Source organism: uncultured Anaerotruncus sp. (genome assembly GCF_902490045.1).
GTDB lineage: Bacteria > Bacillota > Clostridia > Oscillospirales > Ruminococcaceae > Anaerotruncus.
In genome coordinates this window covers 1-42,087 of record NZ_CABUCJ010000007.1, presented here as the reverse complement: position 1 = coordinate 42,087, position 42,087 = coordinate 1, and the positions used below count along the sequence as shown (strand labels likewise).

Genomic DNA, 42,087 nt, shown 5'->3' with positions numbered 1-42,087 from the left:
GCGTCCTCCGGCTCGCCCTCTTTCTCCTGCCCTACTTCGTCATCGGCGGCGACGTGCTCCTGCGCGCGCTGCGCAACATCGCGCGCGGGCAGGTGTTCGACGAGAATTTCCTGATGGCGGTCGCCACGGTGGGCGCCTTTTTCGTGGGCGAGTACCCCGAAGGGGTCGCCGTCATGCTCTTCTATCAGGTGGGCGAGCTCTTCCAGAGCTACGCGGTCGGGCGCTCGCGCCAGTCGATCTCCGCCCTGATGGACATCCGCCCCGACTATGCCAACGTCCGCCGGGGCGGCGAGCTTGTGCGGGTCGACCCCGAGGAGGTCGCCGTCGGCGACCTGATCGTCGTGAAGCCGGGCGAGCGGGTGCCGCTCGACGGCGTGATCACCGAGGGCAGCTCCACGCTCGACACCGCCGCGCTCACCGGCGAATCCCTCCCCCGCGACGCCGCGCCCGGCGACGCGGTCATCAGCGGGTGCATCAACCTGAGCGGCCTGCTCACCGTCCGCGTCTCCCGCGTCTACGGGGAATCGACCGTCGCCAAAATCCTCGATCTCGTCGAGAACGCGAGCGGCAAAAAGGCGAAGGCGGAAAACTTCATCACCCGCTTCGCCCGCTGGTACACCCCCGCCGTCGTCATCGGCGCGGCCCTGCTCGCGGTCGTCCCGCCGCTCGTCACCGGCGGTTCCTTCTCGATGTGGGTCCACCGCGCGCTCATCTTCCTGGTCATCTCCTGCCCCTGCGCGCTCGTCATCTCGGTGCCGCTGAGCTTTTTCGGCGGCATCGGCGGGGCGTCCAAATGCGGCATCCTCGTCAAGGGCAGCAACTACCTTGAGACGCTCGCCGGGACCGAGACGGTCGTCTTCGACAAGACCGGCACCCTCACCAAGGGATCCTTCCAGGTCACGGCGGTGCATCCCGACGAGATTTCCGAGGACCGGCTGCTCGAGCTGGCGGCCCTCGCCGAGAGCTATTCAAGCCATCCGATCGCCCTTTCCCTGCGGGCGGCCTACGGGAAGGAGCCCGACGAGGCCCGCGTCGCCGGCGTGGAGGAAATTTCCGGCCGGGGCGTGAGGGCCGCGGTCGACGGGCGCAGGGTCTCCGCCGGAAACGGAAAGCTGATGGACGACTCAGGCGCCGTATGGCACGACTGCCACCTGCCCGGCACGATCGTCCACGTCGCCGTGGACGGGGAATACGCGGGGCACATCGTGATCTCCGACGAGGTCAAGGAGGACGCCCGCGAGGCGGTCTCCGCCCTGCGCGGGGCCGGCGTGCACAAAACGGTGATGCTCACCGGGGACGCCGAGCCGGTCGCCGCCCAGGTGGCGAAGGACCTCGGCCTAGACGAATACCACGCGGGTCTGCTCCCCGCCGACAAGGTCGACCGGATGGAGCGCCTGCTCGCGGAAAAATCCCCGCGCGGCGTGCTCGCCTTTGTGGGGGACGGCATCAACGACGCGCCCGTGCTCTCCCGCGCCGACGTCGGCATCGCGATGGGCGGGCTCGGCTCCGACGCGGCCATCGAGGCCGCCGACGTGGTCATCATGGACGACCGCCCCTCCAAGCTCGCGACCGCGATCAAAATCTCCCGCCGGACGCTATCCATCGTGCGGCAGAACATCGTCTTCGCGCTCGCCGTCAAGGCGCTCGTGCTCCTGCTCGGCGCGATGGGCGACGCAAACATGTGGGAGGCCGTCTTCGCCGACGTGGGCGTTTCGGTGATCGCCATCCTCAACGCCACCCGCGCGCTGAACGTCAAAAACCTCTGACGTTTCCTCTCCCGGATTCCCGGGGGCCCTGAACGGTTTTTCAAAAACCGTTCAGGGCCCTTTCGCGCGCCGCGCGGGAATGAACCAAATCCCCCAAAAACGAATACCATGAAGTAATCATCGTTTTAGGAGGATTTTTTATGAATCATACCGCGGAACCCTTACACTTCTTCCTCGGAGCGAACACGCCGCAGGGGTTCGTTTCGCGTTTTGACCAGCTCGCCGACCCTGCGGGCGGGTGGCGTGAATTCGTCATAAAGGGCGGCCCCGGGACGGGAAAATCCACGCTGATGAAGCGCGTCGCCGCCGCCGCCGAGGGCCGCTGTGAACAGGTCGAGCTGATCCACTGCTCCTCCGACGCGGATTCGCTCGACGGGGTCATCCTGCACGACGTGAAGACCTCGATTGCTGATGGCACCTCCCCCCATGCGGGCGTTCCCAATCCAATCAATTTGACATCGGGCCGCGGGCGCGGTAAACTGGCATCAGTACGCCCGACGCCCAAACCATATCGGAGGTGCCCGGATGAAGGATTACCGGCGGCAGTATCCCTCTTTTTCCCTCTGCGGCCTCTTTTGCGGCCTCTGCCCCATCCACCATATGGAGAACGGCTGTCCCGGCTGCGGCGGCGGGGAGGGGCACCAGCCCTGCGCGGTCATCCGGTGCGGCCGGGAGCACGGCGGGGTCGAATTCTGCTGCGACTGTCCCGCCTACCCCTGCGAACGCTATCTCGAGCCTCCTCCCTACGACCTCCTCCTGCCCTCCCGGAATACCCGCCGGGACCTGGACAGGCTGAAGGCGGAGGGCCTGCCCGCCTTCCGGGCGGAGCTCGACGAAAAGGCCGCCATCCTGCGGGAGCTGCTGGCGCGCTTTAACGACGGGCGGCGCAAGACCTTCTTCTGCGTCGCCGTGAACCTCCTCCCGCTTTCCGACGTCCGCCGCGTCATGGAGCGGCTCGCGGCGGAGGAGGCGGCCCCCGGCGGTCCCCAAGACCTGAAGGCCCGGGCCGGGCTGGCCGCGGACCTCTTCCGGCAGGCCGCGTCGGACGGCGGGATCGACCTGAAGCTGCACAGAAAGCCCCGGCAAAAATAGCCCGTAAAACCGCCGCCCCGACGCGAACGCGTCGGGGCGGCGGTTTTTGGAGGTGATGTGCACGATGTGAGCGATGTTTCAACAGAGGGGCTCAGCGTCCGTCATGGCCGGGAGGCGCCGTGTGCCCGCAGTGGCAGCCTGCATGGCTCTTGCAGGCGGAGCACCCGACGCACTCGCCGTTCTTTGCCTTGCGCACCGCGTACCGTACCGCGCAGAAGGCCGCCAGCAGGATCATGCCCAAGATCACCCAGGTAACCATAAGAGTCCTCGCTTTCCGCCGCGTCGGTGGATTCCTCCGCCCTCCCGCGCGGCTGGAGAGGGCGGAGGCGTTTGGTTTTGTCAGGCGCCCGCGCCGACCGCCGCGGGCCTGCGCATCCTCTTATCGGGGTTGTAACTGCGGAAGAGCAGGTAGAGCAGGGCGGCCACGCAGCAGAGCGCGAGCACCTGTCCGGCCCCGAACGGCACACCGTAGAAGAACGCCCCGCCGAGCTGGTTGATGATGAAAGCCATGACGTACGCCATCCCGGTCATGTAACCGATCGCAAACCAGGTCCATTTCGCGCTCATCATCTCCCTGCGGATCGCGCCGATCGCGGCGAAGCAGGGGGCGCAGGTCAGGTTGAAGACCATGAAGGCCAGGGCGCTCGCGCTCGTCGCGAAGAGGGCGGGCAGGGATGCCAGCAGCGCCGGGTCGTCCTCACCGACCTCCCCGAGTCCGAACAGCACGCCGAAGGTGCCGACGACATTCTCCTTCGCCACCAGGCCGGAGACGCTCGCCACGGCCGCCTGCCAGTTGCCGAAGCCCAGCGGGGCGAAGATCGGGGCGAGCAGATTGCCGATCGCCGCGAGCATGCTCGCGTTCTCATCGTCCACCATACCGAAGCCGCCGGCCGTGAAGCCGAAGTTCTGGAGGAACCAGATCACGCCGCACGCCACGAAGATGACGGTGCCGGCCTTGATGATGAACGCCTTGCCGCGCTCCCACATGTGGATCAGCACGCCCTTGGGCGCCGGGAAGTGGTACTGCGGAAGCTCCATGACGAAGGGGGCGGGGTCGCCCGCGAACAGCTTCGTCTTTTTGAGGATGACGCCCGAGATGATGACCATGAAGATGCCGAAAAAGTAGGTTGCCGGGGCCATCCAGGTGATCTCCGTGAAGACCGAGCCGGCGATCAGCGCGATGATCGGCAGCTTCGCGCCGCAGGGGATGAAGGTGGTCGTCATGATCGTCATGCGGCGGTCCTTCTCGTTTTCGATCGTGCGGGTCGCCATGATTCCCGGCACGCCGCAGCCGGAGGAGATCAGCATCGGGATGAACGACTTGCCCGAGAGGCCGAATTTGCGGAAGATTCGGTCCATGATGAAGGCCACGCGCGCCATATAGCCGCAGTCCTCGAGGATGGAGAGGAAGAAGAAGAGGATGAACATCTGCGGGACGAACCCGAGCACCGCGCCCACGCCGCCGATGATGCCGTCCACCACGAGGCCGTTAAGCCATCCGGCGGCGCCGGCCGCTTCGAGCCAGCCGCCGACGAGAGGCTGGATTGTCTCCGCGAAGAGGGTGTCGTTGGTCCAGTCGGTGGCGATGGCGCCCAGCCAGCTGACCGACACATAGTAGACGACGAACATGACCGCCGCGAAGATCGGCAGGGCCAGCCAGCGGTTGGTGACCACCTTGTCGATCCTGTCCGACGTGGTCATGCCGGCGTTCTTTTTATGTACGCAGTCTTTCATCAGCCCGGCGATGTACCGGTAACGCTCATTGGTGATGATGCTCTCGCTGTCGTCGTCGAACTGCTTTTCACAGTCGGAGACGACCGTCTCTAGGTTCACCTTCACGTCCGCAGGGAGCTGGAGCTGCTCAAGCACCTTCGCATCCCGCTCGAACAGCTTGATGCTGTACCACCGGGCGTTCTCCGCCGGGACGAGCTCCCCGGCCAGCTCCCGGATCCGTGCCAGCGCGTCCTCCACGGGCCCCGAGAAGGTGTGCTGCGGCTGGGTTCCGACCCCCGCCTTCGCCATCTGAACCGCGCGGTCGGCCGCCTCTTTCGAGCCGATGCCCCTGACCGCCGAAGTCTCGATCACCTCGCAGCCGAGCTCCTCCGTCAGCTTCCGGGTATCGATCCGGTCGCCGTTCTTTTTGACGATGTCCATCATGTTCAGCGCGATGATCACCGGGATGCCCATCTCGGTCAACTGGGTGGTCAGGTAAAGGTTTCGCTCGATGTTCGAGCCGTCCACGAGGTTGATGATGACGTCGGGGCGCTCGTTCATGATGTAGTCCCGGGTGACGACCTCCTCGAGCGTATAGGGAGAAAGCGAGTAGATGCCGGGAAGGTCGGTGACGATCACGTCCTTATGCCCCCGGAGCTTTCCCTCCTTCTTTTCGACCGTAACGCCCGGCCAGTTTCCCACATACTGGCTCGAACCGGTCAGGTCGTTGAACATCGTCGTCTTGCCGCAGTTCGGATTGCCTGCGAGCGCAAGCTTGATTGCCATTTCCGTTTACCCCCTCTGCGGGTTTCCCCGCTGGCTTGTAAATCTTATGTTAGCAATAACTAACTGTGACGCCAAAAAAAATGCGGCCGCGCCGCCGGTTCCTCCCGCCTATTCGACGAGGATGTTTTCCGCCTCGTTCTTGCGGATGGACAGCTCGTATCCGCGGATGGTGATCTCCACCGGATCGCCCAGCGGCGCCACCTTGCGCACAAAGACGGGGGTCCCCCTGGTGATGCCCATATCCATGATCCGCCGCTTGAGCGCCCCCTCGCCGCCCAGCCTGGCGACGGTCACCGTTTCTCCGCATTTGGCCTCTTTGAGTGTTTTCATACCGGTCCTCCTCAAACCATGATTTTGCTTGCCATCGCCCTGCTCAGGGCAATCCGGGTGTCCTTCACATTGACGATCAGGCTGCCGCCCATCTCCGAAACGATTGTGACGTTTCCGCCTTCCACAAAGCCGAGGCTCTCCAGAAAACGCCGGGTTTCTTCCTTCCCATGGATTTCCCTGACGATCGCCCGTTCGCCTGTCCGTGCCATCGTTAACGGCATCTCCGCTGTTCTCCTTTCTTTTATTTCGCTATGCGGGCGGCCCCGCCCGGCATGCAGTTAGTTTTGTCTAACCTTTTACGGGCTTAGTTTACCATTGCTAACCTATTTTGTCAATCCTTTGACGAAAAAATTTTCCCGCCTTGCACGTAAAAAGGAACTGTGTTAGAATAAGCGCAGACGAAAGGAAATAAATCTGTGGAGTTCCCACAAATTTGTTTCCTCAGGCCAACAACAGCGAGGGAGATTACCATGCGTATTCAAGAGTCCGCGGAAAATTACCTGGAAGCGATCCTGGTCTTAAAAAAGAAGGCGGGCGCGGTCCGTTCGATCGACGTGGCGCGCCACATGAACTTTACCAAGCCGAGCGTGAGCCGGGCCATGAGCCTCTTCCGCGAGAACGGCTATATCACGATGGATAAAGAGGGCTGGATCGAGCTGACCGCCGCGGGCCGTGAAATCGCCGAGCGCATCTACGAGCGCCACAGCTGCCTGACCGACTGGCTGACCGCGCTGGGCGTCTCCCCCGAAACCGCCGCGGCGGACGCCTGCCGGATGGAGCACGGCATCAGCGAGGAGACCTTCGGCAAGCTCCGGGAGCATATCCGGCGGTACACGGAAAAATAGCCCTCCCCTTCTCCTTCGGGGCGGCGAAGCATCGCCTTACATCGTCATCAGGGAAAGCGCCGGCCCTTTTTTCCGTTCGGGGACGGCATAGGGAGCGTTGTCCGCCTCATAGGCTGTGGTGAGGTGAAGCCTATGAAACCCGCCGTTTTCGTCGTCACCGAGACCTTTTGCTCCGCGTCCGGGCAGGCGCGGACGGAAGCCCTCCAGAAAGCGGTCGACCAGTATCTCGCCCGCGCCCTGCGCCGCGGGGAAACGCCCGCGCCGCCCGCCGGGCGGGAGGACGCGGGAGGCACGGAAGCATGACCTGCGCGATCTACTGCCGGCTCAGCCGGGAGGACGCGGAAAAGGTCCAGGAGAGCGAGAGCATCCAGAACCAGAAGGCGATGCTGGCCGCCTACGCCGCAAGCCAGGGCTGGGAGGTCGGCGCGGTCTACTGCGACGAGGACTATTCGGGCGCCGACCGGGACCGCCCCGGCTGGAACGCCATGCTCGCCGCCGCCGAGCGGCGGGAATTCCAGATCGTCCTCTGCAAGACGCAGTCCCGTTTCACGCGCGACATGGAGCTCGTAGAAAAGTACCTTCACGGGCTGTTCCCACTGTGGGGCATCCGGTTCGTGGCGGTGGTGGACCACGTCGACACCGACCTCAAGGGCGGCAAAAAGGCCCGCCAGATCAACGGGCTCATCAACGAGTGGTATCTCGAGGACCTGTCGGAGAACATCCGGGCGGTGTTTGCGCAAAAGCGCGGCGCGGGCAAATATCTCGGCAGCATCCCGGCCTACGGCTACCGAAAGGACCCCGCCGACCACAACCACCTTGTGATAGAACCGGAGGCGGCCGGGGCGGTCCGGACCATCTTCTCCCTCTGTCTGGAGGGATTCGGCAAGCAGAAGATCGCCGCCCTGCTCAACGAGCGGGGAATCCCCAGCCCCGCCGCCTACAGGCGTGCGCGCGGCTGGATCCGCAATGAAACCGGCGGCGGACTTTGGAACCGCACCACGGTGGGACGGATTCTGCGCAGCGAGCTCTATGTCGGCACGATGGTGCAGGGCGTCAAGCACCGGGTGAGCTACAAATCCAAGACGTGCGCCGCGGTCCCGAAGGAGGCATGGTGCCGTGTGGAGGGGACCCACGAGGCGATTGTCGACCGGGCGTCCTTCGACGCGGTTCAGGCGCTGCTCGACCGCCGCACCCGTTCCGGCGGGACGGGCGAGCCCCATCCGCTCGCCGGCATCGCGCGGTGCGCCGGCTGCGGCGGGCCGCTCGTCAAGGTGTCGCAGCTCTACAAGGGGAAGCGGCGCTCCTATCTGCAATGCGGGCTCTACGCCTCCTCGCGGTCATGCCCGCGCTGCACCCGCCATTCGGTCCGCCTCGACGCGCTTACCGGCGTCGTGGAGGAACGCATCCGCATGCTCGTGCGCGCCCGCTACCGGCTTTCCCACCCCGAACGGCTGCTGCCCCCCGGCGAAGCGGAGGGCAGCCTCCGCCGGGAGCGGGCGGAGGCGCAGGACCTGCGAAACCAGATTGCCCGGCGTATGGACGCGCTGCGCGCGCTCTACCTCGACCGGGTGGACGGTCTCATCGGGCGGGAGGAATTTTCCGGGATGAGCGCGCGCTTCCGGGAGGAGCGGCAGGCGCTCGAGGCACGGCTGGACGCGCTGGAAGCCCGGATGCGGGAGGCCCCCCCGGAGCCGCCCGGCCGTCTGGCGGAACGGGCGGAAGCGCTCCTGCGGCTCGAACCCATGCCGCGCGAGCTGATCGCGCTGCTCGTCGACTCCGTCTCGGTCGGCGAGCGACAGCCTGACGGAACCCAGGAAGTCTCAATCCGCTGGCGGCTCTGACGCCCCCGCGCACGCTTTCTACCGGCAAAAACGGTCCCGTGCCCTCAAGGGGCGCGGGACCGTTTTTAGTGTGCCGCTCCGGTGTCAGCGGTTCAGGGCGGAAAGGGCTTTCAAGTCCGGAACGAGATGCTCGTAAGCCGAGCGATAAATTTTGTAGTATCCGTCATAGACCTTTTTTGTCCCGGGATCGGGGTGCACCCGCTCGCCGAGCACCTGCCAGGAGGCCGCGTCCTCATAGGTCAGCACTCCCGCGCCTACGCCGGCGAGGATCACGTCTCCCAAATTTGCCTCCACGTCTCTCTGCGGGGAAGTGACCGTGTGTCCCGTCACATCGGCGAGGATCTTCTTCCAGAGCTTCGATTTGGCCGCGCCGCCCGCGACCAGGATGCTCTCCCCGATTTCCGCCCCCGCGCTCTCCATCGTGTGCCGCAGGGAAAAGGCGACCGCTTCGAGCAGCGCGCGGTACACATGGGCGCGGGTGTGGCTGAGGGAGAGTCCCAGGATGACTCCCCGCGCGTCCGTATCCCAGACGGGGCTGCGCTCTCCCATAAAATAGGGCAGCGCGATCAGCCCCTCGCTCCCGGCGGGCAGCGTTTCCGCCTCCCGGTCGAGTATCCGGTAGGCGTTCTCCCCGCCTTCCGCCTCCACCTGTTTTTCCAGCCGCGCGAAATTGTCGCGGAACCACTTGATCAGCGCGCCCGCCGTCGCAGCGCCGCCAAACGAGTAGGAGAGCGTCTTTGCGTCCTTGACGTAGGGCATCTCAATGAGTCCGCGCCCGTTAAGCGGACGGTCGTGCACCAGCGCCGCGCACATCGACGTGCCGATCGCGGCCGCGTACTGTCCGGGTTCGAGGATTCCGAGTCCCAGCGTGGCGACGACGCAGTCGACGCCGCCCGCGCACACCGGCGTCCCGGGCAGCAGTCCCAGCTCGGCCGCCGCTTCCGCGGTGAGTCCCCCCACCACCTCGCTCGACTCCACAATCCGTTCGGGCATCATCCGCTTGGGGATTCCCATTGCCTCCAGCATCTCATCCGACCATTTCCGCTGCGTCTGGTCGAAAATCCCGCCGATATTGCCCGCGGACGAATAGTCGATTGCGACCTCCCCCGTGAGCTGGTATATCGCGTAGGCGTTCGGAGGCAGGAACAGCCGGATCCGTTCCCAGTTTTCCGGTTCGTTCTGCTTGATCCAGAGGATCTTCGTATACCCGTAGTAGGGATCGGTCCCATTGTGGGTGACCTCATAGACCCGCTCCCGGCCGATCTGCTCCGACACCCAGCGATCCTGCTCTCCGGCACGCCGGTCCATCCAGATGAGGCAGGGGCGCACCGGTTCCATCCGTTCGTCCAGCGGGATCCCGGACCCGCCGTAAAGGCCGCTGACGCAGATGCCCTTTACCGATTCCGCGGGGACCCCGGCCTTCCGCACGGCGCCCCGGATCGTCGCCCTGACCGCGTCGACCCACACCTGCGGCCGCTGCTCCGCCCAGAGGGCCCGCGGGGTCAGCAGGTCGTATTCCATGTAGTCGGAAGCCAGCAGGGCGCCCGACGTATCCATCACGATTGTCTTGGTGCCCGAGGTGCCGATGTCGGTTCCAATCAGACAGTTCATGCCGATTCCTCCTTGCCTTGTTCGCCGGACGGGAGGCGCGGCGCGCCATGCGTCTTCCGAAACGCCTCCAAAGCCATGCCGTCCCGCATTTTCAGAGATATTCTAAGACCGTCTCCAGCGTGGGAACCGCCGACTGTCCGCCCATGCCGCGGCAGGTCAGGCTCGCGAAGACGTTGGAAAACCACAGGCATTTTTGGATATCCCAGCCCTGTCCCCGGGCATAGAGGAACGCGCCGTGGAAGTTGTCGCCCGCCCCGGTCGTGTCGACGATAGGGATATCCAGCGCGCCGGCATGGTAGAGCGTCCGCCCGTCATAGGCGAACGACCCCGCCGCGCCCGCCGTCACGCAGGCGAATGCGGCGCCGTGCTCCACATAGTAGCGGCAGGCGTCCTCCGGGTCGAGCCCGAGGGTCTTCCGCGCAGTCGCCTGGTCGGGGATGAACAGGTCGCAGCAGGGGAGCAGCTCGTCGGTCACCTCCCGGCTCAGGTTGCCCCCGTCCACCGAAACCCCGATGCCCTCCCGCTTGCAGAAGCGCGCGACGTCCAGCATGAAGCCGGGGGCGAGCAGGCCCAGGTGCACCATCCCGGCGCTTTTGAGGACCTCGGGGTCGAGCATCTCAAAGGTGAGCCGCATGATGTTGCCCCCAAAATTGACGATGCTGCGCTTGCCGTCCTCCTCCACGAGGATGACGCTGATGGAGGAGTGCGCCTCCGGGATCGGGATGAGGTTCAGATATTCCATCCCGTGCTTTTGGAAATTCTGCGCAATGAACCTGCCCGTGCCGTCGTCGCCCACCGTCGTGATCACCCCGGCGGTCCCGCCGAGCGTATGGAAGGCGACCGCCGCGTTGCTTGAGACCCCGCCGCAGCAGCGGACAAAATCACCCGCGACAACCCGCTCGTCGCTGTCCGGAAGGCGGCTCACGCGCATCATCACATCTTCGGTGCTGTTGCCGATAAAGAGGCAGTCCAGCTGTTTCATCGTTTCGACCTCCTCAATCCCCCCGCCCCAAAACCGCCCGCAGCGATTCCACGCCGAGGCGCGGGCTGGTGAGAACCGGCTTTTGGATGTGCCCGAGCAGCGGGAGCAGGACGGTCATGCTTCCCTGCGCCAAAACGACCACGTCGTTTTCCCGCGCCGCCGCCTCGACCTCCCCGAGCACCATGGCGTTGTGCTTTTCCACATTTTTATGCTCGATCAGTTCCATCATGGCGCCCTGCACCAGCCGCCGGCTCAGGCGGATTTCCTTTCCCGCCTCCCGCGCCGCGCGTTCGATCAGCCGGCCGCTCGGCCCCACGGTGGACTCCACCGTGGCGACCAGCCCGATTTTTTTACCGAGCCGGACCGCCTCGCGCGCCATCGCCTCGTCAATCCTGACGACGGGGACGTCGACGAAGGGGGCGATCTGGTCCGCGACCTCTCCCACGCTCGAGCACTGGTTGAGGATCGCGTCCACGCCCAAAGACTGCGCGCTCTGATAGTAGGCATACATCCTGCGGCGCACGCCCGGCGTGGGGCCGCAGTTGGCGTTGACCTCCCTGATGAGGCTGTCGTCGATGATCTGGTGGATCCTCACGCCCGGAAGCAGCTCCGCGCAGAGCTGCGCCAGCTCCGCCGAGGAAACCGCGCTCGTCTGGATGATTGCCGCCGACTTTTCCATATCGTCGCCCTCCTTATTTCCTGGAAGCCGCGAAACATGCAGCCCACTCTGTCCCGTGGGCAAAGCGGGCTGCATGTTGTCGGGCTGTTTTTCCGTTTACCCCTTGAGAGCGTTCAGCACTTCCTCGGGGGCGTCCTTCGCATAAATTTCCTTCCACATATCGGCGACGTTGTCCTTGTTGACCTCGACCGGCTCAAGCACGATGTACTTGGGATAGTCATCGGTCACGCAGGCCAGAGCCGCGCTCAGCAGCTCGGCGCGGCCGACCCCGTAGGGCTGCTGCGCGCCCAGGCCCTTGATCATGCCGTCCTCGGCGATGATTCTGGCCACGTTCGTGCCAAGGTCGATGGTGGTGATGACGAAATCGTCATAGCCCATGCTCTTCGCGGAGGACATGACGCCCTCGGCCGGCACATCCCAGACGGCGAACGCGCCATCCAGATCGGGGTGCTTCGCGAAGACCGCGTCCGCCAGCTCGGAGACCTTGTTCGGGTCGGTGAAGCCCTCTTCGGTGACAATTTCAATCTCGGGGAAGTACTTGGTGATGTAGTCGCGGAAGCCGCCGGTGCGGCGGGGGATGGAGGGGCCGGTGGTGATAAAGGTGAAGATCGCTACCTTGCCCTTGCCGCCCAGCTCGCGGGCCATGATCTTGCCGGCCGCCACGCCGTTGCCGTAGGCGTCGGAGGTGGCGGAGCTGGTGTACTCGTCCTCCGCCAGGTCAACCGGGACGGCGTCGTTGAAGGAGGTCTTGATGCCCAGGCGGTTGACCTCTTTCCACATCTCGCCCATGGTGGTCTGGTCGCAGGGGTTGCAGATGATGATGTCGGGGTTGAGCGCCAGGACGTTTTCAAGGTCGACCGCCTGCTGCTCCGCCTTGAACTTCGCGTCGGTCGTGGCCACGATCTCGATGCCCAGCTCGTCGCAGGCGCTCTGCACGCCCGCCAGATGGGCCGCGGTGTAGTCGTCGCCCGAGGTGTGGTAGAGGATCGCGCAGGTCAGATTTTTTGCGCGGATGGCCTCTCTCTGCTCGTCGGTGATGACGATGTCGTTGATCGAGGCGGCCGCCTGGCCCATCTCGCCCAGCAGCTCCTCGGGCGGGGTGGGCATGTCGGGAAGCTCGATCTCCGCGGGCGCGGCGTCTTCAGCCGGCGCCGCGTCCTCAGCCGGCGCGGCAGGCGCGTCCGGCGCGGGCGCTGCCGCGGGCTCTCCCGCGCACCCGAAGAAGCAGGTCATAACCAGTGCCGTTGCCAAGAGTAATCCCAGAATCCGTTTCATATCTTTCCTCCTTATCCATCTTACCGCCTTCTCCCCTGCCGGGGAGAAGGCGGATTTGATTCCTCGTGTTATCCGCGGCTCTTAAAGTAATCGTTGATGTACTCCACCGAACGCTTGATGCCGTAATCCGGGTCGTCGCACGCGCCGTCGGCCGTCTCGATGGTGAAAAAGATATCGGGGTTCTTTTCGAGCAGCAGATCCATGATCTCGCGGATGCGCACCTTGCCCTCGCCCAGCAGGCGGAACTTTCCGTCGCCGTAGTCGCGGATATGGGCGTATTCAATGCGGTCGGCATATTTCTTGACGACTTCGAAGGGATCGCTGCCGCCAGCGGAGATGTGGGCGATGTCGGGGATGAGGTTGATCTTTGAAAGGCTCATCACCTTGTCGATCTGCTCGCCCGTCAGCACGGTCGTGCCCAGATGCGGGTGGTAGCCGGTCTTGATGCCGTGCTTTTTCGCGATGTCGTCCACCTGGTCAAGCGCCTTGGCGAGGTTCACGATGTCCTCCTCGCGCACGCCGCCGTGGCGGATGGCGCCGCCGCCGGTGATCATGAAGGGGATTTTCAGCTCCTCCAGCAGTCCGCAGAGCTCGTCGATCCGGTAGAGCTCCTCCTCCAGAAGGTCGGGGAAGATGAAGTTTCCGCCGGTGTAGACGCCGCAGATTTCCATATCAAAGTCCTTGAGGTCCTTGAGGAACTTCTCCTTGTCCGTGCGGTACCTTCTGGCGTTGCCCTCGAAGATCTCCGCGTAGCGCAGGCCGTTGGCGTGGATCTGCTCGAAGGAGGTGCGGTTGTCTTCAAAAATTTCATAGTAGAGGTCCTTCGCGGAGCAGACGCCGCCGCCGCTTCCGCCGCCGATCCCCCAGCTGTTTGTAGCGTATCCGATTTTCATATCAATTTCCTCCCGTCAGTCCATGAGGAAGACGACTTTTTCCGTCTCGTGGTTGTCAAACATCTTGAACGCCTTCTCCGCCTCTTCCAGCTTGAAGGTGTGGGAGACGAGCTTGGCAAGGGGAACCTTCCGGCTCTCGATCACGTGCAGGATTTCGGGATAGAGGAAGAGCGGGAAATACCAGTTGCCGAACACGTGGAGCTGCTTGCCGATGATGTGCTCGCGCGGGTCGATCGTCGCCTTGTGGTTCTCGCCCATGAAACCCATGCGGCCCATGACGCGGGTGGCCTCCAGCGCGGCGACCTGTCCCTTCTCGGTGCCCGAGAGGTCCATGCAGACGTCGGCGCCCTTGCCGCCGGTCAGCTCGCGGATCTTGGCGACGGCGTCCTCCTTGGTCACGTTGATGCAGACGTCCGCGCCCAGCTCCTTGGCCTTTTCGAGGCGCAGCTCAACCGCATCGCAGGCGATTACGAACGCGCCGCGCGCCTTCGCCGCCAGAACGCCGGCGCCGCCCATCGGGCCGATGCCGAAGATCGCAACGGTGTCGCTGCCGCTGACGCCCATCTTTTTCTGCGCGGCGTAGAGGCCGCCGAACGCGTCGGTCGAGGTTGCGGCCTCCAGGAAGCTCATGCTGTCGGGAATCTTCAGGCAGCACTCCTGCGGGACCACGATATACTCCGCGTCTCCGCCGTCCTGCTGGAAGCCGATGCACTTGAACTCGGGGCACTGCATCACATACCCGGACTGGCAGAACTCGCAGTGGCCGCAGCCCACCGCCAGATAGACCGCGACGCGGTCTCCCGGCGCGACGCTGGAAACGCTGCCGCCCACCGCCTCGACGACGCCCGCCGGCTCGTGGCCGGGGATATAGGGGGATTCCTTCGTGTCGTGGTAGAGATTCATATCGCTGCGGCAGATGCACGAAGCCTTGACCTTGACCAGCACCTCGTTCTCCTTCGGAGCGGGGATATCATATTCCCGGATCTCCAGTTTGCCGTTGCCGAGAAATGCGACGCCTTTCATTTTGCCCATGACAATACCTCCATTTTTATTTTGTTGAATTTAAAGCAGTCCATAGACCACGTTGCGAATCCTCGGGTGGCAGTACCCCTCCCGGTTGCCCGGCAGCAGCTGGTGCATATAGCAGATCGACAGCCGTTCCTCCGGGTCGGCCAGAAGCAGCGTTCCCGCCGCGCCCGCCCAGCTGAACTCCCCGGGCGTGCCCGCGGTGTTCGCCTCCGCCAGGTTCATCAGCGTTTTGACGCCGAGCCCGTAGCCATAGCCGGACATGAACTCCCATCCGTTTTTATGCGTGTCCCGGAAGTCCTTCAGCGCCTCCGGGCAGAGCTGGTTCTGCCGCATCAGGTCGATCGTCTTGCGCCCCAGGATGCGGACGCCCCGGTAGGTTCCGCCCATCGCGAGCATCTCCCCGAATTTTGAAAAGTCGCCCAGCGTGGAGAGGAGCCCCGCGCCGCCGCTTTCCAGCTGATAGGTCGGACGGAATTTAAATTCCTCCTCCCGGTTGGGGACCCTGGCGCCGTTTTCATACCGGTAGAGAACGGCAAGCCGCTCCTCCTGGTCCGGCCGCAGGAAGAAGGAGGTGTCCTTCATCCCCAGGGGGGTAAAGAATTCGTCCGTGAGGTATTCGCTGAATTTCTTGCCCGAGACCACCTCGATGACCGCCGCCAGCACGTCGTGGCTGACGCCGTAGTTCCAGCCGGCGCCCGGCTCGAACCGCAGCGGCACCCTCGAGGCGCGGCGGGCGAACTCCCTCAGGGGCATGCCGTCGCGGTTCACGTCGGTGATTATCGCCTTGACCGCCCGCTGGGTGGTGTTCAGGTCCCCATCGTAGGTGAGCCCCGAGGTCATCGTAACCAAATGCTTGAGACGCATGGGACTCCGCGCCGGGCGCAGACTCTCCATGTTGTTCCCCGTGTAGTGGCACACCAGCGAATCCTTAAACTCCGGAAGGTACTCGGACACCGGGTCGTCCAGCTGCACCAGCCCCCGTTCCAGCAGCAGCATAAACGCGGCGGCCGTCACAACCTTTGTGCAGGAGTAGGTGCGGTAAAGCGTGTCGGGACCGACCGGCCGGCCCGACTCGGCGTCCGCGCAGCCGCAGTAGCCCTCAAAGAGGCTCTCTCCATCCTTTGTCACCGACAGGGCGCACCCCGACGGTCCCGCGTCCATGGAGACAAACTGCTCCAAAAGCTTTTGCAGATTTGAAAAGCGATCCATTGCGCGCTCCTTTCCTCCGAAAACCGTCTCAAACAGCCAGCGTGCGGGTATAGGCCGCGGCAACCTCCCCGACCGCCTGCTCAAGCGGCATGGCGGCCAGGCGCCGCACCGGATCGCCGAGCGGCTCGCAGAGCACCGGCCCGTCGTATCCGTTTTGGGCGAAGAGGCCCACGATCTTTTTCGCGTCGATGACGCCCGTCGTCATCGGCATGGCGCGCACAAAGTCCTGCTGCGCGTCCCGCGCCACCCCGGCGATGCCGTCGTCGAGGTGGATGCAGAGCATCCTGTCGGTGTTCTGCGCCGCGAAGTAGACGTCGTCCCACCGGCCGCTGCCGCAGTACCAGTGATAGACGTCGAAGAGGAAGCCGATCTCCCTGCTGACCGCGCCCGCGATGGCCAGCACGCCCGCGATCGTATGTACGAAAAGATGCTTGTAGCTGTCGCGGATCGGCTTGGGGCCCAAAAACTCCAGGCCGTAGAACATCTCATGATCCTTCAGGACCTGGTGGACCTTCTCCATCCTGCGGACATGCCACTCGAAGTTTTCGTCGAACTCCCGCGTGTCGCTGCCCGACCAAATGTGGTTGTAGGAGCGCGTCAGGCCGATCCTGCCGCAGATGTCGCACCATCTCTTGAGGCGGTCAAGCCCCTTTTCAAACAGCGCGTCGTCCACCTGCTTGGCATAGAAGTCCTCCGCGAACGGCAGCGTTCCCCATTTGAGGCCGTAGTCCTTCATCATTTTGTCCGCTTCAATCGCCCGTCCCCCGTCGTCGAGCATCTCCGGGGAGATCGCCACGCCGCCGATTCCGTGCTTTGCAACCAGCGGAATGATCTCCTCGTAGGGGGTCTTCAGTCCCAGCATGACCGGGTCAAAAATCGTATACATAATCGTCCTCCCGTTTATGGATTTCAGCGTCTCCGTTTGACATTGCCCAGCGCCGTCGCCACGATGATAACCGTGCCGCGCACCATCATCTGCTGGCTGACGCTCATGCCCGCGATGACCAGGCCGTTGTCCACCATGCCCATGAGCAGCGCGCCGAAGAGCGCCCCGACGATGGAGGCCGCGCCTCCGTTCATGTTCGCGCCGCCGAGTACGGCCGCCGCGATGATGTTCATCTCGACGCCTTCGCCGTAGGCGTAATGCGCGGCCTCGAGGCGGCCCGCGTACATCAGGCCCGCAAAGGCGGCCAGCAGGCCGGTCATCAGCATCGCCTGCTTCTTGACCCGGTTCACGTTGATGCCGGAGTACTGGGCGGCCATCTGGTTGCCGCCGACTGCCAGCACCCGTTTGCCGAAGGAGGTTTTATTCAGAAGTATGTACATCACGACCAGGAAGACAAGGCTCCAGATGATGAGCACCGGTATTCCGAACAGCGTGCCGTTTCCAAAGACCCGGTTGAAGGATTTGCTGATGACCGGGACCGCGCTGTTATCGGCAATCCACATGGCCGTGCCCTTGATGATAATCTGCATGCCGATCGTGATCAGGAAGGCCGGCAGGCCGGTATAGACCAGCAGGTTTCCGTTGATCGTACCGATCACGAAGCCGACCGCCAAAGCTCCGATGACGCCCAGCACCACGCTTCCGGTCTCCCGGATGATGATGGCGGCGACCAGCCCGGAGAGCGCGGCATTCGGTCCGACTGTCAGGTCGATCTGGCCGCAGCCGATGACGAAGCACATGGCATAGGCCATGACCGCGACCATCGAGGTCTGCTTGACCACGTTGGTCAGGTTGCGCGGCGTCAGGAAGCCTTTGCCCTGGAAGAGGACCGCAAAGATGATGAACGCCGCCACAAAGGCGATATAGACGATATACTTCTGAATGGTAAAATCCTTTTTAAACTTCTCAATGCTGGATCGCATTCTGAAGGACCTCCTCTGATGCAATTTCTGCGTGGGTGAATTCCTCGATGAACGTTCCCTTTTTGATGATCAGGATCCGGTCGCAGACCGACATCAGCTCGGCCATTTCCGAGGAGACAAAGATCGCGCCGTTTCCCTGGTTTGCAAACGAGCGGATAATGCTGATCAATTCCTTTTTGGCCCCGATATCCACTCCCGCCGTCGGCTCGTCCAGAAGGAGGATTTTCATATCGGATTTCAGCCATTTCGCAATGACGATCTTCTGCTGATTTCCTCCCGAAAGCTGGGCGACGATCTTGTCGATCGAATCGGTTTTGATGTTCAGGTCCTCGATCGCTTCGTTGGTTACGCCGGCAATTTTGCCCTCGTCAAGCAACGGTCCCCTGTTCAGCTTGTTCAGGAAGGGAATGGTCAAATTGTCCTTAACGGAATGCATCAATACCAGGCCATGCGTCCTGCGGTCCTCCGGGACCAGCCCGATGCCCGCTTTGATCCCGTCGTTCACCGAGTTGATCCGCACCGGCTTGCCCTCGATTCGGATACTGCCCGATCTCAGCCTGCGGATTCCGAAAATGGTTTCCAGGATTTCCGAGCGCCCGCTGCTGAGCAGCCCCGCGATCCCGAGCACCTCCCCCTTATGGAGCGACAGGTTCACATGCTCGATCCAGTCGTTGACCGTCACATCCTGCAGCTCGAGCAGGGGTTCCTCGCCAAACTCGTGGTCCGGCGGCAGCCATTCGAACGAGGCGCTTTTGCTGCCCATCATGTTGGAGATAATCGCCTCCAGAGACAGCTCCTCCTTCTCCAGATGCGCAACGCGGCATCCGTCGCGCAGGATCGTCACGTCGTCGGCGATCTCAATGATTTCGTTCATGCGGTGCGAGATGTAGACGATTGAGATCCCCTGGCTCTGGAGGTTTCGGATGATGCCGAACAGCTTGACGACCTCGCTGTGGGTCAGCGAAGCGGTCGGCTCATCCATGACCAGAATCCGCGTGTTCCGCGCCAGCGCCTTGGTGATCTCCACCATCTGCTTCTGTCCCACGCTCAGGCTCGCGAGCGTTGCGTCGGGGTCGACCTTCACGTCGAGCTTTTCCAGAAGCTCTACCGCCTTCTGCCGCATCGCGCGGCGGTCGAGGAACTGGCCTCTTTTGATCTCGTTGTTCAAGAAAATGTTTTCGGTCACGCTCAGCGTCGGGACCCCGCTCATTTCCTGAAAGATCATGCTGATGCCGTTCGCCACGGCGTCGCCGTAGCTCTTCAGCTGGACCGGCTGGCCGTTCAGGATGATTTCTCCGTCGTCTTTTGTATAGACGCCGGTGAGGATCTTCATCAGCGTGCTTTTTCCGGCTCCGTTCCCGCCCACCAGCGCGTGCACCTTGCCCGCCTGGACGGAGAAATCCACGTTTACCAGCGCCGGAACGCCATAGAAGGATTTACAGATTCCCTTTAGCTCCAATAGATTGTTTTCCATTCGTTCGTCACCCTTCTCCTGTTCAAGCGGATGCCGTCCGCACGTTTACCGGTAGCCGCCGGCCCATACCTTCTCCTTCATGAACGCCACCGAAGCGGGAAAATCCGCCTCGTCCTTGATGCCATGCAGGATCATCGGGCCCTCGTAGCCGCAGGCGCGCAGCCGCTCCAAAAAGTAGTCGTAATCCACAATCCCGCGGCCCGGCGCGGTGCACGAGACGCCCGGCCCCTCTTTGATGTCCTTGCCGTGTGCCAGGATGATGTCCTTCTCCAGATAGTCGAAGGCCTCCTTGATCGTCTCCCGCACATACTGCCGGTAGGCCCTGCCTGGACCGAAGAGGTTCGCGCAGTCCATGATGATCTTGAGCCGCGGCGAACCGAAATGGTCCAGCAGGCGCCGGGAGGTCCGCGGCGAGTTCGTGCTGGTGCCTGGCTCCGTTTCCACGCCTAGGAACAAGTTGTACCGTCCCGCGATCTTCAGCAGTGCCTCCGTCGTGTCCAGCAGGTCGGAAAACGCCTCCTCCGTCGTGCTGTCCGGGTGGAACGCCCACATGTTGTCCGGATCGCGCGAACCGGTGCAGAGGGTGATCAGGTTGCAGCCCATCGGCTCGCAGGCCTGCGCGATCTGCTCAAAGCGCCGGATTCCCTCCTTGCGCACCGCTTTGTCCGGATGGATCATGTTGAAGGTCCCGTTGACCGCCCGGATGACGACGCCGTTGTGATCGGCCGCGTCGTGTATCCGCTGGACAAGCGCGTCGTCGATCCGTTCCGGTATCTGCACCCCGCAGGCGGACACAAAGTCGAACTGCACTTCGCCGAATCCATATCCCCGGACCGCCTGGAAGAGCTCCTCCACCGTTGGCCTTACGATCTCCTCCGTGTACATTCCCAGCTTCATTCTGATTCCTCCCGCCGGCCCCGAAGAGCCTGATTCCGTCCTGTATATGCCTCTGCGGAATGGCCGCACATCCGCGCCGCCATTTCGATTGCATCCAGCATGCTTTCCGGGTTTGCCCGGCCCTGTCCCGCGCGGTCAAATGCCGTTCCGTGGTCGACCGAGGTACGGATGAACGGCAGTCCGACCGTGGTGTTGACGCCGCTGACCGACTCGTATTCCTTCGTGACCGGGTCCATCCGGAAGCCCATCAGCTTTGCCGGGATGTGGCCCTGGTCGTGGTACATTGCGACCACCACGTCGTAGAGTCCGGAAACGGCCTTGGTGAACACCGTGTCGGGCGGGAGCGGGCCGTCCACGTCCAGCCCCGCCGCCGCGCAGCGCCTGACCGCCGGAATGATCACGTCCGCCTCCTCGGTACCGAACAGGCCGTTTTCCGAGCAGTGGGGATTGAGCCCCGCCACCGCGATGCGCGGCCTTGCGATTCCCATGCGGCGCATCACCTGGTCCGCCAGGCGGACGACCTCCTCGACCCGTTCCCGCGTGATCAGCTCGCACGCGCGCCGCATGGATACGTGGGTCGTCGCGTGGATGACCCGCAGCGCCGGGGTGGTGAGCAGCATGGCGTAGGATTTCGTTCCGGACAGCTCCGCAAATATTTCGGTGTGGCCCGCATAGGCGTAACCCGCCAGGTGCAGCGCCTCCTTGTTGATCGGCCCGGTCACCACCGCGTCCGCCTGTCCGCACAGCGCCAGATCGATCGCGCGTTTTATGTACTGGAAGGCGGCCTCCCCGGCCGCAGCCGAGACGGTCCCATATTTCCAGGAACCGTATGCCGGCACGCCCAGATTGAGCAGATTGAGCGTCCCGGGCGTCGGATCCGCCCCGGCGAACCCTTCGACCTCCCGGATGGGAAGCGAAAGTCCGCAGAAAGACATCGCGTCCTCAACCGCACGGCGCTCCCCGATCAAGACCGGCAGGCAGCATTCCGCGGGCTTTCCCGAGGCGATCGCCTTAACCGCCGTCTCCGCTCCGATCCCGGCAGGGTCTCCCATTGTGATTGCAATCCGCGGCAGATGCATGCCGAATCCCCCCAGATAGAATATTGTCTAAGATCATTTCACAAACGCATCCATTTCTTGTTCATGTTTATCCTAGCACAAGGTTTTCGTTCTGACAATACTCTTTTGGTTTAATTATGAAACATTTTTCATATCATTTTAACTTTATGTCTCAATTATTACTGAAATAAAAGTAAAAATTGATCTTTAAATGCAATAATAAATCGATTATTTTTAAAATTTCCCCTTTTTAAAATTCAAAACGATGAATAATGTTTTATATTGAAACACATCAAATATTGACCTCGCCGATTGCCGGGCTTATAATGATCATAGCGAAAGGAAAGTGAGGGATGCTCAATGAAGGGATTGATTAAGGAAGCCCCCGGCAGCGGAGCCCGCTACCGCCAGGACCTTCCGGTACCGGAAGCCGGGGCGGGCGAGGTCCTCGTCAAGGTCGGGGCCGCCGCCATCTGCGGGACCGATATGCACATCCTGGACTGGACCCCCTACGCGCAGGAGCGCGTCCGTCCCCCAATGGTCTTCGGGCACGAGTTCGCGGGCACCATTGTAAAGACCGGGGAGGGCGTTCGCCGCTTTTCCGTTGGCGACCGGGTCGCCGGGGAAACGCATATCCCCTGCAACGACTGCGTACAGTGCCGTACCGGGAACGCCCACATCTGTGAACATATGAAAATCATCGGCGTGCACGTCCCGGGCTGCTTTGCCGAATACATCGCGGTTCCGGAGGACTGCCTGTGGCGTCTGGACGACTCGATCAACGACCAGGCGGGCGCCCTGCTTGAACCGATGGGCGTGGCCGTGCACGGGCTCTGCTCCGGGGAGGTCGCCGGCCTCGACGTTCTCATCCTCGGCTGCGGTCCAATCGGGCTCTTCGCCGTGGCGGCGGCGCGCGCGCTGGGTGCGCGCCGGGTTTTCGCGCTCGACCTCGCGCCGGAAAAGCTTGACCTCGCCGCGTGGCTGGGGGCGGACCGGATCATCGACGGAGGGAAGGAGTCCTTCACCGACGTGGTGCTCTCCCTGACGGGCGGCGCCGGCGCGGATGTCATCGTCGACTATACCGGCAGCGCCTCCGTCGTTTCCGAGGCGTTCCGGGCGCTGAAAAAGGGCGGGCGCTTCACCCTCGTGGGACTTATGAACCGTCCGCTCTCGGTCGACGCAAACGACGCCATTATCTATAAGGAGGCCCGCGTCAACGGCGTGACCGGACGGCTGATGTACCGCACCTGGTATGACGGTGTCTCCCTGATCAGCAGCGGCCGGGTGGACCCCCTGCAGATCGTGGGAGGCATCTATCCTCTTTCCCGGTACGAGGAGGCCTTTTCCGCCCTGAAGGCGGGGAAAGCCGGAAAAATGCTGCTGATACCGTGACCCATTATTTTTCAAGTGTGATATAATGGCCCTACAATATTTGGAAGGGGACGACATCACATGATCAAAATTCTTGTTGTTGCACCTTACGAGGGCTTGAAAACGCTTTTTTCCGCGCTGGCGCCCGAATATCCCGAATACGAAATCCGCATCGAGGAGAGCAACCTGGAAGCGGGCGTTCCGCTTGCGCGGAAGGCGGTTGAGGACGGTTTCGACGTGATCCTTTCGCGCGGCGGTACGGCGGACCTGATTGCCGCACAGGACCTCATCCCCGTCGTGAAAATTGACGTCTCCGGATTTGACATCCTCCGCTCGATCACCATCGCGCAAAACGTCGCGGGGAAGAAAGCCGTCGTCGGCTTTTCCTCCGTCACCCACGGATACAGCTCCATCTGCCGGCTTTTGGGCAGCGACATCGACATCTACACCGTGGACAGCCAGGAGCAGGTGCTCCCCATTCTTACCCGTCTGCGGGAGGAGCAGGTGGAGCTGGTGATCGGCGACGTGATCACCACACAGCTCGCCAAGAGCCTCGGCATGAACGGCATGCTGATCACCTCGGGCGAGGAGAGCATCCGCAGCGCGATGGAGCAGGTCGGTTATCTGGAAAATTACATCCGCCTCTACCAGCGCAAATCCCAGGCGCTCCAGCAGGCGTTTAAGGGGGCGGACCTGTCGGTCCGACTTTTTGACGGGCATGGATGCGAGCTTTACTCCTACGGGGAATTCGGTTCGGACTTCCCGGACCTGTCGGGATACCTCGCGGGACAGATTTCCCGCGTCCCGGCCTCGGGTTCCCTGCAGCTGGTGGTGCGCGGCGAGGCGGGCGACGCCTGCCAGGTCGAGGGGTCGCGGGTCGCGGTAGAAGAGGGGCAGGAGTATATCCTCTTTACCCTCCGCAGGGCACAGCCCCTGCCCGAAGGGGTCCGCGGGCTCTCGGTCAAAAACGCGGACGAACTCCCCGTCGTCTCCTACAATATGTGCAGCAGCCGCAACGAAGAGTACCAGCAGACGGTGGAAAAAATCCGCCTGCTCTCCCACACCCCGTCCAACCTTCTGCTGGAGGGGGAATTCGGGACGGGCAAGGACCGTCTGGCGCTGCTGGTCTACCAGGACAACAACACCTCTCCCCTGCTCGCCGTCGACTGCATGGCCGCCGACGAACAGACCATGGAGCAGCTCTTTTCAGAGCGGTATTTTGTCGGGGGGCAGCGCCCGCTTGTCCTGTGGGAGCACCTGGACACGCTCGGGGAGGCCGCCCAGCGGGCCCTGCGGGCCCTTTCGGAGCAGCTTGCGCGCTTCCGCCATATCGCCACCACCGAGCACAACCTGCAGGACCTCTGCGCGGTCGGCCGCTTCGATCCGGCGCTGTACCAGGCGTTCGCCTTTTCGCACGTCTGGATCCCGCCGCTCCGGCAGCGCAGGGAGGATCTCGAAAGCATCGTCACCATCCTGATCAGCCAGGAGAACGAACAGCTTGGAAAACAGGTGGTGGGGGTTTCAAGGGAGGCGCTGGAGCGTATCCACTCTTATGAATGGTACGGCAATATCGATCAGCTGGAAAAGGTCCTGCACCAGGCCATGCTGCTTACGCAGGGGCCCTACATTTCCGCTCAGGTGATTTCACCCCTGCTTTCCACCGAGGAGAAGAGCAACAACATTTACGGCATCCTTCCCAACATGACGCTGGAGGATATTGAAAAGGAAATCATCCTCTTCGTACTGCGGGAGGAAAATATGAACCAGGTGCAGGCGGCGCGGCGGCTCGGCATCAGCCGTACCACCCTCTGGAGGAAGCTCCGGTAGCGTCTGCGCCCACAAGAGATGAGGGAGACTGCTTGAGCAAACTATTGATTATTGCCGACGATCTCACCGGCGCGATGGATACCGGCGTCCAGTTTTCCAAGCTGGGAATTTCCACACTGGTAACGATAAAGTTGGATTCCTGGACCCCCGATGCGCTCCGGCACGAGGTGCTGGTCGTGGATACGGAAAGCCGCCACGACAGCCTGCAGGCCGCCTACGAGAATATCCGGCGGATCGCCGAATGGGCGCGGAACGCGGGGATCCCCTACCTCTATAAGAAAACCGACTCCACGCTGCGCGGAAACGTCGGCAGCGAACTGGCCGCCGCGATGGACGGGTTCGGCAGCCCGACGCTCTGTTTCGCCCCCGCATATCCCTCCCAGAGCCGGACCACCCGCCACGGGGTCATGTACGTGGATCGAGAGCCGCTGACCCGCAGCGTCTTCTTCGACGATCCCTTCTCCCCCATCGTTTCGAGCTGGATTCCCGACATCCTGCGTTCCCAGACGTCAAAGCCCGCCCTCGTGGTGGAGAGCGGGCAGCTCGACGCGCTCGACCTCTCCCGCCAGGAGGAGGGAAGCATCCTCGTGTTCGACGCGGAAAGCGACACCGATTTCGACCGCATCGCCGCGATGCTCAAGCGCCAGCCGCAGGCCAGAACGGTGCTGGCCGGCAGCGCGGGGCTGGCCCGTACGCTGCCGGATCTCATCCCCTTCAGGTACGACGCCCCGCCCCGCCCCGCGGCCCCCGGACGGGTTCTGGTCGTCTGCGGGAGCCTCAACGCGGTCTCGCGGCGGCAGATCGCGCGCGCGGAGAGCGAAGGCGTCCCAAGCATTGAAATCGACAAGCGGCTGCTGTTCGCCTCCAGTGGGGACGCGCGGCAGAAAAACGAGGAGCAGTTCGACTGCGCGCGGACGATGCTCCGCCGCGGCCCCGCGCTCATATTGAAGCACAAGCCGCTCTACCTGCGGGACGCTCCGGGGATAAAGACGGTCAAGCTGCCCCGCACGGAGGGCTCGCCGCCCTTCAACATCGCGATCGCCGTCCAGACCGGCGCGTTCGTGGCCCGGCTGGCGGCCGAAACGGACGTCGACCTGCTGCTGATCGTGGGCGGGGACACCCTCTTCGGCATCCTGCACAGCCTGCACGTGCGGGAGATTCTCCCGCAGGAGGAGATCCTCCCCGGCATCGTACATTCGGTCGTCTCCCATGGCGGCCAGGAGCTCTCCTTCATCACCAAGGCGGGCGGATTCGGAAGCGAGGACACCATCCTCAACCTGATCCGCTCCTGTGTCAAACGAGACGACGTCTCCAACTATTAACGGAGGGATTAGCATGTCGGAAGCAAAGCCCGTCTCAGTCGCCGTCCTCCACACGACGCCCGCCACCATTCCCCTGCTCAAGCGTAAAATCGCCGAGGAGCTCCCGGAGGCGGCGGTCGTCAATTTCCTCGACGACTCCATCCTGCCGATGCTGCGGGAGGACCCCGGCTGCATCGGGGAATGTTTTGAAAAGCTGCTGTGCATGGCGAAATTCGCCGAGCGGCAGAACTGCGCGGCCGTTCTCTGCGCCTGCTCCTCGGTCGGGGAGTTCTGCGAATTCGCGCGCGGCAGCCTGCGCGTCCCGCTGGTGAGAATCGACGGCGCCGTGACCGATGAAATCGGCCGGCAGGGCAAGCGCATGCTGGCGCTGGCCACCCTCGAGACCACCCTCGGCCCCTCCGCGGCCCTGCTGCGGAAAAAATGCGCGCCCGACGCCGAGGTCGACGCCCTCTGCCTGACCGAGGCGTACAAACGAAACCTCGCCGGGGACAAGGCCGGGCACGACCGGCTGATCGCCGAAACGATCGAGCGGAAAGGGGCCGGCTACGACTGCATCTTTCTCGCCCAGGCGTCGATGTCCGACGCGGCCGGCCTGGTGAGTCCCGGCCTACGCGGACGCATCCACACCAGCATCGGGCCGGCGGTCGCGGAGCTTGCCCGGATTATCAGAAAAAAACAATAGTCAAAGGAGACGTTATCCATGCTGCTGACTGAAGTCGTCAAAAACACCCGCACCGGGCACTATGCCGTCGGATCCTTTTCCCCGCGCTATCTGCGCGCGATCCGGCCCGTTCTGCTGGCGGCGCAGGCCAAAAACTCCCCCATCATCGTACAGGTTTCCCAGCGGGAGCTGGGCCGCTACCACGCGACGCCCGCCCAGTTCGCTGAACGCCACCGCGCGCTGTTAAAGGAGCTTGCCATCTCGGTGCCCGTCACGCTCCACCTCGACCACACGAAGGACTTCGCCTTTATCAAGGATGCGATCGAGCAGGGCTTTGAATCGGTGATGATCGACGCGTCGGAGCTTCCGCTCGAGGAGAATATTTCCATTACCCGCGAGGTGGTGGAATACGCCCACCAGAGGGGCGCAAACGTGGAAGCGGAGCTCGGGAAGATCGCCTCCAACGACCAGATCGAGACGGACGGGGACGACAGCGAGCTCTACACCGACCCGCGCGAGGCGGGATACTTCGTGGAAAAGACCGGCGTGGACGCCCTTGCGATTTCGGTGGGCACCGCCCACGGCGCCTACATCGCCAAAAAGCCCCGCGTCGACACCGGGCGCATCCGTGAGATCCGGGCGTATACCGACATACCGCTCGTGCTGCACGGCGCGTCGGGCGTCCCTGCGGAGATGATCCACCGGGCGACCGAGCTCGACTGCGGCGGCGTGAGCAAGGTGAACATCGCCACCGACCTGGAAACGGCCTTCCTGAAATCCCTCGGGCTCGACCACCCGCTGACCAACGAGACGGTGGGGGACTGCGCGCCCGACGCGCTGGAACGCGCGTGGAACGCCGTGCAGGAGACGGTTGAAATCAAAATCCGCGACTTTGTCAGAAGTGAAAACAAGGCCTGGTAACGGCCTGATTTGAAAGGAGGGCGCCCCCCGGGACGGGCGGCGCGCGGAAATCATGAAAGAGCAGTTTGCAAAACGGTACCATATCCGCCTTGGCCTCGCCCCCACCAGAAGGGCGACCTTCAGCGACACCGCCTTCCGCCTCGACGAGGCGCAGAAGGCCAAGCAGGCCATCCAGCAAAAGCTGCGCGATATGGGCGTGGATTTCGTCGACATCGAGTTTCTCAACGAGGAGGGGCTCCTCTACGCGGGCGGAGACGCCAAAAAGGTCGCCGATTACTTTGCGGAAAAGGAGATCGACGCGCTCTTCCTCCCGCACGTCAACTTCGGCTGCGAGGAGGCGGTCAGCCGCCTTGCGGCGCTCGTGAAAAAGCCGGTGCTGCTCTGGGCCCCGCGCGACGAGGCGCCCCAGCCCGAGGGCTACCGCTACCGGGACGCGCAGTGCGGACTTTTCGCGACCAGCAAGGTGCTGATGCGGTTCGGCGTCCCGTTCACCTACCTCACCAACTGCCGGACCGAAGAGCCCGCCTTTGAAAACGGGGTCCGCAATTTTCTTGCGGCAGCCGGCGTCGTCAAGGCCATGCGCTCCCCGCGCATCGGCCAGATCAGCGTGCGCCCCGCCGCCTTCTGGTCGGTCAAGAGTAACGAGGCGGAGCTGTTGGAACGGTTCGGCGTGCAGGTGGTTCCCATCACGCTCGTCGAGCTCCAGCGCCGGTTCGATTCGCTGCTCAAATCGCGCGGCCCCGCGTTCGTCGAGGAGCTGGCGCGCATCCGCGCCAAGGCCCGCACGATCGCGATCGACGACGAGGCCGTCGACCGCGTCTGCGCCATGAAGCTGGCGATCCAGCTCTGGGCCGAGGAGGAGGGGCTCTGCGCGGCCGCCACCCAGTGCTGGGCGCCGTTTACCGACATCTCCGGCATCGCCCCCTGCTACCTGATGGGCGACAGCACCGACGACGGTTTCCCGATCGCCTGTGAAAACGACATCCACGGCGCCATCACCTCCGTCATGGCGCTTGGCGCAAACCATGCGGCCGAACCGCCCTTCTTCGCCGACCTGACCATACGCCACCCCACCAACGACAACGCCGAGCTGCTCTGGCACTGCGGCGTCTTCCCCCCGAGCCTCGCCAACGAAAAAGGCGTCACGATCGGCTGCCACCAGGGCAAGGGCTATAAGGGCGCGGGCCAGTTCGAGCTCAAGCGCGGCGACATCACCCTCACCCGCTTCGACGCGCTGCGCGGGGATTACTCGCTTTTGATCGGCGAGGGCCAGGCTGTCGACGGCCCCTACAGCAAGGGCGCGTATGTCTGGGCGCAGTTCCCCGACTGGCCGCGGCTGGAGCACCGGTTCATCTACGGCCCCTACATCCATCACTGCACCGGGCTTTACGGAAAATACGGCCACGTCCTCATGGAGGCCTGCAAATATCTCGACGGCGTCCGCGCCGACGTGGTGGACCCCTGCGCGGAAGAGCTTTCCGCGCGGCTTCGCTGAGGAGGGCCGGTATGAGCCAGATGGTAAAATCGGACTTCGGCCTGCTGCCGGATGGAAGCAGGGCCGCGCTCTACACCCTTACCAACGATGCCGGCGCCTCGGTTTCGCTCAGCGACTTCGGCGCGCGCCTGGTCTCCTGCCGCGTCCCCGGACGGGACGGGACCATCCGGGACGTCGTGCTCGGCTTCGACTGCTCCGCGGACTACCTCGAGCGGGGGAAATATTTCGGCGCCTCCTGCGGGCGCTACGCCAACCGGCTGCGGGGCGCGCGCTTTTCCCTGAACGGCGAAACCTGCCCGCTCGCCGCCAACAACGGCGCCAACGCCCTGCACGGGGGCCTCTGCGGCTTCAACACGAAGCTCTGGGAGGCGCGTGAAACGGAGTGCGGCATGCAGTTCCGCTATGTCAGCCCGGACGGGGAGGAGGGATATCCCGGCACGCTGGACACAACGGTGACCTACCGGTTCACCGCCCAAAACGAGCTGGAGATCTCCTACCGCGCCGTCTGCGACCGGGATACCATCCTGAACCTCACCAACCACGCATTCTTCAACCTCGCGGGGCATGACGCCGGCGACGTCTGCGGCCAGCTTCTGGAGCTGGGGGCGGAATTCTACACGCCGGTCGACGATCAGGTCGTCCCCACCGGGGAAATCCTTTCGGTGCGCGGCACGCCCTTTGATTTTCTCACCCCCAAGCCCATCGGCCGCGACCTGGCCTCCGGGCACCGGCAGCTCCTGTTCGCCCACGACGGGTACGACCACAACTTCGTGCTCAAAAAGGCGGAGCGCGGTGCGCTCTCGCTCGCGGCATCGGTCACCGACCCGGCCAGCGGGCGGAGGATGCGGGTTTTCACCACCGAGCCGGGCATCCAGTTCTACAGCGGCAACACCTTCCGGGACGTTTTGGGGCGCGGCGGCGCGGTCTATGGCCAGTACGCGGGCTTCGCGCTGGAAACCCAGCACTTCCCCAACGCGATGGAGCTTACCCACTTCCCGACCCCCGTCCTGCGGGCGGGCGAGGAATATACCCAGCGGACCATCTATCAATTTTCCGTGGACGGGGAGGCTTGACCATGCGCCGCGTCGTCTATCAAAAACCGGGGATCGCTCTGGTCGACGCGCCCGAGCCCCGGCTGACCCGTCCCGACGAGGTCAAGGTCAAAATTTCCTATTGCGGCGTCTGTGGATCTGATCTGCACACCGCTCGCGGGGATTACGACTTCCGGGAACAGCCCGGTTCCCCCATTGGGCACGAGTCCTCCGGCGTGGTCGCCGAGCTGGGGGACGCGGCGGCGGCCTCCGGGCTCCGGGTCGGGGACCGGGTCGCCGTCTATTTCAACCACTACTGCGGAACCTGCCATTACTGCCGAAACGGCCGGGAAAACCTCTGCGTCAACCGGGCGGCGCGGCAGGACCACATGAGCGATTACATCCTTGCCAACGTGCGGCAGGTCCATCGTCTCCCCGATTCGCTCGACCTGCTGCGCGCCTCCATGGCGGAGCCGGTGTCGGTCTGCCTGCACGGCATTGACCTGTGCCGCATCCGCCCCGGCGACACCGCTGCCATCTCCGGAGGAGGCAGCATCGGCCTGCTGATGCTGCAGCTCGTCCGCCTTTCGGGCGCGGCGCGCCTTACCGTCGTCGAGCCGAATCCCGAACGCCGCCAGATGGCGCTCCGGATGGGGGCGGATTATGTGATCGATCCCGCCGCCGGGAATCTTTCCGAGACGTGCGCCCAGATCACGGAAGGGCTCGGCTTCGACACGGTCATCGAGTGTTCCGGCTCCATAAAGGCGCTGGAAGCCGCCTACGGCCTGACCGCGCGCGGCGGGACGCTCGCGTGCATGGCGATCTATCTCGGCGGCGCCGACTGGGGGTTCCTCAACGCCTACGACGCCTTTCGCCGGGAGGTGCGCATCGTCGCGGGGGTGTTCCACTCCCCCTACACGATCGCGCGGGGGCTCGAGCTCTGCGGAAGGCTTTCGCTCGAGCCGTTCCTTGAGGCGCTCTATCCGCCCGAACGCTGCGCGGAGGCCTTTTCCGACGCGGCAAACGGGCAATGCCTCAAGGCAGTCATTGATTTTAACGCGTAAAGGAGGCATCGCAATGGAGCCTGTCGGTTTGATCGGGCTTGGCATCATGGGGCGGCCGATGGCGGAAAACCTGCTTTCCCACGGCTTCCCCCTGTTCGTCCATGACGCGGACCCCGCCGCCGTGGACGTTCTCGTCTCCCGCGGGGCCGCAGCCGCTTGCCCGGGTGAAATCGGGGAACACTGCGGGATTGTCGTCCTGATGCTTCCCAATGGGGACGTCTCCCGCGAGGTCCTCTTCGGAGAGGGCGGCGCGGCCGCCTCGCTGCGGGCGGGAAGCCTCGTCGTGGACATGGGGTCGATCACCCCGCAGCAGGCGAAGGCCGCTGCCGAAGAGCTCAAAGCGCGCGGCTGCGGTTACCTTGACGCGCCGGTGAGCGGCGGCGAGCCGGGAGCCGTGGCCGGGACCCTTTCGATTATGGCCGGCGGGAGCGAGCGGGATTTCGCACGCGCGAAGCCGCTCTTCGAGGCCGTCGGAAGCTCGGCGGTCCGCATCGGCGGCGTCGGCTGCGGTAGCACCGCCAAACTGGTCAACCAGGTCGTCGTCAACCTCACCATCGCCGCCGTTTCGGAGGGCTTTGTCCTTGCGGCCGGGGCCGGCGTGGACCCCGGGACCGTTTACCAGGCGATCCGCGGCGGGCTCGCCGCCAGCCGCGTGCTCGACGACAAGCTCCCCAAAATCCTCCGGCGCGATTTTACGCCCGGCGGAAAGCTGTCGATCAACCACAAGGACATCAAAAACGCGCTGGATACCGCCCGTTCCCTCGGCGTCCCGATGCCATTCACCAGCCAGCTCATGGAGGTGATGCAGGCGCTCAAGGCGCACGGACGGATGGGGGACGACCACTGCGGCATCGTCCGTTACTTCGAGGAACTTGCGAACGTGCAGGTCGGCGCGGAAGAACATAGGGAGGACTGCTGAATGGAATATCCAGAATCTCTGCCGGTCACGGTGCTCGACCGGTATCCCAAGGTGGATGAGGCGCGGGTCGACGCCGACCTTGCCGAGGCGCTTGCCGGCCTGGGCCGCAAGATCGTCGTCCTCGACGACGACCCCACCGGCGTCCAGACGGTCCACCACGTCCCCGTTTACACCGACTGGCGTCCGCAGACGCTCCTGGAGGCCTTCTCGGAGGACTGCCCGATGTTTTTCATCCTCACCAATTCCCGCGCCTTCACCGCGGCGGAGACCGGGGGGGTTCACCGGGAGCTGGCCAACCGGATCGCGGACGCCGCCGCGCAAACCGGCCGGGACTTTATCGTCATCAGCCGCAGCGATTCCACGCTGCGCGGCCACTATCCGCTGGAGACCGAGACGCTTCGGGAGGGCCTTGAGGCGCTGACCGAAAAGCGGTTCCAGGGCGAAATCGTCATCCCCTTTTTCCTTGAGGGCGGGCGGTATACCTTTGACAACATCCACTACGTCCGGGAGGGCGACCGTCTGGTGCCCGCCGGGAACACCGAATTCGCGCGGGACAAGAGCTTTGGCTACTCGGCTTCCCATCTCGGCGCGTGGTGCGAGGAAAAAAACCATGGCCGGTTTCCGGCCGGACAAATGCTCTTCCTGTCGGTCGAGGAGCTGCGCGCAATGGATTACGACGCCGTTGCCGAAAAGCTGCTCTCGACGCGCGGCTTCAATAAGATCATCGTAAACGCCGTCGACTATGTGGACGTGAAGCTCTTTGCCGTCGCGCTCGCGCGGGCGATCCGGGCCGGCGGAGAATACCTGATCCGCGGCGCCGCCGCGATCGCCAAGGTGCTGGGAGGGGTTCCCGACCGGCCGCTGCTGCGCGGGGAGGAGCTGACCGACCCCGCCAATCCGAACGGCGGAATCGTTTTGATCGGCTCGCACGTCAACCGTACGACGCGGCAGATGGAACGGCTGCGCGACTGTGCCGCGCCGCTCGAGTGGATCGAATTCAACCAGCACCTGATCCTTTCCCCGGGCGGACTGGCTCCCGAGGTGGAACGGGTTGTCGCGCTGTGCGACAGCGCCGTGCGCGCGGGAAAAACCGCCGTGGTCTACACCCGCCGGGACCGGCTCGATCTCGGCAAGGACGACCCAGAGGGGCAGCTGCGCATCTCGGTGGAAATTTCCAGCGCAGTCACCAGCATCATCCGGAAGATTTCCGCCCGTCCGCGCTTTCTGATCGCCAAGGGCGGCATCACCTCCAGCGACGTGGGCGTCAAGGCGCTCGGCGTCAGGCGCGCGGAGGTCATCGGGCAGGTCGCCCCCGGCGTTCCCGTCTGGATGACCGGTCCCGAGAGCAAATATCCGGGACTGCCCTATGTCATCTTCCCCGGCAACGTCGGAAGCGACGACACGCTGCTGGAAATCGTCAGCCTTCTGGCGGACTGAGCGGCGGCCCGCGGTTATTATATTCCGCGCCGCCCGCCCATGTGATCGAACCCAAATATCCGGGCGCGTTCGAGCAGCTCGTCGACCTGTCCTCCTGTTGGGACGAGCACGCGCTCTTTGAGAACCGGGAGGCGATCATGGCGCTGTCGGCGAAGATCAGCCGCTGCCATGAGCACTGCTGCCGCTTCCTCGGCGCGGCGGGGAGCCTACTTTCCGACACCTATCGCATCGCGCTCGAGGGCACCTCGGTCGGCAAGGTGGTCAAGGCGGCCCGGCGCATCGCGCTCAGCGAGTTCCGGGGCGGTCCCGGCGGCCAGGGCCGCGAATCGGTGCGCTTTCTCTCCTGCGTCACCAACAAGGGGCCCGTCCTCTTCGACGGCACCGCCAAGGCGCTCTGCGACCGCATCTACCTCGTCGAAGACGTCTACGGCGCCGCCTCCCGCCTCTTCCTTTCCGCCCTGCGCAGCCAGGCGCTTGAGGCCGGCTGGGACGTCATTGCCTGCTACTGTCCCCTCTCCCCGTTCGAGAAGCTCGAACACCTGTTCATCCCCGCCCTCCGGCTCGGCTTCATGACCGCCAACGACAACCACCTGCCCGACGTCGAGCCCTACAAGATCGTGCGTTCCAGGCGGTTCACCGACGCCGAGCAGATCCGCGCCCACCGCAAACGCATCACCTTCAACAAAAAGGCCTCCGCGCAGATGCTCGAGCAGGCCGCCCGCCTGCTGGCCGAGGCCAAGGCCCTGCACGACCAGCTCGAGGGCTACTACACCGCGGCCATGGATTTCGCGGCCGTCGACGCCGTCGGCGAACGCACGCTGCAAAAATACGAGCACATTTTCCAGAGCTACGGGCTCTGACACGGGACGCCCCATACCGCAGAACAGGGCCGCCGGCAAACGCCGGGGGCCCTTTGCACGCGCCGTCAAAAAAGGCCGGACCGGCATCAGCCGGTCCGGCCTTTTTTATCCCGCCGCGCGGTCACTCCGTCCCCACCCGCTCCGCGATATGGAACCGGTCGCGCCCCTCGTTTTTGGCGCGGTAGAGCGCCTCGTCCGCCGCCTGATAGAGCGCGGCGTAGCTGTCGCCCGGATGGGAAAGCGCCGCGCCCACGCTGATCGTGATGCGGCCGCCCTCCGCCAGCGGCAGGCCGCGCGCCCCGGAGCAGAGCGCGGCGCACTTGTCGAAGAGGAATTCCCTGTTTTTGATCCGTGTCAGATAGACGAGGAACTCGTCCCCGCCCGGGCGGCCGACGACGTCGTCCGTCCGGAAGCTCGAGCGCAGCAGCCCGGCCATCTGCCCGAGCACCTCGTCCCCCCGCATGTGCCCATAGGTGTCGTTGATCTGCTTGAAATAATCGATGTCGATGAGCAGCAGCGCCCCGAGCTCCCCCTCCCGCATGCGGGAGAGGCTCTCGCGCACGCGGGTCCGGCACGCCTCGGAATTGTAGACGTGGGTCAGGCTGTCGAGCTGGGCCCGCTCCATCAGCTGATCCTTCTCCTGCCGTTCCTCGTCGATCACGTTGATCCTTCCGAGGGCGTAGGCGGGCTCGGCGCCGTCGTAGACCGTCTCCAGCGCGATGCGCAGCCAGTGGGACACGCCGTCGATACATTCGATATGGAGCTCGTGGAAGCCGTCCTCCCGTGAACGGACCACCTTGAGGAATGCCTCCCGCCGCCGCGCCTCCCGCGCGCTTCCGGGCCGCACGGAATAGTCGAAGCGGAGGAGATCGGGCTCGCCGCCGTCCTTGGAGGGGTCTGAGACGAACATCGTGCGGCTGCGGTAGCTGTATTCAAAGAAATACTCGTTTACCAGCGCGTAGACGCGGAAATGCTTTTTCAGCTCCAGCGCCGCCTCCCGGCTGGCCCGGGCGCGCCGCCGCAGGGAGAGCAGCAGGGCCGCGATCACGGCCAGCGAGACGACGACGATGGCCGCCACCGACTCCATCGGGTTGGCCGTCAGGACCGCCCGGAGGGAGAAAGGCTGTTTTTGCAGGGTGTTCTGGTTGATGATCCCCTGGATTTCCGCGCTGGGCAGCGTCAGGACCGCCTTGTTGAGGATCGAAAGCAGCGCCTGCGGCGCGGGTTTGACCACTCCGTAGCAGAGCCTCTGCGGCTCATAGGTCTGGGGGATCAGCTTGAGGTCGCGGAACTGGGGCTGGTTGATGAAATACTGCGCCATATAGGCGTCCACATAGGTGTAGTCCGCCTCCCCGGATTCCACCGCGCGGATGCAGTCGGCCAGCTTGGCGTAGCGGACGACCTGCCCGATCGTCTCCCCGCGGTAGGGGCTCGTGGTCGTCAGGGCCAGCCGCTTGCCCTTGATCGTCTCCTCGCTGTTCTCCTCCTTCATCATCAGTAGGTATTGGGATGAGATGTAGGGGCGCGTCATCGAAAGGTGCCGCTCCCGTGCGAGGTCGTAGTCGTAGGGAACGCCCGCCGCGAGATCGATTTCTCCCTGCTCGGCGAGGCGGTAGAGCTCCTCCGGGGATTCGACGGGCACCATCTCGAACGCAAGGCCCGTCTTTTCCGAAATCAGCCCCAGCAGGTCGACCGCGATGCCGTCGAGCTCCCCCGTCTGTTCATTCGCGTACTGCAGCGGCGGCTGCTCGGTCAGCACCCCCACCCGCAGGGTCCCCGCCGCGCCGACGTACGCCGCCTCCTCGTCGGTCAGCCGGAGGTTCGCGCCGGAGGCGGTAAAGTACTTCTCGTAAAGCCGGTTGGAAAAGGTGGGGTCCGTCTGCTCGACGTTCATGATGGCGGAGTTGAGTTCCTCCATCATCTCCGCGTTTTTCCCCTTGGTGGTGAGGAAATAAAACGGCTTGGGAGCAAACCGCGCGATGACGCGCACCCCCTCCAGATAGTTGAGGCTCGTGTTCAGCAGCACGTCCGCGCGCCCCTCCCGGACCGCCTCGAGCTGCTCGTCGTTGTCGCCGCAGAGGACGTACTCGGGCGTGATCAGGTTCATCGCACAGTAGTCCTCGAGCTCCCGCTGCATCCGGCCGCCCTCTGACGCCACCGCCACCCGGACGGTCTGCTGCACCTGGGAGTTGATGACGACCTCCTGCACATCATACGGCACCTGCAGCACCGTTTCGACCACGCCGTAGTTGTGACTGGCGTAATCGAACTGCTCCCCCGTCTCCTCCGTGTAGAGCATCGCGCCCATCAGGTCGATCTCGCCCTCCCGCAGCATCTCCATCAGCGCGATCAGGCTCTCGTCCACCGTCCCCGGCGCCTGGACGAATTCATAGTCCCATCCGGTGTACTGCGCGATCTCCTCCAGGTATTCATAGGTATAGCCGCTGTAATTCCCATACTCGTCAAAGCCGGTCAGCCCGGCCTGAATGGGATAGGCGACCCGCACGACGCGGCCCTCCTGCCCGGCGGCCGCGGCGGGAAGCGATCCGCCGCCGGCAAGCGCCGCCGCAATCAGCAGAAGACCGATCCATTTTTTCAGCATACGATCACTCGATTCCGTTTTTCGGGCTTTTCCGCCCGGTCGCAGAACAGGCCGCCTTGGGGGCGGGAAACTTTTCTTATGACTTATTATACCGGATTTCCGGCGCCGCGGCAAGGAATCCGAAAAAAACAACGACTTTTTGCCCATTTTGCCAGAAAAAGGCCGCGGAGGTTTTCTCTTTTGGCGGGAGCGCACAGCTCCGGAAATTTCCGGGAAGTTCTCCATCATTCACAGCGTATTCACAGATTTTTGCCCTGTCCAACACATTCCCGACATATGATGGGGCGGTAAAAGCCGAAAAGATACGGCTGACTCTGTCAAATCAGCGCCGGCTCCGGCCGGGGATAGGAGTGGGAAGCATGAAAAAATTCCTTAGCAAAAAGAATATCGCGTCGGCCGTCCTCGTCGTCGCGCTGGCCGCGGCGGCGGTCTCCACCGTCGTGCTGGCGGCGGGCGGGGGCCCCGGCGGGGGCGGCCCCGGCGGCATGGGCGGAAACCTCGGCGAAATCGAAATGAGCGAGAGCGTCATCAGCGTCAAGCTCACCTCCCCCGCCGTCGGGAGCCTTACCCGCAGCACCGAATTCATCGGCAAAATCAAGCCGGGCGAGAGCGTCAACGTCTATCCCGAGGTCGCCGGTAAGGTGACGGCTGTCTACTTTACGGCGGGCGACACCGTCAAGGCGGGCGACCTGCTCTTCGAGATGGACGACAGCGACGCGCAGCTCAGCTACGAAATCGCCCAGACGAGCTACGACTCCAAGGTCATCTCCGCCGACACCACCCTCGGCAGCAGCTATGAATCGAACCTGCTCTCTCTGGAATCCAGCCTCAAGAGCGCGCAGCAGTCGCTGAACAACGCGCGCATCGAGCTGCGCGACTACAACGACGACAGTGAGGACTCCCTCATCTCCGCGCAGAAGGCGATGGACAAGGCGGAGACCGCGATGCGCGCGGCCGAGGCGGAGCTCGACGCCTACGCGGAGGCGAACCCCGGCGACAAGTCGAGCGAAACCTATAAGGACCTCGTGTCGGCGGTCTCCAAGGCGGAAAGCTCCTACAGCGTGGCGCGCGCGACGGTCAACGACCTGGAGAACGACGACGACAGCACCCTGCGCAGCCTGCGCAACAGCTACAAGAACGCGCAGACCAACTACGAGTCCGCGCTCGAAAAATACAACCTCGCGAAGGGCGCCTCCCTCGAGGACACCAGGGCGAGCGTCGACAACTCCCTCAAATCCGCCCAGCTCTCGCTCGAGCAGAGCGCCAAGCAGCTGGAGAAGTACAAGGTCTATTCCCCCATCGACGGGGTGATCGAGGCGAGCGCGGTGACCGAGCATGAGACCGCGTCGCTCCAGACCGCAGCCTTCACGATCTCCAACAAGAACCAGATGTCGGTCACCTTCAACGCCACGGCGGACGCGGCGACCGCGCTTTCGATCGGCGACGGGGTCACCGTCCAGAAGAGCGGGAACGACTATGCCGCCATCATCACCTCGATCGACTCCAAGGCGGACGACAGCACCGGCCTCTTCCCCATCGAGGCGCAGATCCAGGACGACGGCGGCGCGCTGCTTTCGGGCGTGACCGTCAAGGTCTCCGCCGCCACCCAGAGGGCGGAGAACGCCCTGCTCGTCCCGATCGACAGCGTCTACTACGAGGATGGGCAGGCCTACGTCTTTACATATGCAAACGGCGAGGCCCACCGCACCGATTTTGAGACGGGCATGTCCAACAGCGAGACGGTCGTCGCCCTCTCCGGCCTCGACGAAGGCAGCCGGATCATCACCACCTGGCACCCCGACCTCAAGGACGGCGCCAAGGTGGAGCTTGCCGAGGGGCAGGCCGACCCCGGCGCGGGCGCCGCCTCCGCGGACAGCCCCGCGGATTCCGCCGGCGAGAGCGCGCCGGACGCACCTGAACAAGAAGACGCCGCAGGGACGGCCGCACAGGAGGATTAACCGCCGATGACATTTCCAAAATTAGCCGTTAAACGGCCGGTATCGGTGCTCATGTGCGTGCTCTGCCTGCTGGTCTTCGGCGTCTCCTCGATCTTCGGCATGGAGATGGAGTCCACGCCCGAGATGTCGATGCCCATCTTCATGGTCCGGACCGGTTATTCGGGCGCGTCCCCGGAGGAGGTCGACGAGCTGATCACCGACGTGATCGAATCGGCGCTCTCCACCGTCAGCGACGTGGAGAGCATGACCTCGCGCTCGTCGGAGGGCTCCTCGATGACCACGCTGGAGTTCGACTACAACACCGACATGGATGAAAAGTACGACGAGATCAACGAGGCGCTCCAGCGGGTGCGCCTGCCCGATTCGGCCGACGACCCGACCATCATGGAGATGAGCATGGACTCCTCCTCCGTCATGGACCTGTCGATCACGACCACCGCGACCGGGAACAACATCTACTCCTACATCGAGGACGCCGTCGTGCCCGAGATCGAGCGGATTTCCGGTGTCTCTGAGGTGAGCATGCGCGGCGGCACCCGCGAGTACATCCAGGTGGAGCTCCGGGAAGAGGAGATGGAGCAGTACGGCCTTTCGATGACCGACGTATCCAGCGCCATCGCCAGCGCCGATTTCACCACCACCGTGGGCGAGATCAACCGCGGCGAGGTCAGCCTGACGCTCCAGGGCGGCATGAACTACGACACCTACGAAAGCCTCGAAACGATCCCCATCTCCCTGGCCTCGGGGGACATCATCCATGTCTCCGACGTGGCCAACGTCACGATGGCCGAGCAGAGCATGTCCTCCATCAGCCGCTACAACGGCATGGACAACATCTCGCTCTCCGTCTCCAAGAACCAGTCGGCCAATACGATCGACGTGTGCAACCAGGTCGTGCGCGTGGTGGACGACCTCAACGGGCAGGGCCTGGGACTTGCCATCACCATTACCAGCAACTCGGGCGAAACGATCTATGAGAACATCATGAACGTCGTCCAGTCCCTCGTCCTCGGCCTCGCGCTCGCCATGCTCGTGCTGGTGGCCTTCCTGGGCGACTGGCGCGCCGCCTTCATCGTGGCGATCTCGATGCCGCTCTCCGTCTTCGCGGCGCTCGTGCTCATGGCGGCCTTCGGCATGACCATCAACATCATGTCGCTCGGCGGCCTCGTCGTGGGCATCGGCATGATGGTCGACAACTCGATCGTCGTGCTCGACTCCTGCTTCAAGGAGCAGGACGGCATCAAGAGCTATGAGCAGGCGGCGATCGAGGGCGCGAACCTCGTGAACTCCGCGATCATCGCGTCCACCATCACGACGATCGTCGTCTTCCTGCCCATCTCCCTGATGAACGGCATGTCCGGCCAGCTCTTCAAGGAGGTCGGCTTCACGATCGTCTTCTCCCTGACCGCCTCGCTGATCTCGGCGCTGACGATGGTGCCGCTCCTCTTCTCCCGGATGCGGCCGCGGGAGAAGAAGGACTCGTGGGTCAACCGGCGGCTGCACAGCCTGGAAAGAGCCTACAAGCGGCTGCTGACCACCGCGCTGAACCACAAGCTCACCGTCATCGCAGCCGCCGTCATCCTGCTGGCGGGCACCTTCGTCATGTTTACCCAGCTCGACATGGAACTGATGCCGTCGAGCGACGAGGGGTCGATCAGCATCTCCGTCACCACCAAGACCGGCCTCGACATCGACGCCACCGACGCCATCATGACCCGTGTGGAAGAGATCGTGGCGGCCCAGGAGGATGTCGAGAGCTATTCGATGCGCGGCAACGGCGGTTCCGCCAGCCTCACCGTCTACCTCAGGGACGACCGCGGGATTTCCACCGGCGACTTCATCACCCTCATGCGCGAGCAGACCTCCGGCATCGACAACGCGTCGGTCGAGGTCGAGGAGCGCAGCTCGATGTCCTTCGGCAGCCGGGGCGTGCAGATCAACCTGACCGGCTCCAACCTCGATACGCTGCGGGAGGTCGCGGATGAGATCAAAACGGTCGTCGCCGGGTTCGACGGCATCGACTCGGCCTCCACCAGCCTCAGCGACGGCAGCCCGCGCGCCGAGATCATCGTCGACCCGGTCCAGGCCGCCGCGATCGGCACAACCCCGTCGGCCATCCTCTCCACCGCGAAAAACATGATCTCCGGCATCAACGCAGCCGACCTGCAGACCAGCGACCAGGAGTATGCCGTCAAGGTCATGTACCCGGAGGGCCGTTTCAAGGACGTCAGCGACCTTTCCGGCCTCATGATCTCCACCCGCAGCGGCGGGCAGGTGCCGATCACCGACGTGGCCTCCATCGTCTTCAACAACGCCCCCGCGCAGATCCAGCGGCAGGACGGCGATTACCAGGTGTCCGTCACCGGGCAGACCGCGACGGGGGTCTCCGCCACCCAGCTTTCCAACCAGATCATGGCCCGCGTCCAGCAGATGGACCTGCCCGACGGCGTAAGCATCGCGGCGGGCGGCAACATGCAGACGATGAACGACGAGTTCGGCAAAATCTATAACGCTCTGGCAATCGCGGTCTTCCTCGTCTTCGTGGTCATGGCCATGCAGTTTGAATCGATGCGCTTCTCCCTCGTGGTCATGCTCTCGGTCCCCTTCTCGATGACCGGCGCGTTTTTGGCACTGCTGCTCACCGGCATGACCATCTCGATGACCAGCCTCATCGGCCTCATCATGCTCGTCGGCATCGTCGTCAACAACGCGATCGTGCTGATCGACTACACCAGCATCCTGCGGCGCGAGCAGGGGCTGGGCGCCCGGGACGCCCTGGTCTTCGCGGCCCCCACCCGCCTGCGCCCCATCCTGATGACCACGCTGACCACCGTGCTCGGCCTTGTGCCGACCGCGGTCGGCATCGGCGGCAACGTCGAGATGATGCAGTCGATGTCGGTCGTCGTCATCGGCGGGCTCATCTTCTCGACGCTGATTACCCTGGTTCTGATCCCGACCGTCTACCTGCTGGCGGACGGCGAGGACCGCCGCAAAAAGGGCCGCCGGACGGGCAGCAAATCCCTCTTCCGCCGGAACCTCCGGGAGCAGCCCCAGGTTTCAGGCGACCCGGTCCCCGAAGAATTCCTTTGACCGGCAATTCCCCTCCTGTGGAAAAGGGCCGCCCGGCGTCTGCCGGGCGGCCCTTTCATCCTGTCAACGAACTTGATATACGCGCCGGACGCGGGGAACCCGGATCGCTTCGCATCGGGATGTCCCTGCCCATTTGCGGGCGTCTCCCTTTCCGCGCCAAAAGCACAAAAAAGCGGCGGG

General features: G+C 63.8%; 36 protein-coding genes. 18 read left to right on the top strand and 18 right to left on the bottom strand.

What is annotated here, in order from left to right; translation table 11 throughout:
- On the top strand, nucleotides 1-1,766 hold a 1,766-nt coding region (locus tag RDM88_RS01730; protein WP_308752608.1), incomplete at its 5' end, for a heavy metal translocating P-type ATPase.
- Between the two features lie 161 nt (nucleotides 1,767-1,927).
- On the opposite strand, the gene RDM88_RS01725 is transcribed toward RDM88_RS01730, so the two are convergent.
- Complete coding sequence (locus RDM88_RS01725; RefSeq protein WP_308752606.1) at nucleotides 1,928-2,113, bottom strand: hypothetical protein; 186 nt, start codon at nucleotides 2,111-2,113, stop codon at nucleotides 1,928-1,930.
- A 178-nt stretch (nucleotides 2,114-2,291) separates the two neighbouring features.
- On the opposite strand from RDM88_RS01725, the gene RDM88_RS01720 reads away from it, so the two are divergent.
- Nucleotides 2,292-2,858 (top strand): DUF3795 domain-containing protein, encoded by a 567-nt coding sequence (locus tag RDM88_RS01720; RefSeq protein WP_308752604.1) that lies wholly within the window; start codon nucleotides 2,292-2,294, stop codon nucleotides 2,856-2,858.
- A gap of 91 nt (nucleotides 2,859-2,949) precedes the next feature.
- Here the strand turns inward: RDM88_RS01720 and RDM88_RS01715 are convergent, their stop codons facing one another.
- The 4 genes from RDM88_RS01715 to RDM88_RS01700 form a co-directional block, all read right to left on the bottom strand.
- Entirely contained in the window at nucleotides 2,950-3,117 is a 168-nt protein-coding gene (locus RDM88_RS01715) for a FeoB-associated Cys-rich membrane protein (protein ID WP_308752602.1), read from the bottom strand.
- 80 nt (nucleotides 3,118-3,197) lie between these two features.
- A complete protein-coding gene (feoB, locus tag RDM88_RS01710; protein WP_308752600.1) occupies nucleotides 3,198-5,357 on the bottom strand; it encodes a ferrous iron transport protein B in 2,160 nt (719 codons plus the stop codon).
- Nucleotides 5,358-5,465: 108 nt separating this feature from the next.
- Nucleotides 5,466-5,687, bottom strand: coding sequence for a FeoA family protein (locus RDM88_RS01705; protein WP_308752598.1), 222 nt, complete (start codon nucleotides 5,685-5,687; stop codon nucleotides 5,466-5,468).
- An 11-nt stretch (nucleotides 5,688-5,698) separates the two neighbouring features.
- On the bottom strand, nucleotides 5,699-5,908 hold the full coding sequence (locus tag RDM88_RS01700) for a FeoA family protein (RefSeq protein WP_308752596.1): 210 nt from the start codon (nucleotides 5,906-5,908) through the stop codon (nucleotides 5,699-5,701).
- 249 nt (nucleotides 5,909-6,157) lie between these two features.
- On the opposite strand from RDM88_RS01700, the gene RDM88_RS01695 reads away from it, so the two are divergent.
- The 3 genes from RDM88_RS01695 to RDM88_RS01685 all read left to right on the top strand — a co-directional run bounded on the left by RDM88_RS01695 (nucleotide 6,158) and on the right by RDM88_RS01685 (nucleotide 8,373).
- Entirely contained in the window at nucleotides 6,158-6,532 is a 375-nt protein-coding gene (locus tag RDM88_RS01695) for a metal-dependent transcriptional regulator (protein ID WP_308752594.1), read from the top strand.
- A gap of 132 nt (nucleotides 6,533-6,664) precedes the next feature.
- Complete coding sequence (locus RDM88_RS01690; protein WP_308752592.1) at nucleotides 6,665-6,835, top strand: hypothetical protein; 171 nt, start codon at nucleotides 6,665-6,667, stop codon at nucleotides 6,833-6,835.
- Nucleotides 6,832-8,373: a recombinase family protein gene (locus RDM88_RS01685; RefSeq protein WP_308752590.1), complete on the top strand. Its 1,542-nt coding sequence runs from the start codon at nucleotides 6,832-6,834 to the stop codon at nucleotides 8,371-8,373. Before RDM88_RS01690 ends, RDM88_RS01685 begins: the two co-directional genes overlap by 4 nt.
- 84 nt (nucleotides 8,374-8,457) lie before the next feature.
- On the opposite strand, the gene RDM88_RS01680 is transcribed toward RDM88_RS01685, so the two are convergent.
- The 12 genes from RDM88_RS01680 to pdxA all read right to left on the bottom strand — a co-directional run bounded on the left by RDM88_RS01680 (nucleotide 8,458) and on the right by pdxA (nucleotide 21,370).
- Nucleotides 8,458-9,984, bottom strand: coding sequence for an FGGY-family carbohydrate kinase (locus RDM88_RS01680; RefSeq protein ID WP_308752588.1), 1,527 nt, complete (start codon nucleotides 9,982-9,984; stop codon nucleotides 8,458-8,460).
- A 91-nt stretch (nucleotides 9,985-10,075) separates the two neighbouring features.
- Nucleotides 10,076-10,966, bottom strand: a complete 891-nt coding sequence (locus RDM88_RS01675; protein WP_308752586.1) for a carbohydrate kinase family protein — start codon at nucleotides 10,964-10,966, stop codon at nucleotides 10,076-10,078.
- Nucleotides 10,967-10,979: 13 nt separating this feature from the next.
- Nucleotides 10,980-11,645 carry an aspartate/glutamate racemase family protein gene (locus RDM88_RS01670; protein WP_308752584.1) on the bottom strand — a complete coding sequence of 222 codons (666 nt, stop codon included), beginning with the start codon at nucleotides 11,643-11,645 and terminating at the stop codon, nucleotides 10,980-10,982.
- 96 nt (nucleotides 11,646-11,741) lie between these two features.
- Nucleotides 11,742-12,920: a substrate-binding domain-containing protein gene (locus RDM88_RS01665; protein ID WP_308752582.1), complete on the bottom strand. Its 1,179-nt coding sequence runs from the start codon at nucleotides 12,918-12,920 to the stop codon at nucleotides 11,742-11,744.
- Nucleotides 12,921-12,988: 68 nt separating this feature from the next.
- A complete protein-coding gene (locus RDM88_RS01660) occupies nucleotides 12,989-13,813 on the bottom strand; it encodes a TIM barrel protein (protein WP_308752580.1) in 825 nt (274 codons plus the stop codon).
- Between the two features lie 15 nt (nucleotides 13,814-13,828).
- Nucleotides 13,829-14,845 (bottom strand): alcohol dehydrogenase catalytic domain-containing protein, encoded by a 1,017-nt coding sequence (locus RDM88_RS01655; protein ID WP_308752578.1) that lies wholly within the window; start codon nucleotides 14,843-14,845, stop codon nucleotides 13,829-13,831.
- A gap of 30 nt (nucleotides 14,846-14,875) precedes the next feature.
- Nucleotides 14,876-16,051 carry a serine hydrolase domain-containing protein gene (locus RDM88_RS01650; protein WP_308752576.1) on the bottom strand — a complete coding sequence of 392 codons (1,176 nt, stop codon included), beginning with the start codon at nucleotides 16,049-16,051 and terminating at the stop codon, nucleotides 14,876-14,878.
- A gap of 28 nt (nucleotides 16,052-16,079) precedes the next feature.
- A complete protein-coding gene (locus RDM88_RS01645; RefSeq protein WP_308752574.1) occupies nucleotides 16,080-16,937 on the bottom strand; it encodes a TIM barrel protein in 858 nt (285 codons plus the stop codon).
- Between the two features lie 23 nt (nucleotides 16,938-16,960).
- A complete protein-coding gene (locus RDM88_RS01640) occupies nucleotides 16,961-17,920 on the bottom strand; it encodes an ABC transporter permease (protein WP_308752572.1) in 960 nt (319 codons plus the stop codon).
- Nucleotides 17,904-19,394: a sugar ABC transporter ATP-binding protein gene (locus RDM88_RS01635; RefSeq protein ID WP_308752570.1), complete on the bottom strand. Its 1,491-nt coding sequence runs from the start codon at nucleotides 19,392-19,394 to the stop codon at nucleotides 17,904-17,906. The genes RDM88_RS01640 and RDM88_RS01635 overlap by 17 nt, the downstream gene beginning before the upstream one ends.
- A gap of 45 nt (nucleotides 19,395-19,439) precedes the next feature.
- Nucleotides 19,440-20,291 carry a sugar phosphate isomerase/epimerase family protein gene (locus RDM88_RS01630; protein WP_308752568.1) on the bottom strand — a complete coding sequence of 284 codons (852 nt, stop codon included), beginning with the start codon at nucleotides 20,289-20,291 and terminating at the stop codon, nucleotides 19,440-19,442.
- Nucleotides 20,288-21,370, bottom strand: a complete 1,083-nt coding sequence (gene pdxA, locus RDM88_RS01625; RefSeq protein WP_308752566.1) for a 4-hydroxythreonine-4-phosphate dehydrogenase PdxA — start codon at nucleotides 21,368-21,370, stop codon at nucleotides 20,288-20,290. The genes RDM88_RS01630 and pdxA overlap by 4 nt, the downstream gene beginning before the upstream one ends.
- Nucleotides 21,371-21,709: 339 nt before the next feature.
- Here pdxA and RDM88_RS01620 point away from each other — a divergent pair, with 339 nt between their 5' ends.
- From RDM88_RS01620 to RDM88_RS01570, 11 genes are read left to right on the top strand one after another with little or no spacing between them, the layout of a single operon-like run.
- A complete protein-coding gene (locus RDM88_RS01620) occupies nucleotides 21,710-22,741 on the top strand; it encodes an alcohol dehydrogenase catalytic domain-containing protein (RefSeq protein WP_308752564.1) in 1,032 nt (343 codons plus the stop codon).
- 60 nt (nucleotides 22,742-22,801) lie between these two features.
- The gene (locus RDM88_RS01615; RefSeq protein WP_308752562.1) at nucleotides 22,802-24,547 is read left to right on the top strand and encodes a PrpR N-terminal domain-containing protein; all 1,746 of its coding nucleotides are present in this window, start codon (nucleotides 22,802-22,804) and stop codon (nucleotides 24,545-24,547) included.
- A gap of 32 nt (nucleotides 24,548-24,579) precedes the next feature.
- Entirely contained in the window at nucleotides 24,580-25,869 is a 1,290-nt protein-coding gene (locus tag RDM88_RS01610; RefSeq protein WP_308752560.1) for a four-carbon acid sugar kinase family protein, read from the top strand.
- A 13-nt stretch (nucleotides 25,870-25,882) separates the two neighbouring features.
- On the top strand, nucleotides 25,883-26,551 hold the full coding sequence (locus tag RDM88_RS01605) for an aspartate/glutamate racemase family protein (protein ID WP_308752558.1): 669 nt from the start codon (nucleotides 25,883-25,885) through the stop codon (nucleotides 26,549-26,551).
- An 18-nt stretch (nucleotides 26,552-26,569) separates the two neighbouring features.
- Complete coding sequence (locus RDM88_RS01600) at nucleotides 26,570-27,451, top strand: class II fructose-bisphosphate aldolase (RefSeq protein ID WP_308752556.1); 882 nt, start codon at nucleotides 26,570-26,572, stop codon at nucleotides 27,449-27,451.
- A 52-nt stretch (nucleotides 27,452-27,503) separates the two neighbouring features.
- Nucleotides 27,504-28,946: an L-fucose/L-arabinose isomerase family protein gene (locus tag RDM88_RS01595; RefSeq protein ID WP_308752553.1), complete on the top strand. Its 1,443-nt coding sequence runs from the start codon at nucleotides 27,504-27,506 to the stop codon at nucleotides 28,944-28,946.
- An 11-nt stretch (nucleotides 28,947-28,957) separates the two neighbouring features.
- Nucleotides 28,958-30,019, top strand: a complete 1,062-nt coding sequence (locus RDM88_RS01590; RefSeq protein WP_308752551.1) for an aldose epimerase family protein — start codon at nucleotides 28,958-28,960, stop codon at nucleotides 30,017-30,019.
- 2 nt (nucleotides 30,020-30,021) lie between these two features.
- Nucleotides 30,022-31,041: an alcohol dehydrogenase catalytic domain-containing protein gene (locus tag RDM88_RS01585; RefSeq protein ID WP_308752549.1), complete on the top strand. Its 1,020-nt coding sequence runs from the start codon at nucleotides 30,022-30,024 to the stop codon at nucleotides 31,039-31,041.
- 13 nt (nucleotides 31,042-31,054) lie between these two features.
- Nucleotides 31,055-31,960 (top strand): NAD(P)-binding domain-containing protein, encoded by a 906-nt coding sequence (locus tag RDM88_RS01580; protein ID WP_308752547.1) that lies wholly within the window; start codon nucleotides 31,055-31,057, stop codon nucleotides 31,958-31,960.
- Nucleotides 31,961-33,397: a four-carbon acid sugar kinase family protein gene (locus RDM88_RS01575; protein ID WP_308752545.1), complete on the top strand. Its 1,437-nt coding sequence runs from the start codon at nucleotides 31,961-31,963 to the stop codon at nucleotides 33,395-33,397. It begins immediately after the preceding gene.
- Nucleotides 33,398-33,438: 41 nt separating this feature from the next.
- Nucleotides 33,439-34,257, top strand: a complete 819-nt coding sequence (locus RDM88_RS01570) for a hypothetical protein (protein WP_308752543.1) — start codon at nucleotides 33,439-33,441, stop codon at nucleotides 34,255-34,257.
- A gap of 121 nt (nucleotides 34,258-34,378) precedes the next feature.
- Here the strand turns inward: RDM88_RS01570 and RDM88_RS01565 are convergent, their stop codons facing one another.
- A complete protein-coding gene (locus RDM88_RS01565) occupies nucleotides 34,379-36,859 on the bottom strand; it encodes a diguanylate cyclase (protein ID WP_308752541.1) in 2,481 nt (826 codons plus the stop codon).
- Nucleotides 36,860-37,218: 359 nt separating this feature from the next.
- Here RDM88_RS01565 and RDM88_RS01560 point away from each other — a divergent pair, with 359 nt between their 5' ends.
- Nucleotides 37,219-38,817: an efflux RND transporter periplasmic adaptor subunit gene (locus RDM88_RS01560; protein WP_308752539.1), complete on the top strand. Its 1,599-nt coding sequence runs from the start codon at nucleotides 37,219-37,221 to the stop codon at nucleotides 38,815-38,817.
- A gap of 6 nt (nucleotides 38,818-38,823) precedes the next feature.
- Nucleotides 38,824-41,907, top strand: a complete 3,084-nt coding sequence (locus RDM88_RS01555) for an efflux RND transporter permease subunit (RefSeq protein WP_308752537.1) — start codon at nucleotides 38,824-38,826, stop codon at nucleotides 41,905-41,907.
- The last annotated feature ends 180 nt before the right edge of the window (nucleotides 41,908-42,087 follow it).

Bases quoted from the DNA above. Each gene is read 5' to 3' on its own strand.
- RDM88_RS01720 (WP_308752604.1), top strand. From the start codon at position 2,292: ATGAAGGATTACCGGCGGCAGTATCCCTCTTTTTCCCTCTGCGGCCTC.
- RDM88_RS01715 (WP_308752602.1), bottom strand. From the start codon at position 3,117: ATGGTTACCTGGGTGATCTTGGGCATGATCCTGCTGGCGGCCTTCTGC.
- feoB (WP_308752600.1), bottom strand. From the start codon at position 5,357: ATGGCAATCAAGCTTGCGCTCGCAGGCAATCCGAACTGCGGCAAGACG.
- RDM88_RS01705 (WP_308752598.1), bottom strand. From the start codon at position 5,687: ATGAAAACACTCAAAGAGGCCAAATGCGGAGAAACGGTGACCGTCGCC.
- RDM88_RS01700 (WP_308752596.1), bottom strand. From the start codon at position 5,908: ATGCCGTTAACGATGGCACGGACAGGCGAACGGGCGATCGTCAGGGAA.
- RDM88_RS01695 (WP_308752594.1), top strand. From the start codon at position 6,158: ATGCGTATTCAAGAGTCCGCGGAAAATTACCTGGAAGCGATCCTGGTC.
- RDM88_RS01690 (WP_308752592.1), top strand. From the start codon at position 6,665: ATGAAACCCGCCGTTTTCGTCGTCACCGAGACCTTTTGCTCCGCGTCC.
- RDM88_RS01685 (WP_308752590.1), top strand. From the start codon at position 6,832: ATGACCTGCGCGATCTACTGCCGGCTCAGCCGGGAGGACGCGGAAAAG.
- RDM88_RS01680 (WP_308752588.1), bottom strand. From the start codon at position 9,984: ATGAACTGTCTGATTGGAACCGACATCGGCACCTCGGGCACCAAGACA.
- RDM88_RS01675 (WP_308752586.1), bottom strand. From the start codon at position 10,966: ATGAAACAGCTGGACTGCCTCTTTATCGGCAACAGCACCGAAGATGTG.
- RDM88_RS01670 (WP_308752584.1), bottom strand. From the start codon at position 11,645: ATGGAAAAGTCGGCGGCAATCATCCAGACGAGCGCGGTTTCCTCGGCG.
- RDM88_RS01665 (WP_308752582.1), bottom strand. From the start codon at position 12,920: ATGAAACGGATTCTGGGATTACTCTTGGCAACGGCACTGGTTATGACC.
- RDM88_RS01660 (WP_308752580.1), bottom strand. From the start codon at position 13,813: ATGAAAATCGGATACGCTACAAACAGCTGGGGGATCGGCGGCGGAAGC.
- RDM88_RS01655 (WP_308752578.1), bottom strand. From the start codon at position 14,845: ATGGGCAAAATGAAAGGCGTCGCATTTCTCGGCAACGGCAAACTGGAG.
- RDM88_RS01650 (WP_308752576.1), bottom strand. From the start codon at position 16,051: ATGGATCGCTTTTCAAATCTGCAAAAGCTTTTGGAGCAGTTTGTCTCC.
- RDM88_RS01645 (WP_308752574.1), bottom strand. From the start codon at position 16,937: ATGTATACGATTTTTGACCCGGTCATGCTGGGACTGAAGACCCCCTAC.
- RDM88_RS01640 (WP_308752572.1), bottom strand. From the start codon at position 17,920: ATGCGATCCAGCATTGAGAAGTTTAAAAAGGATTTTACCATTCAGAAG.
- RDM88_RS01635 (WP_308752570.1), bottom strand. From the start codon at position 19,394: ATGGAAAACAATCTATTGGAGCTAAAGGGAATCTGTAAATCCTTCTAT.
- RDM88_RS01630 (WP_308752568.1), bottom strand. From the start codon at position 20,291: ATGAAGCTGGGAATGTACACGGAGGAGATCGTAAGGCCAACGGTGGAG.
- pdxA (WP_308752566.1), bottom strand. From the start codon at position 21,370: ATGCATCTGCCGCGGATTGCAATCACAATGGGAGACCCTGCCGGGATC.
- RDM88_RS01620 (WP_308752564.1), top strand. From the start codon at position 21,710: ATGAAGGGATTGATTAAGGAAGCCCCCGGCAGCGGAGCCCGCTACCGC.
- RDM88_RS01615 (WP_308752562.1), top strand. From the start codon at position 22,802: ATGATCAAAATTCTTGTTGTTGCACCTTACGAGGGCTTGAAAACGCTT.
- RDM88_RS01605 (WP_308752558.1), top strand. From the start codon at position 25,883: ATGTCGGAAGCAAAGCCCGTCTCAGTCGCCGTCCTCCACACGACGCCC.
- RDM88_RS01600 (WP_308752556.1), top strand. From the start codon at position 26,570: ATGCTGCTGACTGAAGTCGTCAAAAACACCCGCACCGGGCACTATGCC.
- RDM88_RS01595 (WP_308752553.1), top strand. From the start codon at position 27,504: ATGAAAGAGCAGTTTGCAAAACGGTACCATATCCGCCTTGGCCTCGCC.
- RDM88_RS01590 (WP_308752551.1), top strand. From the start codon at position 28,958: ATGAGCCAGATGGTAAAATCGGACTTCGGCCTGCTGCCGGATGGAAGC.
- RDM88_RS01585 (WP_308752549.1), top strand. From the start codon at position 30,022: ATGCGCCGCGTCGTCTATCAAAAACCGGGGATCGCTCTGGTCGACGCG.
- RDM88_RS01580 (WP_308752547.1), top strand. From the start codon at position 31,055: ATGGAGCCTGTCGGTTTGATCGGGCTTGGCATCATGGGGCGGCCGATG.
- RDM88_RS01575 (WP_308752545.1), top strand. From the start codon at position 31,961: ATGGAATATCCAGAATCTCTGCCGGTCACGGTGCTCGACCGGTATCCC.
- RDM88_RS01565 (WP_308752541.1), bottom strand. From the start codon at position 36,859: ATGCTGAAAAAATGGATCGGTCTTCTGCTGATTGCGGCGGCGCTTGCC.
- RDM88_RS01560 (WP_308752539.1), top strand. From the start codon at position 37,219: ATGAAAAAATTCCTTAGCAAAAAGAATATCGCGTCGGCCGTCCTCGTC.
- RDM88_RS01555 (WP_308752537.1), top strand. From the start codon at position 38,824: ATGACATTTCCAAAATTAGCCGTTAAACGGCCGGTATCGGTGCTCATG.